32 protein-coding genes (1 of these 32 cut by a window edge) are annotated in these 41,763 nt (G+C 65.2%); 3 read left to right on the top strand and 29 right to left on the bottom strand.

Annotated features, from left to right (window positions below):
- The 27 genes from HPY83_11345 to HPY83_11215 all read right to left on the bottom strand — a co-directional run.
- Positions 1-1,331: hypothetical protein (locus tag HPY83_11345; protein NPV08539.1), on the bottom strand; the 1,331-nt coding region annotated here is incomplete at its 3' end.
- Positions 1,332-1,373: 42 nt separating this feature from the next.
- Complete coding sequence (locus tag HPY83_11340; protein ID NPV08538.1) at positions 1,374-2,405, bottom strand: NAD(P)-dependent oxidoreductase; 1,032 nt, start codon at positions 2,403-2,405, stop codon at positions 1,374-1,376.
- Between the two features lie 68 nt (positions 2,406-2,473).
- Complete coding sequence (locus tag HPY83_11335; protein ID NPV08537.1) at positions 2,474-3,586, bottom strand: hypothetical protein; 1,113 nt, start codon at positions 3,584-3,586, stop codon at positions 2,474-2,476.
- Between the two features lie 27 nt (positions 3,587-3,613).
- Positions 3,614-4,621 (bottom strand): zinc-binding dehydrogenase, encoded by a 1,008-nt coding sequence (locus HPY83_11330; protein ID NPV08536.1) that lies wholly within the window; start codon positions 4,619-4,621, stop codon positions 3,614-3,616.
- A 128-nt stretch (positions 4,622-4,749) separates the two neighbouring features.
- On the bottom strand, positions 4,750-5,721 hold the full coding sequence (locus HPY83_11325; GenBank protein ID NPV08535.1) for a zinc-binding dehydrogenase: 972 nt from the start codon (positions 5,719-5,721) through the stop codon (positions 4,750-4,752).
- Positions 5,722-5,821: 100 nt separating this feature from the next.
- The gene (locus HPY83_11320; GenBank protein NPV08534.1) at positions 5,822-6,982 is read right to left on the bottom strand and encodes an aminopeptidase P family protein; all 1,161 of its coding nucleotides are present in this window, start codon (positions 6,980-6,982) and stop codon (positions 5,822-5,824) included.
- Between the two features lie 259 nt (positions 6,983-7,241).
- Positions 7,242-9,305 carry a hypothetical protein gene (locus HPY83_11315; protein ID NPV08533.1) on the bottom strand — a complete coding sequence of 688 codons (2,064 nt, stop codon included), beginning with the start codon at positions 9,303-9,305 and terminating at the stop codon, positions 7,242-7,244.
- A 91-nt stretch (positions 9,306-9,396) separates the two neighbouring features.
- Positions 9,397-10,440 (bottom strand): Gfo/Idh/MocA family oxidoreductase, encoded by a 1,044-nt coding sequence (locus HPY83_11310; protein NPV08532.1) that lies wholly within the window; start codon positions 10,438-10,440, stop codon positions 9,397-9,399.
- A gap of 45 nt (positions 10,441-10,485) precedes the next feature.
- A complete protein-coding gene (locus HPY83_11305; protein NPV08531.1) occupies positions 10,486-11,403 on the bottom strand; it encodes an amidohydrolase family protein in 918 nt (305 codons plus the stop codon).
- A gap of 22 nt (positions 11,404-11,425) precedes the next feature.
- Positions 11,426-12,823, bottom strand: a complete 1,398-nt coding sequence (locus HPY83_11300) for a hypothetical protein (protein NPV08530.1) — start codon at positions 12,821-12,823, stop codon at positions 11,426-11,428.
- A gap of 87 nt (positions 12,824-12,910) precedes the next feature.
- Entirely contained in the window at positions 12,911-13,759 is an 849-nt protein-coding gene (locus HPY83_11295) for an AAC(3) family N-acetyltransferase (protein NPV08529.1), read from the bottom strand.
- Between the two features lie 13 nt (positions 13,760-13,772).
- The gene (locus tag HPY83_11290) at positions 13,773-15,839 is read right to left on the bottom strand and encodes a hypothetical protein (protein ID NPV08528.1); all 2,067 of its coding nucleotides are present in this window, start codon (positions 15,837-15,839) and stop codon (positions 13,773-13,775) included.
- A gap of 67 nt (positions 15,840-15,906) precedes the next feature.
- On the bottom strand, positions 15,907-16,869 hold the full coding sequence (locus tag HPY83_11285) for a zinc-binding alcohol dehydrogenase (protein ID NPV08527.1): 963 nt from the start codon (positions 16,867-16,869) through the stop codon (positions 15,907-15,909).
- A 63-nt stretch (positions 16,870-16,932) separates the two neighbouring features.
- A complete protein-coding gene (locus HPY83_11280) occupies positions 16,933-17,835 on the bottom strand; it encodes a carbohydrate ABC transporter permease (protein NPV08526.1) in 903 nt (300 codons plus the stop codon).
- A 60-nt stretch (positions 17,836-17,895) separates the two neighbouring features.
- A complete protein-coding gene (locus HPY83_11275) occupies positions 17,896-18,804 on the bottom strand; it encodes a sugar ABC transporter permease (protein ID NPV08525.1) in 909 nt (302 codons plus the stop codon).
- A gap of 135 nt (positions 18,805-18,939) precedes the next feature.
- Complete coding sequence (locus HPY83_11270; protein ID NPV08524.1) at positions 18,940-20,280, bottom strand: sugar ABC transporter substrate-binding protein; 1,341 nt, start codon at positions 20,278-20,280, stop codon at positions 18,940-18,942.
- Positions 20,281-20,381: 101 nt separating this feature from the next.
- Positions 20,382-21,398, bottom strand: a complete 1,017-nt coding sequence (locus tag HPY83_11265; protein NPV08523.1) for an ATP-binding cassette domain-containing protein — start codon at positions 21,396-21,398, stop codon at positions 20,382-20,384.
- A gap of 50 nt (positions 21,399-21,448) precedes the next feature.
- Positions 21,449-22,435 carry an ABC transporter ATP-binding protein gene (locus HPY83_11260; protein NPV08522.1) on the bottom strand — a complete coding sequence of 329 codons (987 nt, stop codon included), beginning with the start codon at positions 22,433-22,435 and terminating at the stop codon, positions 21,449-21,451.
- A gap of 19 nt (positions 22,436-22,454) precedes the next feature.
- Entirely contained in the window at positions 22,455-23,372 is a 918-nt protein-coding gene (locus HPY83_11255) for an ABC transporter permease (GenBank protein ID NPV08521.1), read from the bottom strand.
- Positions 23,373-23,493: 121 nt separating this feature from the next.
- A complete protein-coding gene (locus tag HPY83_11250; GenBank protein ID NPV08520.1) occupies positions 23,494-24,435 on the bottom strand; it encodes an ABC transporter permease in 942 nt (313 codons plus the stop codon).
- Between the two features lie 125 nt (positions 24,436-24,560).
- A complete protein-coding gene (locus tag HPY83_11245) occupies positions 24,561-26,483 on the bottom strand; it encodes a hypothetical protein (GenBank protein ID NPV08519.1) in 1,923 nt (640 codons plus the stop codon).
- A 131-nt stretch (positions 26,484-26,614) separates the two neighbouring features.
- Positions 26,615-27,640, bottom strand: a complete 1,026-nt coding sequence (locus HPY83_11240; GenBank protein NPV08518.1) for a LacI family DNA-binding transcriptional regulator — start codon at positions 27,638-27,640, stop codon at positions 26,615-26,617.
- Between the two features lie 397 nt (positions 27,641-28,037).
- A complete protein-coding gene (locus HPY83_11235) occupies positions 28,038-28,805 on the bottom strand; it encodes a sugar phosphate isomerase/epimerase (GenBank protein NPV08517.1) in 768 nt (255 codons plus the stop codon).
- Positions 28,786-29,823, bottom strand: a complete 1,038-nt coding sequence (locus HPY83_11230) for an NAD(P)-dependent oxidoreductase (protein ID NPV08516.1) — start codon at positions 29,821-29,823, stop codon at positions 28,786-28,788. Before HPY83_11230 ends, HPY83_11235 begins: the two co-directional genes overlap by 20 nt.
- Positions 29,824-29,901: 78 nt before the next feature.
- Complete coding sequence (locus tag HPY83_11225) at positions 29,902-30,807, bottom strand: carbohydrate ABC transporter permease (GenBank protein ID NPV08515.1); 906 nt, start codon at positions 30,805-30,807, stop codon at positions 29,902-29,904.
- A 6-nt stretch (positions 30,808-30,813) separates the two neighbouring features.
- Complete coding sequence (locus HPY83_11220) at positions 30,814-31,710, bottom strand: sugar ABC transporter permease (protein ID NPV08514.1); 897 nt, start codon at positions 31,708-31,710, stop codon at positions 30,814-30,816.
- A gap of 146 nt (positions 31,711-31,856) precedes the next feature.
- Positions 31,857-33,233 (bottom strand): sugar ABC transporter substrate-binding protein, encoded by a 1,377-nt coding sequence (locus tag HPY83_11215; GenBank protein NPV08513.1) that lies wholly within the window; start codon positions 33,231-33,233, stop codon positions 31,857-31,859.
- 496 nt (positions 33,234-33,729) lie between these two features.
- Between HPY83_11215 and HPY83_11210 the strand changes: the two genes are divergently transcribed.
- Positions 33,730-35,961, top strand: coding sequence for a hybrid sensor histidine kinase/response regulator (locus HPY83_11210; GenBank protein ID NPV08512.1), 2,232 nt, complete (start codon positions 33,730-33,732; stop codon positions 35,959-35,961).
- On the opposite strand, the gene HPY83_11205 is transcribed toward HPY83_11210, so the two are convergent.
- Positions 35,906-37,084 (bottom strand): response regulator, encoded by a 1,179-nt coding sequence (locus HPY83_11205; protein ID NPV08511.1) that lies wholly within the window; start codon positions 37,082-37,084, stop codon positions 35,906-35,908. The two genes, HPY83_11210 and HPY83_11205, sit on opposite strands and share 56 nt — an antisense overlap.
- Positions 37,085-37,645: 561 nt before the next feature.
- On the opposite strand from HPY83_11205, the gene HPY83_11200 reads away from it, so the two are divergent.
- Positions 37,646-38,920: a DegT/DnrJ/EryC1/StrS family aminotransferase gene (locus tag HPY83_11200; GenBank protein ID NPV08510.1), complete on the top strand. Its 1,275-nt coding sequence runs from the start codon at positions 37,646-37,648 to the stop codon at positions 38,918-38,920.
- 166 nt (positions 38,921-39,086) lie between these two features.
- Here the strand turns inward: HPY83_11200 and HPY83_11195 are convergent, their stop codons facing one another.
- Complete coding sequence (locus HPY83_11195; GenBank protein ID NPV08509.1) at positions 39,087-40,238, bottom strand: hypothetical protein; 1,152 nt, start codon at positions 40,236-40,238, stop codon at positions 39,087-39,089.
- Between the two features lie 194 nt (positions 40,239-40,432).
- Here HPY83_11195 and HPY83_11190 point away from each other — a divergent pair, with 194 nt between their 5' ends.
- Positions 40,433-41,763, top strand: partial view of a hybrid sensor histidine kinase/response regulator gene (locus tag HPY83_11190; GenBank protein NPV08508.1) — the 5' portion only. Its footprint extends 916 nt past the window's final position; only the first 1,331 of its 2,247 coding nucleotides appear in the window; its start codon is at positions 40,433-40,435; its stop codon lies off the right edge, out of view.

Here is a 41,763-nt window from a genome sequence, read left to right as displayed (position 1 = left end):
AGGCCCCAGTCCTCCCGAGCCTTCAGCAGGTCCTGCCAGCGCCGGTCCCACTGGAAGGGTGCAGGCTGATACGGTATCACGCCGAAGTCCCAGGTGAGGCCGGCGGTGTTGGACATGGTGTAGAGCCTGAGCCCTCGCTCGTGGGCGGCGGCCGCCTCGCCGGCGAAGTACTTGCCTGGCCCCTCGAAGGAGAGGGTGTAGTCCACACACACGTTAGTGACGTTCTCCCGCTGCCGCTGCTCGAACATCTCGAAAGTGGCCTCGAGAGTGATGTCGGTGGGCAGAGACCGGATCAGGGCCAAGCGCGGCTCTTCCGGTGCCCAGCCCCAGTTGTAGGTCCAGAAGACGATGTCGGCCTGGGGGCTATAGCGGCGGATCACTCGCTTGAGCAGGTTCAGCCACTGGGGGTAGTCCTCGCAGGGCCACCAGCCCGGGCTGGGCTTGCTGGGCGGCAGGCCGTCGGGGGAGGCATCCAGGCGCAGGCGGCCGGTGGTGTGTGGGTCTTTGCTGGGGAACTCCACCGATTCCCCTACCAGAGTCACCCCTTTGAAGCCGGGGCAGGCGCGAAAGAGGGCCCCGTAGGTGCTATCGTAGTAGGCCTCGGCGTCAGGATCGTCGGGGTGCTTGGGGCTCTTGATGTAGCTGTAGGCGTAGACGTCAATGCCGTAGCGCGCCGCCCGATCTATCAGGTTGTTGAAGTCCTGGTAACCCTTAGGAGTGCGGTCCACCACGTCCGTGTGGGGCTCGTGGGTGCCGACGAAGAGCAGGGCGGCATCGAACCCATGATGGGCCATGGCGTTGAGGTAGTCGTCGGGGAAGGCGTCCAGCCCCCAGCCGGAGTGGGTCATCCGGGGCGAGAAGAGGGGCTCGCGCGTGATGTCCTGCGGGCTGACGAAGGGCGCTTCCCGCAGGTTCATGAGGTCCTCCAGGTGATAGGAGCCCTGGCCGGCCCCCCGGTCTTCATGACCACACACCACCACCCTGTCAGGGCTCACCACCAGGCGGAAGCTTCGCGGCACCGTCAGGTCTGCTCCCATCTGCGGCAGGTCGTCCTTGGTGGCCAGGAGGATGAGGCGGTCGCCGCTCTGGGCCACCTCCGCCGGGGAAGCCGTCCTTCGCAGGACGAGCGACACGCCCATGCTGGTGAAGAAGTAGTCCTGTAGGTCCTTGGCTGCCGTCAGAAGCATTTCTGAGGCCGCTTCAGGCACCACGATGGCCCAACCGTCGTCCACTACGGTCTCGTCTGGGCCGGGCCGGGCGGCGGCATCGCCACGATCGGGCTTATGTACCACGGAGATTCGCCGTCGGAACTCGAAGTGTCTCTCTGTCACTGTTGTCATCCTCTCACGCTTGGTTTTGTGCCCAGTCTAGCCTCAGGATAGCCCGTCGCTCTCGCCCTTCTGCACCGCCAGGGCATCGGCCACCATCTCCCGGATCCCCCACCGGGGCCGGTAGCCGATCAGCGTCTTGGCCTTGGTGATGGACAGGTCGAACACCCAGCGCACCGGCACCTGCCACTCGAGGACGGGTATCCCCAGGGCTTCGGCGAGCACCTGGGCTGCCTCGGTGTAGTAGATGGGCTCCGGGGCGGCGGCGTTGAAGGCCTCCCCCACCGCGGCTGGGCTCTCCAGGGCGCAGACGCAGGCATGGGCCACGTCCCGGGCGTCAACTGGTCGGTACAGCCACGGCCGCCCCCGGTCGTCGGTGATGGCGCAGGGCTGGTCTTTGGACCGAGCGGCCGCCTCCAGGTCGTGCCACAGCTCGGTGCCGTCGGCCATGTAGAGCTCGCTCTCCCGGTGAGCCTGGCCGGTGCGCAGGATGTTGCACACGAACCCCACGTTCCAGCGGCCCAGTATGGACGTGCCGGAGGCGATACCGGAAGGGCGGATGATGGCGGCCCGAAGCTTCGTCTCCCGGCTGACCGCGTTCACGATCTCCTCGCCGATGTTCTTGCTCAGGGGGTACACTCCCCGAGGACGGCGGGGGTGCTCCTCGTCAATGGGAGCGTAGCAGGCGGCGTACTGGTGGGTGTCGCTGGGGTAGACGCTGGAGGAGCTGATGTGAACCAGCCGCTCCAGCCGGTCGGCCCTGCGCCCCGCGGCACAGGCCACGTGGAAGGTGGTGCGCACGTTGTTGTCGAAGAAAGCGCTCTCGGTCATGCCCGGCAAGGGCGACACCAGGTTGGCGGTGTGGACAGCAGCGTCCACCCCTTCCATGGCCCTCTCAGCCACTTCCGGGTCCAGCAGGTCGCCCTCCACCACCTCCAGCTCTAGCCCTGCCAGACGGTCGGCAGCGGGGTCATTGGGGAGTATGAGCCCCCTCACCTCGTAATTGCGTTCGAGCAGCTGCCTCACGAGACGGCACCCCACCTGTCCCGCGGCGCCGGTCACCAGTATCTTGGCCACATTGCACCTCCACAGCAGGCACGATTCACACGTTGGGCGGGTCGCCCCTGGGCGGGGGCCGGATTCCACTACTGCCCGAATGCCTCCAGGATGGCACCGAGACGCTCAGCGAACCGGCGATAGTTGTCCCAAGACACGTCCGGGGGCACGCCGTGATCCACGGCCGGGATGTAGCGCCCCCGCTCCAGCAGCGGCGGCAGCTTGGTCAACTCGGCCTCGATAGCCTCCGGACCAGCGGCCAGCGCCCGCTTGTCAACGCCTCCGATCATCTGCAGCTCCGGGTACTGCCGGGCGATGCCGGCCAGGTCCAGCCCCGAGGCGACCTCGAAGGGAAGCACCCCGGTGACGCCTCCCTCCAGCCACAGCGGGATCAGCTGGGTCACGTCTCCGTCAGAATCTACGAAGATGTTCCTCACCCCCGCCCGTCGCAGGGCCTCGGTCATCCTCCGGTAGCGGGGTAGCAGGAAGCGGCGGAAAGTGGCGGGCGAGATCAAGGGCCCGCCCCGGTAGCACATGTCCTCCCAGATGAACACGAAGTCCACTCGGACCTGGCGCAACACCCGGGGGTAGAAGGCGCTCCACAGGTCGCAAAGGGTGTCCAGCACGTCTTCCACCAGTCCGGGATCGTCGTAGAAGGCCGTCAGGGCCGTCTCCAGCCCCATCAGCTCGCGCAGCCCCCCGAAGAACCCGCAAGGGAGCATACCCAGGAACAGGATGGAATCGCGTTCCTCCCACTCCCGGCGCCAGCTGTCCCAGTCGTCCACCCCCACGAAGGGGTGCTGTCGGCTGGGGAAGCGCTCGGGGTGGCGCGGGTCGGATAGCAGCGGCCGGAGTTGCTCCCAATCCGCCCGGCTTTGTACCGGGTGGTGCAGGAACTGGGGCATGCTCTCGTCGTCGGCCCTGACCCTCTTCACTACTCCGTGCTGATCCCGGATGACGCGGCTGGCACCCTCCTCGGCCAGGACCGTCTCCGGCAGCAGGGGGCAGAGGAAGGCGTTGACCGGCACCGGATGCTGGGAGCCGTCCTCGAACCCGGCGGCCCGGGCCCAGTCGTCGCCGACCAGGCCCTCGCGATGCCACCGATCCAGGGTCTGCTTCCAGGGTCCGAAGAAGGCGGCCTGAGGTGGCCTCACCCCGGCTTCGCCGTTCATGACCCTGTGGAAGCGCTCCTTCAGTCGCACTGCTACCTCCGTGCTGCCGGGCACGTCCTACGGAAACAGCACCACTTTGCCCACTGCCTCCCGGGAGCCGATCCGGCGGATGGCTTCGCCGATGTGGTGGAAGCGCAGCCGATCGGAGTAGAACCGGCTGGGGTCTATCCGGCCGGCCTCGATCAGCCGCAGGACTTCGTCGTGGGCGCCGGGCTCGTCGGTGCGGATCTTGGCGATGCGGGGATCGTCGGGCTTGGGGCCGGTAGGCGGTATCTTGGGCGAGCCGTAGGCGGCCACCTTGCCGTCCGGCTTCACCCAGCTCAACGCCTGGGCCAGCGCCTTCTGGTCACCGATGCAGTCCACCAGGACGTCCACTCCCTGCCCGCTGGTGAGGTCTGCCACCGCCTGGGACACGTCGGCCTCCCGGCCGTTGATGGTGCGGGTGGCGCCCACCTGGCGGCCCACCGCCAGCCTCTCGTCGTGGTGCCCCGCCAGGATGACCTCGGCCGCGTCTCTCACGGCGGCCGCCTGGACGAAGCCCAGCCCCACCGGCCCGTCCCCCACCACCAGCACCGTCTTGCCGGCCACGTCCAGGGCCTTCACCCAGCTGAGGGCCTCCCGCAGGTTGATGATCATGGCGGCATCGGCTGGGTCCATCTCCGCCGGCACCTTCTGGTGCAGGAAGTGGGTGATCACCAGCCCGCTGGTGTCCAGGTCGTCCTCCTGCATGGCCCGGGTGTCGGTGGCCAGGCCGATGGTGGTGAAGCTCCCCAGGGCGGAGCTGTACTCCCCCATCGTGGTCCCGGGGTAGACGGCGGTGACCCGCAGGAGCACGTCTCCCACCCGGTAGCTGCGCACCTTCGGCCCCACCTCGATCACCCGGCCCACGGTCTCGTGGCCCAGAATCAGAGGCAGAGGGGTGTTCCAGCCCATGTTCCCGTGCACCACCCGGTAGTCGGTGCTGTTGCAGGTGGCCCAGCAGAGCACCTCGGCCACCGCCTGATACTTGTTGGGGACGGGCTCCGGCACTTCCTCAAGGGCCACGGAGCCCAACTGCCGTACCACTGCTGCTTTCATAGTGTGCGGCGGCCGAGGCCGCCTTCCTCCTTATGGCTAGAGAATCTCACCGCCGAGGCCGCAGAGACCACAGCGAAGAAGGCAAAGATGTCGGCTCCATCGCTTGTTCCCTATCTCTAGTCCCGGTGCCAGCGCAGGACGATGCCCACCGTCTCCTGGGGCGAGCGCAGCATCAGGTCGTAGGCCTGAGGCGCGTCCTCGCCCTCGAAGTAGTGGGTGATCAGCGGTTTCACCTTCAGCAAGCCCTGCTCTATGTACGAGAACATGGTGGGTATGCCCTCGTAGCTGGTGGGGTTGTAGAAGGTGATCTGCTTGACGTGGGGAAGGTACAGGTCCAGGGGAGTCAGGCCGGAGTAGTAGCCCTGGAAGCAGTACCGGCCGTCCCGCCGGATCCACTCGAAGGAGGCGTTGACGGCGTCGGCGTTGGCGGAGGTGTCGATGATGACGTCCGCCCCCTCGGGCTTGATGGCCTTCACCCTGGCCTCCACGTCGTCGGTGCGAGGGTCGAGGACGATCTCCGCCCCGCACTCCCGCGCCAGGGCCCTTCGCTTCTCCAGCACCTCGCTGGCGATGACGGTGGCTCCTTTGGTCTGGGCCAACTGCACCGCGAACTGCCCCACCAGCCCCAGCCCGATTACCACCACTAGGTCCCCCGGGTTGATGCCGGTGAGCTGGATGCCGTGCCAGGGCACCCCGGGCATGACTCCCAGCGCCGCTTCTTCGGGCAGGACCTTGGGTGGCACCTTGATCACCTGGGCGGCATCCTGGACGGAGTAGCTCAGGTGCCCGGCCCACATGGGGCGGATGTCGCTCGCCAGGCGGCTGTGCCCGCAGTACACCAGGTCGCCTTCGGCGATGCCCTGGACCTCGGCTCCTACCTTCTCGGCGATGCCGCAGTGCTGGTAGCCCGTCACCAGGGGGTAGGTCACCCCCTTGTAGCCGTTCTTGAGGATCCAGCCCTCGGTGCCGATGCTCACTCCCGAGTAGAGCACTCTGATCAGCACGTCCTTGGGCCCCGGATCGGGCACCTCTACGTCCCACACCTCGACCTTCTCGGGAGCGGTGAACACCACCCCTCGTGCTTTCATCGCTGACCTCCCATTGGGGCAGGGGATAGGTTGTAGGTTACAGGGAACAGGGCAAAGCACTATCCCTGTGCCCTACGACCTAGCCCCTGTCACCTATGACCTACAGAGTGATGACCTCACGACGATAGGTGGGGAACTCCTCCACCCCGTCTTCCGTTACCCGGATGCCGTCCTCGAAGCGGGCGCCGTAGTCGTCGGTATGGAGGAACGAGTCCACCTGGAAGGTCATGTTGGGGACGAGTTTGTAGGTGGAACTGGTCTCCATCCAGGGATGCTCGCACTCCATCAGGCCGATGCCGTGGCAGGGGCCGTAGAGGAGGGCGTGCCCCATGCCCCTCTCCCGCACGTAGTCCGCCACCTGCTGGGAGATCCATCCGGCCGAGACGCCCGGCTTGATGAGCTCGATGGTCTTCTTCTGGGCGTCCAGAGCCACTTCGAGCAGTTGGCGCACCTCGGCGGGCACCGGCCCAAAGCTGACTGCCCGGCCGATGCTGGAGGTGTAACCCGCCACCTTGGCCCCGATGTTGAGCTGGATCACCTGGCCCTTCTCCAGGACGCTGTGCGTGGGCCTGCCGATGGCGTGGGAGCTGTGCTGGCCGGAGAGCACGTAAAGCGGGTGACCCTCGTACTCGCCGCCGTTGGCGTAGATCTCGCGCTGGGCGATGCCCACCACCTGCAGCTCCGTCATGCCCGGCTTCATCTCCTCCAGTACCGCCTTGATGGCCAGGGCAGCCACCCGGAAGGCCTCCCGAATGGCGGCGATCTCCGGCTCGCTCTTGGCCATTCTTAGAGAGATGAGCAGGTCGTCAGCCTTGACGATCTCCCCGTCCTTCATGGCTTCCTGCAGGCCCAGATACACCGGCACGATGGCGATGGCGCTGGCGGCCATGCCCAGCCGCTTGACGCCCTTGCCCCCTGACACCTCGTCCAGAACCTCGGCGAACGTGGGTAGGGTAACGCCCGGATACTCCGGCTCGGAGGACTCGCGGTAGGCCAGCAACTGGCGGATCTTGGGCAGCCGGCTGCGGGACTTAGCGTAGGTCAAGCTCTCCGGACCTATCAGCAGCATGGGCTCGCCCTCGACCGGCACCAGCACTCCGGCGCTCTCGAAAGCGGGCCAGTAATCGGCCAGGTAGCGGATGTTGTGCGACTCGCAGTCGTTGCCGAAGACGATGAGTGCGTCCAGGTTGCGGCGAGCTAACTCAGCCTGCACCGCCGCAATGCGCCGGTCGAACTCCGCCTGCGGTATCTCGAATGCCATTTCGGACCTCCTTATATGATGACCGATCTAGGTGCGCGTGAAGCCACTAAGCTGTCCGATGAGGGGTCAGGCTGGTGCGGATCCAACCTCGGACCCCGGATAGGTGTCGGTGTCGCCCATAGCCCTCCTCTATACGAACCGAAAGCGCCGCACGGCGACGGCGAACATGACCGCTCCCATCAGCAGCAGCACGCCGACCCTACTGCACCAGGTTCTCTGCAGCCCTGGGGGGCCCAGGCGCTGGCGAACTGGGGCCGGCTCAGGGCTCCAGGACCACCACCTCGTACAGCTCCAGCTTGGGGACGTCCACCCGCAGCCAGTCCCCATCGGCGCTCAGGGAGTACTCGAGGCCGTCGCGGGCACGGAAGGCTCGGCGGAAGCCGCCCTCCCGACGGACGTAGAGCTTCAGATCGTGGACCGGGATCACCTCGTGCGGCTCCACCTCGCAGTCGGCATCCTCGACGATCTGCTTGGTGGTCAGGTTGACCAGGTGGACGGTCCAACGGTCGCCCTGCTTCCAGAGCGACAGATCCACGGTGGTGGGGGCCTGCAGCTTCAGCGGGAGCCTGTCCCCCACCAGGGCCTGAACGGCGTTGGTCAGGAGCTGGAGGTGGTCCGGGTAGCCGGCTCGCATGTAGGAGAAGCCCACATCGGGAGCCAGGTAGATGACCTTCCCCCGGCGCACTACAGCGGGCCAGTCGCTCTCGCCCGCCGGGGCGGAGACGTAGGTGAAGGGCGCTAGGTCGGTGGGCGACTGCTCCAGCACCTTACCGAGCACTTCAGCGTCTTCCTGGGCTACCGCCCCCTCGATGCGGTGCTGGATGATGGGAGAGGAGCTCAGACCCCGGTTCAGCTCCCCATCCACCTTGATGTAGCCTCGATCCAGGTCCAACCGGTGCGAGACTCCCAGCAGGTCGGCCAGGCCGAAGTCCTTCCGGATGAGGCCGTGCTCATCGTAGAGCGACGTCCGGTAGGTGGCGATGAGGGCGCCCCCGCCGTCCACGTACTGTCTCAAGGCCTGGTTCACCTCGTCCGAGGTGCAGGCGGAGTTGGACAGCACCAGCAGGTCGTACTGGGAGATGCTGCCGTCCAGGATCTGCTCGTCCAGGACGATGTCGAAAGGCACGTGAGCTTCCATGAGGGCCTTGTAGGCCCCGTCGAAGCCCCGCCGGTAGTTGCTGGGGTCGTCCTTGCCGAAGAAGTCCAGGGAGGAGCGGGAGTAGTGCAGACCCACGCTCTTCACCGTCTCTCGGCCCAAGAGGTAAGGCTCCACCTCTCGCGCCATGTCGAAGGCCGCCTTGATCCCCTCGATGGTGTGGGGATCGTTGCGGCTGTCGGGGAAAGGCTCGGTGTAGATGTCCGGCCATGCCCCTTGAGCGATGATCTCCGCCACCTGGCGCTTGACCTGATTGACCGACCAGGGGGTGTAGAACCAGCCCTTAGGCTTATCCCAGTAGAAGTGGATGTCGGCCAGGATGGTGACCACCTGCTGCCCTCTGGCATAGGGCCGCAGAATCTTGGAGACCTGCCCGGCGGACCAGTTGCCCTTTCCCCTGCGGGTGCCGATCTCCTTCTGAAGCATGTCGTCCACCTGGGGAGTCAGAGTGCCGGTGCCGGCGGCCCAGTTCTGATCCGGCCCGCAGTGGGTGACCCAGATCAGGCCTTCCCGCTGAGCCTTGGCCGCGTCTCGGATGAACTTCATGGTGGCGATGGCCGACTCCTGGCGAAACTGGATGAACTTGCGCCAGGACTCGCTGCCCCAGTCCTCCTTGATGGGGAAGGGCCAGTCGTACTTCTCGGCAAACCGGGCGCGGCAGTAGTCGCACCAGCAGCCGTAGCGGTTGAAGGCGTACATGTCGAAGAAGAAGCCGTTGGTGGGATAGAGACGGGCGACCTCGGCCACGATGCTGGCCATGTACTCGCGGATGGGGCTGTTGGGGCAGGGCACCCCCCAGCCCTCGGCATAGATCTGGGAGCCATCGGCGGCCCGCTGCCACCACTCTGGGTGGGCCTCGCGGCGCTCGATGTTCATGAAGTTGACGTAAGTGATGACGGTGATGCCTCGCCGCTGCAGGGCTTCCAGGAGGGTGCCGGTGTAGTCCCTGCCTCCCAGGTAGGGGTGCATGGGGGCGATCTTGCTGGGGTAGTAGGCGTAGCCGTGCTGGTTCAGGGCGAAGATGGCGGCGAAGTTGGCGCCGGTGCTGGCAATCTCGTCGGCGACGCGATCGGGATCGTAGGCGGCGAAGGCGTCGGGGGCATTGCCCGACAGGTAATAGTCGTAGTGCCAGATGTAAGCTGGTGCTTCTTTGCCGATGCCGTACATGAGTACCCCCTTGACTGGTGGTGGAACCGGTGCCGATCGGCCCCGGCTATGTCGGTCAGTGGTTGTGTTCTCGGGCCTCGCCGTCCTGCCTCTATGCCAGGCGGATCGCCCGGCCTGACTGAGAGCTGTCCCAGATGGCTTGCCCCACGCGCATGGCGGCAGCGCCCGCCTCCAGGTCTGGGCCGGGCCGCCGCCCCTCGAGGATGCACCGGGCGAACTCCCTCAACTCGCCCGTGTAGCCCATCAGGTTGCGCATGTCGGGCACGCGGATGGCGGTGGGCTTGTAGGCCAGGCTCAGGTTGTCCAACTGCATCTCCGCCGGCATCTCGGTCCAGCCTTTCTCCCGGTGGACGTTGACGTAGAGCATGTCCTCGACCACCACGTAGTTGTGTACCCCGGTGATGCAGAACCACTCGTCGAAGCCTTCCCAGGACTCGAAGGAGTTCAGGTTTAGAGACGCGAGGGCGCCGCTCTCGAAGGTGACGGTAACGGCGAAACCGTGGTTGGCGGGGGAGCGCTCGAAGTACCGGGCGTAGACCTCGCCCACCGGCCCGGCGAAGTACTGGATCAGGTCGAAGATGTGCACCGCCTGCCCGGTGAGGTAGCTCAACCCTCCGCTCTCGATGCCCCAGAGCGGGTTGTAGTCTCCGTTGGCGAACTTGCCGTCCAGCATGGAGATGGGACCGAAGGAGGGGTCCTCGGCGGTCTGTTTGGCCAGGCCGTAGGCGACGGAGAACCGCTTCATGAAGCCCACCATGCCCCAGGTGCCCGCCTCGGCGGCCCTGGCGGCGAACTCCTCCGCCCTCTCGGCATTGATGGCCGGAGGCTTCTCCACGAAGATGGGGATGCCCCGCTCCCGCAGCACCTTCTCCCCGATGGGCTGCATCATCTGCGGGATCCCCACCACGATGACCCCGTCCAGGTCGGGCTCGCCCTCCAGCAGGGCGTCGGCGCTGTCGTAGAACCGGCGGGCCCCGAACCTGCGGGCGTTGCGTTCCGCCAGCGCCACCTGGAGGTCGGCCACCGCCACCAGGTCTATCTCGTCAATGAGGGGCAGGTTGGGGTACAGGGTCCGAGTGGCGTGTCTGCCGCAGCCGATGAAGCCGATCCGTGCTTGTTTGCCTTCGCTGGCCATGTGGTTATGTCCTTGTCCTCATTGCGGCCCTGGTGCGGCCGCGTCTCAATCCAGGTGGTAGAGCTCGCGGGCGTTGCCGGACGCGATCCTGGCCACGTCTTCCTCCGAGGCGCCCGCCGCCTCCAGGAACCCGACCATCGCTGCCACTCCGGGCGGGAACCGGTTGTCCTCCTCCCTTACCCCAAAGGTGGTGCCATAGCTCTGGAACGGGGGCCCGATCCTGGTGGTCCAGTCCGTTCCCGCCAGAAGCCGGGTAGTCGGGACTTCGGCCAGGGTGCGAGCCAGGGCGGTGGAGTCGAAGTCCCGGATCTCCACCCAGAAGTTGGTGGGGTACTGCTCGAAGGTTCCCGCCAGCACGTCCAGGTACATGTTGGCCCAGGGGATGAACCTGGGGTCGGGGTCGCAGCCGATGGCGTGAGCCAGGACATAGTTAGCCTCGGGCACTCGCTCGGCCACCGCCAGCAGGTCGGCGATGTGGCCGATGCCGTCGCCGGAGGCATCGCCTCCCCGCAGCCAGTAGGTGCCCAGGTGCACCTGGACCGGCACCTGATAGCCTGCCGCCGCCCGCACCACCTCGTCCACTTCCGGGCTGTCGAAGCGATAGCCCATCAGGTAAGGGAGCATCTCCCCCAGCTGGACGAAGCCCCACTCCCGGAAGCAGACCTCCATGCAGCGGAGGGACTCCTCCAGGAAGGCAGGATTGACGGTGCAGCTGCCGTACAGCCGGCCCGGCGCCTGCTGCACCACCTCGTGCACCATGCGGTTGGCGGCCCACATCCATTGGGGATCGGTGGCCATCCGGGTGAGATAGGGGAAGTCGCAGCTCACCAGGAAGCGCAGATCCGCCCCGGAGCGCTCCAGGACGGCCACCAGGTCCTGCGCCAGATGGGGGCGCCGGCTGCCATCGGGGGCAATGTCGCTCACGTGAATGTGGGTGTCTATCCAGGTTAGGTTACCGGGCATCAGCCATTCCCCTCTGCAGCTGCTATGGTGCTCGCAGCACGGCCGGCTTGAGGCTCCACGCTCCCAGCCTGGCCAGCTCCAGGAGCCCGGGGGCGGAGAACCCAGGCCGCATCATGGCCGAACTCCAGGAGGACCGGGCGGCGGCCTCGTCCACGTACCACTCGAAGCGCAGCGGCACCGGTTCCAGGAGCACCTCCTCGGGTGGACCCTGGCCGGCCAGGAGACGGGCCATCGCCCGCGCCAGGGCGGCCAGGAAGGCGCCCGGGCCTACCGTGACGGGCCCAACTTGCACCTCAGGAGGCACCTCCTGTTTGCGATCCGTCCACCCGACGGCCTCTCGGTTGGCCCGGCAGAAGTCGTCCCAGGGCACGGAGCCCTGGCCTTCGGCTTCCGGCGGGCGAGTGGGGTTGTAGACGGGCAGGCATAGTACCTGTTGTGGCAGGGCTCCCGACTCGCAGTAGGCCAGCAAGGCGCGGGCGAGGAGCCGGAAGGCTTCGGCAGCCGAGAGGGTGAGCTCGCCCAGGCGGACGAAGCTGACCTCGCTCGCGAGGGCCTCGGCCACCTGCCGCAGCTCCTCGGGCGCGAAGTAGTGGCCCCGAGCCAGGTCGGGATACAGGCGGGGCAGCTCGCTGGCACAGGTGGGCCGGACGTTCGGGTGCGAGAGGACCCAGGACAGGAACTCCTCGAAGTGAGCGTAACCGGCCTCCGTCAGCTCCCGCGGCTTGAGGTAGGTGGAGAACCACTCCTCCATCACCAGGGTGCAGGGATGGTTGTAGATGCTGATCAGGCCGCCGGAGGGAGAGAGCTGCCGGAGGCTCTCGGTGAAGGCTGCTTTGTGCTTCTCTAGCTCCCCCGGTGCGCCCAGCTCGAAGTTGAGCCCCAGCAGGTGATTGCGCTCATCTGCGCTGCCGCGCTTGCCGTACATGTGCGAGGTGCAGAGCACCCCGCCGTAGTAGAAGGGCTGGCAGTCCACCCCCACGTAGCCGAAGCCACTGACGTAGGTGGGGATGCCCCAGCGGCGCAGTACCGGGAAGGCCTGTGGAGCCCAGTTCGAGCCTGGTTGGCCGTAGGTGACCGGGTTGACCCCGAAGATGCGGCGCACGTCGAGCAAGCCGGGCCGCTCCCGCCGCTCGAACTCCGCCGCGCCGTCCTCCCAGTTCAGGGGAGCCAGGTACTCCGCCACCTGAGGGCGCAGCCCGTGCCAGTTGGAGTGGAAGCCGATGTCGTGCTTCTGCAGGGCGTCTATGACGTCGTAGCGCACGCGCTGCTCCAGCACCCGGGCCTTCTGCCCCACCAGCTTCATGGTGCCGCGCACCCGGTGGCGCTCGAGGATCCAGGCGAGGCGCTTGGCGGCATCGTCGCTCTGAGGCACCATGCAGTCTTCCACATCGAACCAGAACAGGACGTAGACGTTAGGCACTACCCGCTGCTCCTCATGGAAGGTGAGAAATGACACGTGAGCGGCGCGTTCACCGCGTGCAGCCTACCCATTGTCACGTGTCACTCCTCACGGATCACGTATCATCGTCTCCGCCAGCCAGCGGCAGAACTCCTCGGGAAGCCAGCGGGCTGGGTCGGATTCCAGAATGCCCACCCAGGCATGCACCAGGTCACCTACGTGGGTGCAGCGTAAGGTGGCGGAGCCGATGCGTCCGTACCGAGCCAGCCCCCTCTCGGCCAGTTGTTCTTCCAGCACCTCCCGATCTTCCACCCGCACCCAGGGCCAGACCCCTGGCTTCATCCAGCCCACCACCTCTGCTGAGAGGCACGCCCGAGAGTCCTCGGGACACCGTGCTAGGGCCCGCTCGACCACCAGCGTCTCCACCAGGTGCACCGCCGTGGCCACCCGCATGGTCACCCCGATGAAGCAGTAGGCAGCGTTCCAGTCAGCCAGCTTCTGCCAGGGGCTCTCCCGGGCGAAGGCGCGATCCCCAAACGGACCAGGACGGAGCCCGCTTGTGCCGTGATTGGCAGTCAGCTCCTCGGCCTTGGCCCCGATGGCGGCCACCGAGTGGGTGGCATGGTCGCTGCGGCGGGCGTCGGGCCGCCGCCAGAACCGATCCGGAATGGCCCCCACGTAGGCGGGCGAGGACTTCGGGTCCCAGCGCTGGAATACTAGGCGCTCTTCGCCTGGCTCCCAGTTGCATAGGGTCGGGACTGCCACCGTGCCCTCGGGCCCCACCGCCTCCAGGAAGCCCCGGATGACGGCATCGGGGCCGCCTACCACGGTGCCCATGCTGCTCAGGGAGCTATGGAACATGGCCGTATCGCCGGCTTCCACGCCCACCTGTTGTAGGGCGCGGCAGACGTCCTGCCACGTCACCCGTACGCTCGGATCGCCCTTCTCCGGCCTCATCTCCAGCCTTCCCCTAGCTTTCGAAGACGACGATGTCGTAGATGTCCAGCCTGGGCACCGTGACCGACTGCCAGCCACCATCTACCTCGGCGGGCAACTCCTCGCCGGTGGAAGCCAGGCTGGCCCGGAGCGGCCTCGCCGTCCTGAGCCTCACCTCGATGTCGGGAACGGGAATGGCTTCATAGCCGCCTATCTCGCAGCCGGCGTCCTCCACGATCTGGTTGGTGGTCAGGTTCACCAGATGGACCAGCGCCCGATCGCCCTGCCGCCGCAGGGACACGTCCACCGTGCCGGGAGCCTTCACCTTGAGAGGCAGCCTGTCACCGATGAGCTGAGCGACGCAGTTGGCCAGGAGGCGCGGGTGGTCCGGGTAGCCGGCGCGGATGAAGCTGAACCCCAGGTCTCCGGCGCAGTAGATGGCCTGTCCTCTGCGCGTGATCGCCGGCCAGTCGGTGCTCAGGACCGGCGCGGCTACATAGGTGAAGGGCGCTAGGTCGGTGGGCGACAGCGCCACCACCGTGGCCATGGCCTCGGTCCCCTCCAGAGCCTCGACTCGGGCCAGCCGGTGCTGGATAACGGGCGACCCGGTCAGACCCTCGGACAGGGCCGGCCCCGCTTCCAGGTACGAGGGTTCGTAGTCGCGCCGGTACCGGATGCCCAGGAGGTCGCTCAGGGCCAAGTCGGGCCGGCGCCGCCCCACCTCGTCGAACAGGGAGGTCTTGTAGGTGGCCAGCAGGCTGCCCCCGGCGCCCACGTAGTCGGAGATGGCGTCGGCCAGAGCATCGGACGTGCAGGCCGAGTTCGGAAGGACGAGCAGGTCGTAGTCCCGGATGCGGCCGTCGAGGATCTGCTGGTCCATCACCACGTCGAAGGGGATGTGGGACTCCATCAGGGCCTTGTAGGTACCGTCGAAGCTGTGCAGGTAGTCCTGGGGCTGCCCCCGTCCATAGAAGTCCAGCGAGGGCCGGGAGTAGTGCAGGGCCACGCTCTTCACCGACTCCGAGCCCACCAGGTAGGGCTCGAACCGGCGGGCCATGTCGAAGGCGGCCTTGATGCCCCGGACGGTGTAGGGGTTATTGCGGCCGTCGGGGTAGGGCTCGGTGTAGATGTCCGGCCAGGCCCCGTGGGCCACGATCTCGGCCACCCCACGCTTCAGTTGGGTCTCCGACCAGGGGATGTAGAACCAGCCGCGGGGCCGCTCCCCACTCATGTCACGGTGGGTATCGGCCAGGATGACGACCACCTGTTGGCCGGCGGTGTAGGGCTGCATCAGCTTGGCCCGGTAGCCTCCGGCCCAGCGTCCCCGGCCGTAATAGGTGCCCACCTCGCTCTGAAGCATGTCGTCCAGCGTAGGGCCCAGGGTCCCCGTCCCCCGCCACCAGTTGCTGTGCGGGCCGCAGTGCGTGACCCAGATGAGGTCCGGGCGGACGCTCTTGGCGGCGTCGCGGATGTGGGCCATGGTCTCCGTGGCAGAGCGGTAGCGGAACTCGATGTACTTGATCCAGCTCTCGCTGCCCCAGTCCTCGGCCAGGGGGAAGGGGAGGCCGTACTGCCGCTCGAACTTATCCCGGCAGTGGTCGCACCAGCAGCCGGTGCGGTTGAAGGAGTACATGTCGAAGAAGAAGCCCTGGGTAGGGTAGAGCTGGGCTACTTCCTGGACGATGGAGGCCATGTACTCCCGGATGGGGCTGTTCGGGCAGGGGACTCCCCATCCCCCCTCGTAGACCTGGCCACCGTCACTGGTCCGCTGCCACCACTCGGGGTGATCCTGGCGGCGCTCGATGTTCATGAAGTTGACGTAAGTGATAACGGTGACGTCCCTGGCCTGGAGAGCACGGATCATGGAGCCGGTGTAGTCGAGGCCCCCCAGGCTGGGGTGTACCGGGGCGATGCGGCTGGGGTAGTAGGCGTAGCCGTGCTGGTTCAGGGCGAAGACCACGATGAAGTTGGCCCCGGTGGAGGTCAGCTCATCGGCCAGGTGCTCGGGGTCGAAGCGAGAGAAGGCGTCTGGTGCCTTCCCGGAGAGGTAGTAGTCGTAGTGCCAGATGTATAGAGGCTCTTCCCTGCCTATGCCGCCCATGACGTGCCTCCAGCGAGCTCACCTGGTGTCCGCGGAGCCCGGGCTCTCCACTCACTCTTCTCGACCGTTACCATTTGAGGACCATACCCAGGGCTTCCTGAGGCTTCTCCAGTAGCAGCCGATAGGCATCGGGTGCCTCTTCGGCGCCGAACGTGTGGGTGATGAGGCCCCGTATGTTGATCTTCCCCTCGGCCGCGTACTGCAGCATGAGGTCAATGGCCTCGCAGTTGGTAGGGTTGTAGAAGGTCAGCTGCTTCACGTGAGGGGTGTACAGATCGAGACACGTCAGTCCCGGGTAGTAGCCCTGGAAGCAGTAGCGGCCCCCGCGGCGAATCCAGTCGAAGGAGCGGTTGACGGCGTCGGCATTGGCGGAGGTGTCCACGATGACGTCGGCGCCCTCGCTCTTCTCTGCCCGGATACGCGCCTCGACGTCTTCCACCCTCGGGTCGAGCACGGTGTCGGCGCTGTACTTCAGGGCCAGGTTCCGTCTCATCTCCAGGGGCTCGAGGGCGATCACCTTCGCTCGCTTGACCCGGAGCAACTGAGCCGCGAACTGCCCCACCAAGCCCAGACCGATGACCACTACCAGGTCGCCCTCGTAGATGCCGGTCTCCTGGATGCCCCGCCAGGGGACGCCGGGCATGACTCCGAGCGAGGCTTCGTCCGCCCCCACGCCTTCAGGCACTTTGATGAGCGCGGCCGCCGGAGTGACAGCGTGGCTCACGTGTCCCGCCGACATGGGCCGGACGTCTCCGAGCAGCCGGGTGTGCCGGCTGAACACCACGTCGCCCTCGCTGAAGCCTTTCACCGCCGACCCCATCCGCTCGATGACGCCGCAGTACTGGTACCCGGTCACGAGCGGATAGGTCACGCCCTTGTACTGATTCAGCAGGATCCATCTCTCCGTGCCGATGCTGATGCCGGAGTAGAGAACGCGAATCTGTACCTCCTCCGGTCCGGGCTCCGGCAGTTCGATGTCCCACACTTCCACTTCGCCCGGCGCTGTGAACACGACCCCTCTGGCGAGCATATCTGTGCCTCCGATGCAGTGCTTCTAGCCTTCATGGGTGGGCCGCCACCGGCGGCGCTCCCCCTAGCCTTTGAGACCGGACAGGGTGATGCCCTGAACGAAGTAACGCTGGAACGCCAGGTACAGGATGAGCATGGGCAGGAACCCGACGGTGGCGGCCGCCATCATGGGGCCGTAGCTGGCGGTGAACTCCTGCTTGAACAGAGCAATGGCTACCGGCAGCACCCGCATGTCCGTGCGGCTGGTGGTGAGTAGCGGCCAGAGGAAGTTGTTCCAGGCGCCCAGGAAGACGAGCGTGGACAAGGCGGCCAGGGCCGGCTTGGTGAGCGGCAAGACGATGCGGGAGAAGATCCCGTACTCTGAGGCGCCGTCAATGCGGGCGGCATCAAGCAGTTCGCTGGGCATGCTGAGCATGAACTGACGCATGACGAACACCCCGAAGGGACTGGCGCACATGGGCAGAATGATGCCATGGAAGGTGTTGGACCAGCCGAGCCTGGCCACGAAGATGAACAGAGGGATGACGATCACCTCCCAGGGTACCATCAGGCCGCTGAGGACCAGGATGAAGAGGAGCTCCCCAGCGGGCAGGGACAGCTTGGCGAAGGCATAACCTGCCAAGGCCGAGGTGAAGACCACGATGAGAGTCACCGACGTGGCGACTATGGCGCTATTTCGAAGCGAGGTAAGGATGCCGAAGCGAGCCAGCTCCAGGTAGTTGGCCAGAGTAGGCTCAGCCGGTATGAACTGCGGCGGGAAGACGTACAGCTCGTTGCTGCGCTTCAGGGACGTGGATAGCATCCACAATAGGGGCAAGATGGAGACCAGTCCCATGCCCAACAAGAGAACGTACGTGGTAGCGTCGGCGAAGCGCTTCTGACTGCGCTTGCCCAGCGTTAGCCACCGAGCTCGACCGGGCGCCTGATGCAGGGGCCTGGCGCCGGCACTCCTGGGGAATGATCCCATTGGCTACTCCCTCAGGTCATGGTGCGTCACGGAAGCGGTCGCGTGCCCGGCCGCCACCGGCTAGAACTCCGCACTCGGGCGGAGGATCCGAAGCTGAATGATGGTGAGTACGAGGATGATGGCGAAGAGCACGAAGCTCATGGTGGCGGCATATCCCATCTTGAACGACTTGAACGCCTGCAGGTAGATGTAGTAACTGAACGTCTGAGTGGCGTACACCGGGCCGCCGTCAGTCATGACGAACACGAGGTCGAAGACCTGGAAGGCTCCGATGGCGGCCAGGATGGTGACCAGAGCCATAGTGGGCCGAAGGAGCGGCAGCGTCACATGCGAGAAGGTCTTCCACACGGAGGCCCCGTCAATGGCGGCCGCTTCGTGCAGGTCGACGGGGATGTCCTGGAGCCCCGCCAGGAAGAGCACCGCGTACCAGCCGAAGTTCTTCCACAAGCCCACCACCGCCAGTGCTGGCAGTGCCGTGGTGCGGTTGCCCAGCCAGGCCACCGTAGGCAGGCCGAGCATGCGAAGCACCGCGTTCACGATGCCGTGGTCGGGGTGGTAGATGAAGAACCAGACCACGCCCACTATGATCCAGGCGCTCAGGACGGGGATGAAGGCCAGGGCCTTGAATATGAACTGACCGCTAATCCTGCGGTTAAGCAGCACGGCCGAGGTCAGGCCGGCCACCACCACGCTGGGCACGTACATCAGGGAGAAGAAGACGGTGACCCGCAGGGCATTCCAGAAGAGCTTGTCGGAGAAGATGCGACGATAGTTGGCCAGCCCGGCCCACTCGGGCGGCCGCATGGTGGTCCAGTGGTTGAAGGTGACGTAGAAGGCGAACGCCACCTGCAAACCGAGGAAGAGGACGAACAGCAGCAGCGCCGGGGAGGCGAACGTCAGGCCTATGAGAGACAGGCGACGCCTCTGACTAAGCCCCCTGCGCCTACTGCGGGTGCCAGATACGGCCATGAGTACAACTCCTCACACCCGAACGACAGGTTGCCACTCCGAAAGACTGCAGCCGAGCCGTGGCGGAGCGGCGCCGGTCCAGCTGCCGGCGCCGCTCCGATCAGGTCCGGACCTGGCCGGAACTCAGGATTCCCGCTAGGCGAGGCCAAGAACGTCGCGGTTGATCTTTTCCACGGCGTCTTGGATCGCCTCCTCCGGGGTCATCACGTGGCCGTAGACTGCCTGAATGGCTGGATCTATGACTGCCCAGATGTCCCAGAGACGCGGGTGCTTCTCCACATTGCCGTACTGAGCCTCCTCCAGCGCCGCCTGATAGATAGGCTCGGCGCCTTGCTGGTACTCGGCGAAGAGGGACTGGCGCGGGGGCACGAAGCCGAACTTCTCCTGGTACTCCAGGTTCCCGTCCCGGGTCAGAAAGTCAATCCACTTCCAGGCCGCATCCTTGTTCTTGCTGGCCATCCAGATGCCATAGCAGCCCACGCCGCCGTGAGTCCAGCGGCGCTGGTTCTGCTGCGTGTGCCCCACCCAGAAGTCCAGGTCAGGGTAGTCCTGCTGCATCAGCTTGATCACGTGCAGCTCGTTGTTGTGATCGTAGGCGATGTCGGCTCGGCCGAACCGGTCGCGAACGTCGGCGCCATTGGAACCGATGTCGGCCGGGTTGACGTAGTTGTCGAACAGGTGCGAGGCCCAGGTCATGGCCTCGATCCCGGCGTCGGTGTCGAAGCCGGAACGGCCGTCCTCCCGCAGCAGTTTGCCCCCTGATTGATAGAACCAGGGGTTGAAGTTGCGTAGTATCTGGGCGCCGGTGGATAGGCCCTCAAGGGCGAAGGGCCAGGCCTCGATCTGGCCGCTCTCTTTGGCCTCTTTCAGAGTGCCGAAGGTCTCCTCCAGTTCTTGCCACGTAATGGGCGACCAATCCGGGTCCAGACCCACGGTCTCCCAGATCTCGCGGTTGTAGTAGGCCACCCGGAAGGCGTAGAGCACCGGCATCTCGTACAAGTGGCCTTCCCAGTCTGTGGCATTGCGGGGCCCAGGGAGGAGATCATCCAGGTCCTCGGGGGTGATGTACTCGTCCAGGGAGGCCAGCGCCCCCTCAACCACGTAGGTGGTGAACTCGTCCACGTTGAGGTAGGAGATGTCAGGCGACGTGCCGGCCGCGGCGGCGGACATCTTGCGCTCGATTCGGCCCTGCCAAGGGACGATCTCGATGCTGATCTGGATCTCGGGGTAGGTTGCATGGAAGCGATCCATCAGCCCCTGGAACTTGATCTCATCGTCGCCCAGGGGGTGCACCCAATGCACCAACTGGATCTCGGTGGCGGCTGGAGGTGCCGCCGGTGGCTGGGTGGCAGCAGCTGAAGTAGGCTCTGCCTCCTGTGGAGCTGCCGGTGTGGTGGCGCCGGAGCATGCCGCCAAGGCGGTGTAACCCAGGATGCCCGCTCCGAGCCGGACGAAGTGCCTGCGCGACAGTCTCATCTCTACCTCCTGATGTGACCGGGAATGACTCACCATCCCGGAGTTGCCCTCACGTTCAGCATGTGGTTGTGCATCACCTCCTTCCAAGACAGCAGTTACCGTCAGCGCAACTGACCAGCGGCGGCCGGGTGACAGGCTACGAAGTGACTGGGGGAGACCATGACTAGCTCCGGCTCCGACGCGCCGCAGTCGGCGCTGGCAATGGGACAGCGGGTGCGGAAACGACACCCTGAGGGCGGGTTGATGGGGCTGGGGACTTCCCCCTCAAGGATGATTCGCGCCCGCCGTTGCTTCGCTCCCACCGACACCACCGGTACTGCCGAGAGCAAGGCGCGGGTGTACGGGTGCAGGGGGTTCTCGTACAGCTCATCGGTATCGGCCAGCTCCACGATCTGGCCCAGGTACATCACTGCCACCCGATCGCTGATGTGGCGCACTACTCGCAGGTCGTGGGAGATGAATAGATAAGTGAGGTTCAGCCGCTCCTGCAGGTCCTCGAGCAGGTTGATGATCTGGGCCTGTATGGAGATGTCCAGGGCCGAGACCGGCTCGTCGCAAACGATGAAGTCCGGGTCCAGGGACAGCGCCCGAGCCACCCCAATGCGCTGCTGCTGGCCTCCGCTGAACTCGTGCGGATAGCGGTTGATGAACGAGGGGTTCAACCCCACCAGGCGCAGCAGCTCCTCCACCCGCTCCCGCACCTGCGGGCCGGTAGCGATACCGTGCTCCCGGATGGGCTCTCCCACCGCTGTGCCGATCGTCATGCGGGGGTTGAGGGAAGACAGGGGATCCTGGAATATAATCTGCATGTGGCGTCGCAGGGACCTGAGCTCCTCCCTATCCAGGCGAAGCAAGCTCCTGCCCTGGAAGATCACCTCCCCCGCGGTGGGGCGATAGAGCAGCAGGATTGCTCGACCCAGGGTCGACTTGCCGCAACCGCTCTCCCCTACCAGACCGAGTGTCTCCCCCTTGCGTATCTGGAGGCTGACCCCGTCTACGGCCTGAACCGTCTGGTGCTTGCCAAATCCCAGGAGACCGCCGCTCCCCACATGGAAGTGCATCTTCAGGGCGCGTGTCTCCAGTACGTACTCTGCGCCGTTGCCGGCTGACTCACCCATCCCCATTCCTCGAGCTGTAGATCGAAACAGTGCTCATCGTCGGCTCCCGGTCACTGCTGGTCGTTCCTGCGCGGGAAGTGGCAGGCGGCGTAGTGCTCTGGGGCCATCTGCTCCAGTGAGGGCTGCACTTCCTCGCAGACTGCCCCGGCGTACTGGCAACGAGGCCGGAAAGGACATCCGGAAGGGACCCGAGAGAGGTCTGGTGGAAGGCCACGAATGGCCTCTAGCCGGCGACCGGACCGCCTCTCCATGGTAGGAATGGATCGCAGCAGAGCGGCGGTGTAACGGTGTGCGGGGTCGCTAAGCACCACCTCCAGAGGGCCGAACTCCACCACCCGACCGGCGTACATGACCGTGACCCGGTCGCACAGCTCCGCCACCACCCCGAGATCGTGGGTGATCCAGAGGATGGCCATGCCCATCTCCTTCTGCAGCTCCTGCACCAGGTCCAGGAATTGGGCCTGAACCGTCACGTCCAGAGCTGTGGTCGGCTCATCGGCGATGAGCAGGCTCGGTTGGCAGGCAAGGGCAATGGCGATCATCACTCTCTGCCGCATACCTCCACTGAACTGATGGGGGTAGTCCTGGATGCGCCTATCCGGCGCAGGTACGCCCACGCGGCCCAGCAGCTCCACCGCTCTCTGGGTAGCATCCTCTCGAGTGAGCCCCAGGTGAAGCTCCATCGGCTCGGCCACCTGCCGCCCCACCTTCATGGTGGGGTCCAGCGAAGTCATGGGGTCCTGGAAGATCATGCTCAGCTTGGTGCTGCGCCGCCGAAGCATCTCGCGGTGGCTGAGGGCGAGCAGGTCCTCGCCGTCCAGCATCACCTTGCCCCCCACGATCTTTCCCGGCGGGCTCGGGACCAGACGCATCATGGAGAGGGCGGTCATGGTCTTGCCGCTGCCGCTCTCGCCCACCAGGCCCATGGTCTCTCCCGGCCGCAGGTAGAAGCTCACACCGTCAACTGCCTTTATGAGCCCTTCCCGAGTGTAGAGATGAGTCTGCAAGTCCTGTACGTCTAGCAAGTGATCTTGCATGCGTCTTCTCGCTTCTGGGCTAGCGCAAGCGCGGGTTCAGGGCGTCGTTGAGCCCATCGCCGAGGAAGTTGAAGGCGAATATCACCACCGCCAGTGTCAGACCAGGCGCCAGGACGAGGTGGGGAGCGTATCGCCACCGGCCCAGGCTCTCGGATATCATGCGGCCCCAGCTGGCCCCGGGCGGCTGAATGCCGATGCCCAGGTAGCTCAGAGACGACTCGGAGAGCATGGCGCCGCCGAAGCCTACGGTAACGCTTACCACGATGGGCCCCAGGGCATTGGGGATGAGGTGCCTGGCCAGAACCCCCCGAGTGCTGATGCCTAATGCCCTCGCCGCCATGACGAAGTCGCGGCTCCGCAGCGACAGGATCTGGCCTCGGATGAGCCGCGCCATCCCTGGCCAACCGACCAGAGACAGGGCCCCGAAGACGATGATGTAATCTATGATCACGGTGTTACTGAGGAACGGGAGTCCGGTTGACTTCCCCAGGTCCTCCAGCGCAGCCTGCACCGGCGTCTTGACGGTGGCGTTCACGAAGATAGCCAGCAGGAGGTGAGGGAACGACATGAGGATGTCTATGATGCGGGAGATGACCGTATCTACCCACCCTCCCAGGTAGGCGGCCATAGCCCCTAGCAGCACCCCCAGCGAGGTGCTGATGAGGCTGGTGAGGGTGGCCACCAAGACCGCTGTCCGGGCTCCGTGCAGGATGCGGGTGAGCAAGTCCCGCCCCAGTTGGTCGGTCCCCAGCCAGTGCCGGGCGCTGGGGGGTTCCTCTATGCGATCCAGGTGGGTCTGGTTATACCCGTAAGGTGCCAGTGCCGGACCAAAGATGGCGATGAACACCAGCAACAGGGCAATGACCAGGCCCAGGACGGCCAGCTTGTTACGGCGCAAGCGATCCCAGGCATCGAGCCAGAGGTTGCGCTCTTCCAGCTGCTCGAACTCGAAGTCAGCCAGGGTGGCGCCGTCGCTCGGCTGTACTGCTCTTACTCCTTCTTCTGTCACTGATCCTCCGCTGCTCGTGGTTGCTCAGCCTCGGCCGCTCCCTCCGGCCTCATTCATAGGTGACGCGCGGGTCCAGCAGACCGTAGATGATATCCACGATCAAGTTGGATCCCATGATGATGAAGGCTGACACCATGGTGCAGGCCAGGAGCACAGGGTAGTCGCGCGTTTGTAGCCCGCTGAACATCAGGCCGCCGAAGCCGGGTATGCCGAAGATGCTCTCCACGAAGAGAGCCCCTACGATGAGGTAGCCCAACGTCATGCCTACCGAGGTGACCACCGGGGTGAGGGCGTTGCGCAAGACGTGACGCACGATGACCATGCGCTCCGTCAGGCCGATGGCGCGGGCCGTGCGGATGTACTCCTGCGTCAACGTCTCCACCACGCCCATCCGCGTCAGACGCACGATACCCAGGGTGGGGCCGATGGCGAGCACTATCACCGGAATGATGGAGTTGGAGGTGAAGAGGCCTTTCCAGCCCAACCCTACGGGGGTCAGCTTGAGTTTGAGGGCGAGCACAATCATGAGCAAAGGCGCCATCACGAACACAGGCACCGAGGAGAGTGCCAGGAAGGTGGAAAGAATAGCGTAATCGGTACGCGTGTTTTGCCGCATGGCGGCCAGTATCCCCAGCGGCACTCCCACCAAGACAGACAGGGACACTGCTGCCACCCCCAGCTGGGCGGAGATCGGCAGCCGCTGAGCGATTAGGGCGTTGATCTTGAGGTTGGTGCGCATGGAATGCCCGAAGTCGCCCTGAAGCACGCGCAGAAACCACTCGCCAAACTGAACCACGAACGGGCGGTTGAGCCCAAGCGATTCGCGCAGCCGCAGGTAGGTCTCAACATCGAGGTTCTGAAAACCCATGTTGGCCAGGAGAGCCATGGCCGGATCCCCGGGGCCGTAGAAAGCCAAGGTGAAGGTGATCACGCCGACCACGATGAGCGTGGGCCAGATGAGCAAGAAACGGCGCAAGGCGTATTTGAGCATCCCGCCTCCACTGCTGGACCCGGCTCTGAGCCCGGTCCGGTGCTGATTGGAGTCTCTTCTGCCGACATCTGGGGTTGGGTGCCGGAACCTGCTCCGGCACCCAACCGGGCGTGTAGCTTGGGCAGCTAGTGCTTAGCGATCCAAGCGCGATCGAACAGCTTACCCCACTGCGGGGTGATCTCGAGATCCCTCACCCAGGGCTGGGCTGCCACGAAGAAGAGCGGGTAGTACTGAGGCACTTCGATGGCCCACTTCTCTCGGAGATACTCCCACTCCTGGTACATGGCCAGGCGCTTCTCCTGGTCGAGTTCGACGGCTGCCTCCTTCCAGAGCTGAGTGAAGCGGGCGTCGTCGTCGGGGTCCTCGATATGAGCCATGGCGGGAATATCGCTCTTCTTGGTCCAGTTGTCGGTCATTAGCCAGTAGTACTGACCGGCGGGGTCGTACATGGACATCACGTTGCCGACCCAGGCGTCAATGTCGGCGTACAGCAGGCCGCGAGCATTGGTGCGCACGTTCTGGAGGCTTTCTTTGATGCCCTCCATCTCGAACTCGGTCTGCTGCAGCTTCACCTCTACGCCCAGGTTGTTCAGCCACTGATCCACGTAGGCTTCATAGAGGCGCCCTGCGGTGCCCTGGGCGAAGGCCTGGGTGAAGGCCAGACGGATGGGAAGGTTGCCCGACATGATGTCATCGTAGTATCGCGATTGCTTCAGCTCCTCCACCGCGCCCGCCGGGTCGTAGGCCATAAAGACCTCGTCGTAGTTAGGGGGCATTTCCCATCCCGGGGTGTAGTCGGGGATGTAGGTGGGGGAGAACTTGGCCGTGCCCCGGAAGACCGCCTCTACCGTTTTCTCCCGGTCAATGGCCTTGATCAAGGCCCGCCGGACGTGAACGTCGTCAATCGGGGGCAGGCTCACGAACCAGGTGTAGTTGATGACCGCGCTGGGAACGCTCATCAGCTCGGCGTGGCGTGGATGCTCCGGCTTGGCGAACTCCAGCGCATCGGCTTCGGCCAGTTGGGCCACGTCCAGTTCGGCGTTCTCATAGGCGATGAGCCGGGTCTGTGCGTCCGCGATCATCCGGAGGGTGACTTCCTTGAGCAGGGGCGGGTCGCCTCCGGCGTAGTGCGGGTTGGGCACGAGCACTCGGTACTGGTCCGTTACGTGGGACTGCTGCATGAAGGGGCCGGAGGTCACCGGATTCTCGTACCACACCACGTCGGGGGTGCCGGCCTCGACGTTCTCCCGCTTCACGCACTGGCTGCCGTTGTAGGCCATCTTGCCCATGAACAGGTTCTCTGGCACCACGTGGGCCAGGCGTACGGCGAGGGTGAAGTCGTCCACCGCCGTTATGGCGTCGGCGTACTGCTCTTCCCACTGCTCCGCGGTGAGCTCGGCATCGCGTAGCTGTTGTACCCCGTCAATGTCGCTGCACATCATGTGAGCGAAGGTGGCGGTGGTTCCAGACCGGCCGGCGGCTACCTCAGCGGCATGGAAGTCAGGGTCAAGGTGCTTGATCGAGCGCTTCATCGAGTACTCGAAGTCCTTGGCCGTGATATCGGAGCCGTCGGAGAACTTCATGCCCTTGCGAATGTAGAAGGTCCACGTCATGGTGGACTCGTCGAAGGACCATTTCTCTGCCCCCCAGGGGAAGAGGTTCAGGTCCTTGTCCATGCCGACCAAGGTGCACCAGAGGGCGGGCTTGAGCCCGGAGTTGGCGAACCAGTGGCCCATTGACATGGGGTCGAAGTTACCCTCTCCAGGGCCGTCCATGACCAGCCGCTGGGTGGCCGACATCTCTCCCGCCTCGGGAGTGGCGGTCACCACCCTCTCGACGATCTGCTGCGTGGGAACGATGACCGTCTCTTTGACGATCTCTTTGACTATGGTCGTTACTTCCTTCTCCACGACTTGGGTGACGACCTTCTCCACCTCTACCACTTGCGGCGTCCCGGCGCCGCAGGCGGCCAGTACCATGCTTCCGGCGGTGGCGGCACCGGCCAACATGAAATGCCTGCGCGTAAGGCGTCTCGAAGAACGGTTCATGTATCCCTCCCCCATTCAGTGTGACAGGCGGTAGTCCTGGTATCGGAATACGTCACTGTCGCCGATGTCGTGGACTGCTATCACCTCCTTCGTCCTGGTGGGCGACCCGCCAGGATCGGCGGGTCCTGGGCCTATGCCGTCGTGGGCAACCGAGCCGGTGCTGCCGAGGAAGAGCGCACTACCAGCCTGCCGGGCAGTACCACTTCCTGGCGGTCCTTGGGGCGGCGCTCCCCTCTCATCCGCTCCAACAGCAACCGGGCAGCACTGCGACCCATCTCGTAGTCTGGCTGGGCCAATACCGTCATTCTGGACGCCAGCGCGGGCACGAAGGGCACGTCGTCGAAGCTGACCATGGAGAGGTCCTCAGGGACGCGGAGGCCCGCCTCGCGGATGGCGTCGTACGCGCCGGCGGCCAGGCGGTTGTTGCAGGTGACGATAGCGGTCGGCGGCGAGCTGAGGCGCAGAAGGCGGCGGCAATTGCGCAGGCCCGAATCGGAGGTGAACTGCCCGAAACGGATCAGGCTCTGATCCTGGGGGAGGCCCGCCTCTCCCAGGGCCAGGCGGTAGCCTGTCACCCGGTCTTCTGCGGTGGCATCGCCGTGAGGACCGGAGATGATTCCGATCCTGCGGTGGCCCAGGCTGAGGAGATGATCCGTGAGCCGGCGGGCACCGTCCACGCTGTCGCAGTAGACGTTGTCGGCGAAGGGCAAGGGATAGCGCCAATCTACGATTACTAGAGCCACGCCCTGGCGCACCAGGCGTTTGAGGTCGGTGAGGGTGTTGCGCGCCGGGGCGATGATCATGCCCCCTATGCCGGCAGCGATCACCCGATCCACGTATTGGCGCTGTTTGGCCTTGCCTCGGTCCGCGTTCCCCAGGAGCAGGGAGTATCCTTGTTCCTGGACGAAGTCTTCCACTCCTCGGGTAAGGGCGGCGAAGAAGGGGTTCGAGACGTCGGAGATGATGAGAGCTACGGCATTGCTCGGCTTTCCCTTCATGGCCCGGGCGTACGAGCGGGGCGTGTAGCCGAGCTTGGCCACGGCGGCCAGAACCCGCTCGCGGGTCTCGTCGGTCACGTGCGGGCTGCGGTTGAGCACGCGAGAGACGGTGCTCTCGGACACGCCGGCATGCTTTGCCACGTCATGTATGGTGACCAAAGGCTAGCTCACTCCGTCCCCCGATCGAACCACAGCGAGCTATGTGCAAACGATTCCACATGGAAACGATGCCACGCAATTCTACAAGGTGGGATGTCCCCTGTCAATACCGTGGCGAAAACGTGGGGTGAGGGTCAATGGAGGTGCGGGGCCCCGGGCCGTGCCATGGCGCCCGCGGGCCGATCTCATCCTCGATCCGGCGCGGATCGAAGTGGAGCAGGCGTCCTATGCCTTAACCAGTGACTGGAGGTAGCGGAAGCAGAGCGGCCCGGCACCGCCTGCATCCTGATCACCAGGTTCCTCTTCCGAATCGCCGCCCGCGGTCGCGGTGCGAGGCCGTGAATGACCGGCGTTCCCACAGGAGATCCGGTGCTGGTAAGCGCGGCGCTATGCCGACTCAGTAGCCCATCTGGACCAGGAACTGCCGGCTGAGCCGTGCGCTCTCCAGTGGTGTGGTGCTGGAGCGGTCAAGCTCCACGCTGTACCACCCTCGATACCCGACACTGCGGCAGGCTGCCATCACTCCTGCCAGGTCCACCTCTCCCCGACCCAGCTCCAGCAACTCGTCGGTGGCAGCCCGATAGTCCTTCAGATGCAGGTGCTTGAGCCGATCCCCGAAGCGCCCGATCGCCGCAACCGGATCGCTGCCTGCCTGCTGGAGGTGAGCTGTGTCCGCGGTGACACCCACCGAATCCGGCACCATGTCCAGCAGCATCAGGGCCTCCTCGGTGGTCCCGGTGATGGCGCCCGGGTGGGTGTGTTGTGCCAGTTCCATCCCATACCGCGCGGCGTACCCCGCCAACTGACCAAGGGCACGAGCGTACGGCTCCACGTCGCGCTTCTCCACTGGACGACCCTTGGGGCGGGTCCCACCGCCTACCATCAGAACCGTCACGCCGAAGCGAGCGGCGTAATCCACTCGCTGACGTGCGTCCGGTGCCAGGGTGGGTACTACCAGGGTGGCTAGAGCCAGGTTCAGGTCGGCCAGCAACTCCCGGAGGTCTTCGGGGTCGCCCAGAAAGGCAAGCGAACTGCCGAGCTCGGCTCCATCGTAACCCGCCTGCTTGATTTCCGCTAGGATCTCCCTCAGCGAGTACTCTCGCGCAGCGCCGGTCCAGGTGCCGTCCCAGCAGCTGAAGCGCGGTTCAGTCCCAGGACATACCATCGCTCTCGCCCCTTTGCACCGCTATGGCATCGGCAATCATCTGGCGGATGCCCCACCGAGGCTTATAGCCGATCAGCGACCTAGCTTTGGTGATGGACAGGTCGAAGACCCAGCGCACCGGCACTTGCCACTTCACCACCGGCATTCCGATGGCCTCGGAAAGCGCCTCCGCCGCTTCGGTGTAGTAGATGGGCTCAGGTGCAGCGGCGTTGAAGGCCTCGCCCACGGCCGCCGGGCTTTCCAGGGCGCAGACACAGGCGTGAGCCACGTCCCGTGCGTCTGCCAGCCGGTACATCCACGGCCGCCCTTGGGTATCGGTGATGGCACACGGCTGCCGGTCGGACTCGGCCGCTGCGTCCAGAGCGTGCCAAAGCTCCGTTCCGTCGGCCATGTACAGCTCCCCCTCGGGCGTCGCCTGACCGACGCGCAGCATCTTGGAGACAAAGCCAACGGTCCATCGGCCCAAGACGGCCGTGCCGGACACGATGCCCGAGGGCCGGATGAAGGCCACCGGCAGGCCCGTCTCGCGGCTGGTAGCACTCAGGATGTGCTCTCCTATGAGCTTGCTCAGCGCGTAGACCCCCCGCGGCCGCAGAGGATGGGCCTCATCTATGGGGCTGTAGCATGGTCTCAGCTGCTGGCTGTCGTTGGGGTAGACGGCGGAGGAGCTGATGTGTACGAAACGCTGAAGCCGGTCAGCCACGCGCGCGGCAGCCCGAGCCATGTGGAAGGTGGTGCGAACGTTGTTGTCGAAGAACTGGCTCTCCGACATGCCGGGCAGCGGCCCCACCAGGTTGGCCGTGTGCACCACGGCGTCTACGCCAGCCACGGCCTTCTCTGCCGTCTCGGGATCCATCAGGTCGCCGGCAACGACCTCGATCTCGAGCCCGTCCAGGCGACTTCGGGCCGGGTCGTCCGGCAGGATGAGGCCCCTGACCTCGTGATCACGGGCCAGCAGTTGTCGCACCAGCCGCGAGCCGACCTGGCCCGCGGCCCCGGTCACCAGAACCCTTGCCATCAGCGTGCCTCCTCGTCTCGTAGTGTGTTCGCCAGCGGGCTTACCCGGCCGTGCCCGCCGAGTGCATCGCCCTTGCGGTCAGGCCTTGATGCCAGTGAGCGTGACCCCCTGGATGAAGTACTTCTGGGCGGAGAAGTAAAGGACGAGAATGGGCATGACGGTCACAGTGGAGACTGCCATCAGGTGGTGTAGAGACGTGCCGTACTGGGTGCTCCGCATCAGGTTCAACCCCACTGCGAGGGTGTAGAGCTCGGTCCTATTGAGGTATATCAACGGACCCAGGAAGTTGTTCCAGTTGCCCACGAAGGTGAAGATAGCCACCGCCGCCAGGGCCGGCTTCGAGAGCGGCAAGATGATGCGGCCGAAGATGCCCCAGCTGGAACAACCGTCAATAGTGGCGGCATCGTCCAGGTCGAATGGGATACCCATGAAGAACTGGCGGAGCAGGAATATGTAGAACGGGGTGCCGAACCAGGCCGGAAGCATGAGCGGGGTGAAGTTGTTGGTCAGCCCCAGCTCGGACCACATTATGAAAGTGGGTATCATGGTCACTTCGAAGGGCACCATCATGGTGGCCAGTACGAGGAGGAAAAGAGGGTCACGCAGGCGCGCCCGCAGCCGAGCGAAGCTGTAAGCGACAACGGCGGAGGAAGCAACTGTGGCGATCACGTTGTGGAAGGTGATGATACAGGTATTGCGCAGGAAGAGGGTGAAAGGGAGTAGAGTCCAAGCCGTGCGGTAATTCTCCCAGTGCAACGCGCTGGGGATCAGCTTGGGAGGGAATAGGTAGACTTCCTTTGGATCCTTCAGAGAAGTGGACACCATCCACAGGAAAGGTGCCAGGAACCCGACCGCGCCGACCACCAGCAGGAGGAAGAGAATGGTGGAACGCGCCGCCCTCCGCAGTTGTTTGCTGGCGCCGTGCTGCCTTCGCGCCGGCACTGGTGCGGCCAGAACACTGTGGCCCTGTGTCAGCTCAGACATGGTCGGTTACCTCTGAGGTCGTAGCTCAGCCTCGTAGTACACCCAGGCTGAGCCAACTCGGAACTGCAGCCACGTCAGCGCCAGGATGATGCCGAAGAGCACCCACGACAGGGCGCAGGCATACCCCATCTTCAGGAAGGTGAACGCGTTCTGGTAGATGTAGAGACCGTACATGAGAGTGGAGGTGCCCGGGCCGCCCTGCGTCATGACGTATACGTTGGTGAACGTCTGCAGCGAGCCGATGATGGACGTGACCATCATGAAGAAGATCGTGGGGGTCAGCATGGGCATGGTGATGTGACGGAACAAGCGCCAGGTCCCCGCGCCATCTATCTTGGCCGCATCGTACAGGTGTTCCGGCATCCCCTGTAACGCTGCCAAGAAGATGACCATGCCGCCGCCCACCCCCCACAGACTCATCAGAATGAGCGCTGGCTTGGACCACCTGACGCTGCTGAGCCACATCGGTCCCTTGATCCCCACCAGGGACAGGACGTAGTTCACCAGGCCAAAGTTGGGGTTGAGGATCCAGGCCCACAGGAGGGCGACCGCGACGCCGGCGGTAACAGAGGGCAGGTAGTAGATAGTCCGAAAGACGTTTGTGCCCGGTACTTTCTGGTTCACAAGCAAGGCAAGGAGAATGCTTGCCATCAGGCCGAGAGGAACGCTCAGAGAGGTGTAGTATAGGGTGTTGCCCAGGGAGACCCAGAAGATCTCATCATCTGCCACTAGGTACCGATAGTTGGACAGGCCGATCCACTGGGGGGATGCCAGGATCTGCCATTGAGTGAAACTCAGGACCAGAGAAGCGATGATTGGCCCCATACTGAAGAGAACAAACCCTATGAACCAGGGGCTAACGCCGATATAGAAATCCAGCGCCTCCCTCTGTCGGCCGGTCATCCGAAGGAGAGATCGCTGAGTGCGAAACGGTTGCGTTCCTACTAAGCGAGCCAATCTCTTCCTCCTGCACGTAGGCCGTTCCAGCCCCAGTGCGTGCCGGGCGGCGCTGAGCCGCCCGGCAAGTGCAGATCGAGGCTTTGCCAAACCTAGGCCGGTTTGTTCTGAGCCAGCACCGGCGCGGCATCGGTGCAGATCGCGGTGGCCGCCTCCGCCACGGATTTCTCTCCCAGGAACAGCAACTCGTACTCGCGGCGCACGATCTCGAAGAACTCGCGCGCCGGAGTAAGGATGGGTCGGCCCAGCGTTGAGTAGTCCAGAGCTTCCACCCAGTAGTAGCCGTGTTCGATGGATGATACGGCGCTGAGGAACCTGTCCGCCAGAGACCGTCGGCTCGGGAGGGACGTGGCCTTCTCTCCGAACAGGAAGCCCAGACCTTCGGCACTGGCGAACCATCGCAGGTACTTCCAGGCCTCGTTCGGATGCTTCGTGTCTCGCCCGATCGAGTAGCCGCTGCCGGCGGCACCGGTGATCCTAGTCACTGGCCCGATGGGCCAGGGGGCCAGATCCCATTTGAAGGCGGCGCTCTCGATGTAGAGCTGTGCGTCCCAGGGCGCGGCCCACTCCATGGCAATCTTTCCCGACAGGAAGGGCCTGGCCCCTATCGCGGTGAGCAGCTCCTGGTCGGCCGGCATGGGATGTACCTTGTGCACCAGCCTCAGGTCAGCCCAGTATTGGAGAGCGGCTTGGGACTCCTCGGTGTCCACCAGGCACTCGGTTTCATCATCATTGACGAAGGCGCCGCCCCACGGTCCCAGGTGCGCTGGGCCACTCTCGTTGCTCCCACTGGGGAGCCCGAGGTAACCCCAGACGTCACCTTGAGTGAGGGTCTTAGCCGTGTCTAGCAGGTCATCGAAGGTCCAGTCCTCGGTGGGATAGGCGGCACCGGCTGCGTCGAAGAGGTCTCGGTTGTACCGAAGAACGGAGGCCCCCCAGTCCCACGGGAAGCCGTAGAGCTTGTCCTGCCAGGTGAACATCTCGAGCGAGGCAGGATAGTAGTCTCCCACATCGAACTCTGGGTCCGCGGCAATCCACTCGTCGAGCGGTAGGATCGCTCCTTGCTTAGATAGCACCTGCGCCCGGCTGATATGGACAGCTACGAGCTCCGGCATCTGCCCGGCTGCCGCGAGGGTGAGGATCTTGGTCTGCCATTCGCTCCAGGGCTCCCAGACTATGGCTACTGCTATGCCTGGGTTGGCCTCCATGAACCGATCGTTCCACTCCTTGATGCGGGGCTCGTACACAGGGCTCCAGGTGAAGTGCGCCGTCATGATGACGGGTTGTCCCGCCGCGGCTGGTACCTCCTTCTCGACTACTACGGTCTCCTTGACCACAACGGTCTGCTCGACCACTTTCTCGACCACCTGCGGCGTCGCGGCACAGGCTGCCAAGAGCCCGCCCCCGGCAGCGGCAGCGCTGGCCAGAAGTACCCGCCTGCGCGTGATCAGCCTAGGAGAAGTAGCCATCGTCATCGCCTCCTGCCCCTCGAAGGGGCTTCTCTGATGCAGATACCACCCTGAGGCTCCTCATCCGTCTTGGCCCGATGCCCGTCAGATCACCTCCTTCCCTGTGGCACAAAACGCGACTGATGCAGCGCCGGCAAGCCGATAGCCGCTATCGCCAACACCGATGGCGCACCCCACTCCCCCGCGCGATGCCCTTCCTGCCGATCTCCGGAGTTGGGCCGTAGTCAGGGGGGTGCGATGCAGTGGCAAGCCGGACACCTGTGCGAGAACTGAACAGCGGAGACGTGTTGCTGTACTATAGCATGGTATGTGAGACACCGGTGAGACGGCAGTGTGACAGAGGAGTCTCACCCAGGGCTGGCTCGCGAGGGCGAGGAGCCATCGCGTCCGGTAGGGCGCGCCGATGCCGACCGAGGGCACCCAACAGGTGTGGCCTACGCGGACTACCGTGGCGATCTCCGGTGCCGCCCTGAGGAGAACTCCCGGGAGGAGCGGATTGGCCAGCCTCGACGTAGCCGAGCGTGTCCCCTATCCGTCGGAGAGCGGCGCACGGCCGGGAGAAGAGGAGCTGTGCATCCCTTCGCTCAAGGGGGTGTGGCTGGTCTGGGCCGCCTCCTGCGCCCTGCTCTGGCTTCTCCTGGGTAATCGACCCTCGAGCGCTACCCTTCTCTGGGCAGTGTCAGGACTGGTGCTCTCGCTGCTGGGAGCCCTCCTGCTCAGCGGCCGGTACCCCAGGATGGGGTCTCTGGTGCTGCTCGGGGGCGTGACGGCTACGGTACTGGTGGCGGCAGCCGTCAGCCATATGCCGCTCCCGCTCATGTACCTGAGTGTGCCCGTCCTGGCTGCCGGTGCGCTCCTGGGCCCGATGGTGTCGCTGCTCTGGGCCGGCCTGACCATGGCTCTGGTGCTGGGGGCGGGCTTTGGCGGCGAGATCCCGGCTCATAGCTTGTTCCTGCTGGCCCTGGTGGGTCTGACCGCATGGGCAGGCTTTGGCCCCCAGAGATCGCTCCTGTTCGTGGCCTGGGACCGGGGCACGACGGCAGAAGCACTCATGGACCGGCTGCGGCGGGAACGCGGCGAGCTCAATAAGACCATCAAGTCTCTCGATCTCTCCTACCAACTGCTGGAGAAGACCAACCGCGAACTCGCCATCGCCCGCCGAGAGGCGGACGTTCTGCGCGACTTGCGCAACCGCTTCGCCACCAACGTGAGCCACGAGCTGCGCACCCCGCTCAACATAGTGCTCGGCTTCGCCAACGTGATCTACCGTAACCCTCAACTCTATGGCCTGGATCGCTGGCCCGACGCTCTCCTGCGTGACCTGGCCCAGATCCAGCGCAACGCTCGCCACCTCTCCCAGTTGGTGGACGACGTGATTGACCTGGCCCGAGTGGATGCCCTAGCCATGCCCATCAGGCGCGAACGGGCGCAGATAGAGGCGGTCATCCAGGAGGCAGTGGAAAGCGTAGCTTCCATGGCAGAGGAGAAGGGACTCCAGCTCGACGTCGCCTGCCAGGAGGGCCTGCCTGAGGTCTCCATGGATCGCCTGCGCATCCGACAGGTCCTCTACAACCTGCTGTCCAATGCCGTCCGCTACACCGACCAGGGGCGGGTCTCGGTCCAGGCCCGCTATGATAGGTCCGAGCTCGTGGTCTCGGTGAGCGACACCGGCCGAGGCATTCCAGCGGCCGAGCTGGCCGACATCTTCGATGAGTTCTATCAGGTGGGCAGGCCCAAGACGGGCCCGGAGGCGGGCAAGGGGCTGGGATTGGCCATAGCCAGGAGGCTGGTGCAACTTCACGGTGGCCGCATCTGGGCCGAGAGCGAGGTGGGCCGGGGCAGCACCTTCCACTTCACCCTGCCCCTCTCCGGCGTCACCGTGTCGCGCCTGAAGGCCCCGATCGGGCCACCGCCGGTCAGGCGCCGCCTGGCGCCGACCGTTCTGGTACTGAGTCAGGACGATTCGGCAGCGCTCTATCTCAGTCGGAGGGTAGAAGGGTACCACTTCCGGCATGCCGACTGCCTGGACGCGGCAGAGGTAGCCCTCGAGGAGAGCCGGGCCATGGCGGTCGTGGTGGACGACAGCCTGGGCATATCCCCGTCCGAGGTCAGGCATCGGCTGGGGACGTGTGGCTGCCCATCGGTGCCGGTAGTGGGGTGTCCTCTGCCCAGCACCCGCTGGATATCGGGAGGAGACGATTTCGCCGCCGTGATCACTAAGCCCATCACCAGCGAGGGCTTACTCAAAGTGCTCGACCAGGTTCTGCCCGAGGCCGAAGCCAACTCGCGCCCCAGGCTTCTCCTGGTGGACGACGACAGGGGGTTCGTAGAGCTGGTGAAGCGGCTGCTCCAGGTGGCGGGGAGAGACTACCTCACGGAGGGTGCCTACACCGGCCGGGAGGCGCTGCGGAAGATGGCCCGGGCCAGGCCGGCGTGCGTGCTGCTCGATCTGGTGCTTCCCGAGATGAACGGCTTCGAGGTGGCGGCTGCTATGCGAGAGGATCCAGGGCTGGGGCAGGTACCGGTCATCGCCATCACGGCGGCCACGCCTGGAGAGGACAATCTGGCTACTCAGGGTGCGACCCTGACGCTGGCCCTGCCGGACCGATTCCGGCCCGGCGAGCTCGCTGCTCTCCTGAGCGCCATCCTTGAGTTGGCCAGCGAGCGCTCGCCTACTCCAGACAACGGTGCAGAGCCAGAAGTAGCTCTGCCTGCGAGATCGGTTTGACCAGGCTGACCCTGGCGCCCAGGGCCTTTCCCAGAGCTGGGTCATTGGTGACCGAGCAGATGAGGATGGGGATATCGCGGGTCTCTGGGCTCTGCTTGAGCGTTCGCAGCAGAGTCCAGCCGTCCACGTGGGGCATCATGATGTCTAGGATCACTACCTGAGGCTTGAGGCGCTTGCTCAGCTCGTGGGCCAAGCGCGGATCTGCCGCCGCCTCCACCTGCCACTCGGTTGCCGGCAGGTAGCGGCGATACAGCTCCACTGTCCCCGGATTGTCCTCGATCACCAACACCCGGATGGGAGTGCCGCGCCTGAAGGTGAGCGACACGGTCACCTCCCGAGAGGGGAGGGAGGAGACGGCGCAGGCCATGCCCTGAGATCGGGCCATGCGGTGCACCTCGGCCAAGCGCTCCGCGAGGGGCCCGGGGTCAGCCAGCAGGAGCTGGACCGTCAGGACGGCAGAGTCATCGCCGGTCCGGCAGTCCACCACGACCTTGCCGTCCTCGGTAGACTGCACGGCGAGGCTGAGGACCTGGGTGGCTAGCTGTCTGAGGAAGGCTGGGTTGCCCACCACTTGCTGGGAGGCCGCCGCCAGGTCTGGGCCGTGAATGCTCACCCCGAGCCCATGAGCCAGGGGCTGCACCAGCGACAGCGCCTCTTCCACCACCGACCTCAGAGGCACCTCGGTGGAGCGAATGGAGAAGAGCGCGAGCTCCTCGCTCAGAGGGTCCTCGGTGGGCGTCAGGGGTTCCTGCGAGCCTGACTGAGCCCAGCTTCCCAGCAGCTCGGCCAGCCGCTCCTCGGCCAGTTTCAGGTCGCGGTGCACCTGGCGGCGGCTCAACGACAGCTCCTCCGCCATGTCCACGGCGCTCATGCGCTCCACGTAGCGCAGAGTGAGCACGTCGTAAGCGCGGGAAGCCACAGAGCCGAAGGGCGCCGATTGGGTGGGGCTGAGGGCCTCGATGGCCTCCAGCAGGAGGGCGCGCAGCTTCTGGGCCCGCTGGTTGAGGTGGGTGATCTCCTGCAACTGGGGAAAGCAGGCGGCAAGGCGCGTCTGGGCCAGGGCCACGCTGTCCCCCAGTCGCTCCAGAGCCTCGTGAACCTCAGCCTGGCTAGGCGCGCCCATCTCTCCTCAACAGGCGCTTCGCGCGTGCATCGCCACTGATCGCCATGGCAGAAGCATACTACATCCGGACGGCGCAGTGATAGCGGCAAGAGCTCAGGATCGGGGGGACGAGTGTGTTCAGCCGGCAGTCGCACGCAGGTGGTTTCCTCACAGGCTTTCGCGGCAGGCTCTTCGGCCGGCTAGGAAGGCAAGGCGCCAGCGTCCTGGCAGATTCCAGCCTCCTCCTGAGGAGTCCGCGCCCCCAGGCGCGGTAGACACTTGGGGACAGCGCGCGTGGGCGCGCGCACTCCTCCAAGGAAGGTGTATCTGCGGTGCAGTCGGGGCTGGCTCGCGTAGTCCGAGCCCAGCGAAGGCCCTGAGCGGCGGCGCTGGTGGCCATGTGTCCCCCCGATCCTGAGCTGCTGCTGATATCGAGGTCGAGCCACCGAGACCCTCTCAGTGTGGTGGATGCTACCTGGGCCACGCCAGCCAGACCAGAGCCCGGACGCGCAGGAGGTTTCGGGCGATGGGTGGTATCATGGTGACTGCGATCGGAATCGAGAACTCGAAGGAGGCAGTACTATGGCGTCGCGACTGGCGCTTGACGGGGGCAAGCCGGTGGTGCCCGAGGGGATGGTCCAGAGCTGGCCCCCCTTGACCCAGGCAGACCGAGACGCGGTGCTGGCGGTATTCGATAGCGGTCACTTGCACGGCACCTCGGCGCCCAGGGCGCTGGAGTTGCAGCGCCGATGGGCGGAGTACGTGGGCACCAAGTACTGCCTGGTCACCAACAGTGGCACGGCGGCTCTGCATATGGCGGTAGCGGGGGCGGGCATCGGCCCGGGCGACGAGGTCATCACCAGCGCCTTCACTTACTGGTCCACGGCGGCGGCCGTCCTGCACCACAACGCCATCCCCATCTTCGTGGACATAGACCCGCTTACCTACACCATGGATCCTTCTCTCATCGAGGAGCGGATCAGCGATCACACCAGGGCCATCCTGCCGGTGCACATCCACGGCATGCCCGCCGACATGGAACCCATCCTAGCGATCGCCCGCAAGCATGGACTGATCGTGATCGAGGATGCCTGCCAGGCCCACGGCGCCACCTACAAGGGAAGGAAGACGGGGGCGCTGGGTGACATTGGCTGCTTCAGCTGCAACCGCTCCAAGAACCTATCCGGGGGCGAGGGCGGGCTGTGGACCTCGGACAACGAGGAGTACTACCGTCGGGCCGCCATGCTGCGCGAGTTCGGCGAGGTGGTTCTACCCCACGTGGACCGGGAGTACAACGCCTACGGCCTGGGCTGGATGTACCGACCCCACGAGTTCGTGAACGCCTTCATCCTCTCCCAGCTCGATCGTCTAGAGTATAACAACGCCAAGCGGCGAGAGTTGGCCGCCTACCTCACCGAGGCGTTGGCCGACATCCCCGGCCTGAAGGGGCCCTACACCCCCGACTACGCCGAGCCCTGCTACTTCAGCTATGTGGTCGAGTTCCGGCCCCAGGAGGTGGGGCTGGACGTCACGCCCGGGGAGTGGAAGCGGGCGGCGCAGAGGGCTCTGGCTGCCGAAGGGGTGCGGGTGGGCCAATGGCAGACCATGCCCGTGCCGGCGCAGGACGTGTTCAAGGACATGGTGGGGTACGGCAAAGGCTGCCCCTGGTCCTGCGGTCACGCCCGGGCCGGCATCCGCTACGATGCCTCGGAGTACCCGAAGACCAGCGAGTTCATCGAAGCCCACGCCTACCTGAGCGGCGTCCACCCGCCCAACGACCTGGATCTGATGAAGCTCTACGTGGAGGCCTTCGCCAAGGTCTCGGAGAACGCCGGCCGGGTGATGGACCTGGCGTAGGGGGAGATGGGGGAGACGCGGGGACGCGGAGACAGAGAGAGGGGGAGAGGGGGTGACAGGGAGAGAAGACGACCTGGGGCCGGCCTTGCTCTCCCCGTGGCTCACCATCCCCGCGTCTCCGCGTCACCCCCTCTCCGTGTCTCCCCGTCTCATCCGCGGTGAGGTCCTAGGCCAGGGCGTGGAGAGCCGTGCGAAGGACGTGGGCGCCTTTGCGCTTGGAGGCCCACACGCCGTGGTAGCCGTGGTTGATCTCGTAGAACACGGGGATGGTGCCCAGCAACCGAGCCAACTGGTACTCCAGGGAGTCCTCCCCCAGGACGCTGGGTCGGCCGTGGCCGGTGAGGCCATCGGTGTCCCACATCAGCAGTGCCTGCACCGCCTGATACCGGGCGGCACCGCTGTCCTGCTCGTACACCGACTGCGGGTCGGGGAAGGTGTAGAGGCCGTCGTAGGGCGGGTCAATGAAGCCGCGCTTGCCCATGAACCCGTGGAACTGGAAGGTCACTTGGGGCAGCACCTCCTCGGTGAGGTAGTGCCACAGCAGCCGGTCCTCCACTGCCTGTGGCTCTGCTCCCTCAGCCGCGCCGACGAAGTCGCCCGACATGTTCACGTCCTGCATGGTCCAGCCGTTGCGGCCGTGCACGTTCCCGTCCACGTTGATCATGGGGCAGACCCAGAACTCGAAGCGCTCTCGCAGGCCCTGCGCTTCCGGGTGACCCGAGGTGAGGAACTCGGCCGCGCCCATGGCCATGAACACGGCACAGTGCTCCGATGGATGTTGCCCGGCGAACAGGAAGACCCGGATGGGGTCGGGACCACAGGCCGGGAAGTGCACTAGCGGAATCTGGCGCTCCTCGTAGCTAGCCCCGAGAGACAGGCTCTGGCACCGGGCTGACGGGTCGCATCCCAGTGCCCGGGCCCAGTTGGCCACCCGGGAGTAGCGGGCCACTGGGTTGCTGGCCACGTACATCCGAGAACCCGGCTTGAGCCGCACCCGCACCACCAGGTGGGTCTCGTGGAACTCCGTCGTGTGGTCCCAGACGTTCTCCGTGGGTCGCCAGGTCTCCATCTCGTCGGTGGAGAACCAGATCTGAGAGGGATAGTGCCCCATCATCCCCAGGCGACCGGGCTCCCCTAGGTCGGGGTCGGGGTAGATGTCCAGTCTGGCCGGCCCCCCATCTCCCTCTGCCTCCAGGCGCAGGCAGAAGTACTTGCAGTACGGCGGCTTCTCGCCCACCTCGTCCAGACGGAAGTGGCCGGGCACCACCTCCCGGATGTTCTTCCCGTTGCCGCACTCGAAGTCCGATGTGACGCGCATGTTCCCCCCGATGAAAGCTGCTGATCACCCGGCCTGCAGTCACTACGTTAATGTATCGGCAGGAAGCCCTTTCGTCGAGAGACCCAGGTGATGCGTGACCCGTCTCACTCGGCTCCTGTCACGGGTCACGAGTCACGCATCACGTACCGGCGCTATAATGGGGCAAATGCGTCTCGTACCCCAGGAGATCGCTGATGGTGTACCGGGAGTTCGCTCTGGATCGGGAGTTGCCCGTGTACCAGGTGGACTGGTCGCACGAGCTGGGGCAACTGCGGCGATCCACGCTGGACACGGTGGGGTGTAGCCTCACCGTCGCCGGGTATGTGTGGACCGTCGCCCAGTGGATGCTGATGCACCCGCGGTTCTCGTGGTCGGCCCTCGTCCTGCCCCTGGGCATAGGGACGCTGGGCCTGCTGACGTTGCTAGTGCGGCGCCCTGCTTCCCTGCGCACCACCGTGTTCGTTCTAGGCATGGTGACAGTGGGCGCTGCGGCTCTCCTGGTGCAGCGTTCTCCCTACGCTCCCTTCATCCCGGTTGCCGCGGTGGGCGTCGCCAGCCTCGTGGCCAGTTCCGCTGCCGCCTTCGTGTCGGCTGCCCTGGCAACGGCGGTGCTGGGCCTGGCTACCTGGCTGCTGCCCGGCCTGTGGCCCTCGAGCATCGTCTCGGCAGCGGTGGCCCTCTACTGGGCCATGGCTGCCGTCGCCTGGCTGACCTCGCGCGACCTGTATACCGTCCTCACCTGGGCCCTCCATGGATACGAGACGTCGTGGCGCACCATGCGCCAGCTCCAGTCGCAGCGGGGCAAGCTGAACCAGACCATGAAGGCCCTGGCCGTGGCCAACTCGCTCCTCAAGCGGACCGCTTTCGACCTGGCGGAAGCGCGAGAAGAGGCCGAGCAGGCCCGGGCGCTCAAGAGCCAGTTCGCTGCCAACATCAGCCACGAGTTACGGACTCCCCTGCACATCATCGTCGGGTTCTCTCAGATGATGTGTACCTCGCCCGACTCCTACCGCGGGGTAGTCTGGACTCCGGAGCTACGAGGGGACATCCAGGAGGTGTACGACAACGCCTCCCACCTGCTCCGCCTGATTGACGACGTCCTGGACCTTTCTCGCATCGAGGCGGTCCGCCTGCCAGTGGCCAAGGAGCGCGTAGACCTGCTCTCCCTCATCCACGATGCCGTCGAGACGGCTTCCGGACTCCTGCGCGGCTGCAAAGTGGCGCTGAAGCTCGAGCTACCCGAGAGCCTTCCTCCTCTCTATGCCGATCCGACGCGCATCCGTCAGGTTCTGATCAACTTGCTCAATAACGCCGCCCGTTTCACCGATCAGGGAAGCATCACCATCCGAGCTGAGCTGAAGCGCGAGGACGTCGAGGTGGTGGTGGAGGACACCGGCGTGGGCATTCCTCCCGACCAGGTGCACTCGGTGTTCGCCGAGTTCCATCAGGTAGATGGCTCGCTGCGGCGCAGGCACGATGGCACCGGGCTGGGCCTCGCCATCTGCAAGCATTTCGTCACCCTCCA

The organism is Anaerolineae bacterium (assembly GCA_013178015.1).
In the GTDB taxonomy this organism is placed as follows: domain Bacteria; phylum Chloroflexota; class Anaerolineae; order DRVO01; family DRVO01; genus Ch71.
Note: the sequence above shows the minus strand (reverse complement) of the source record. Positions and strands in the feature narration are given on the sequence as shown.

Bases quoted from the DNA above. Each gene is read 5' to 3' on its own strand.
- HPY83_11325 (NPV08535.1), bottom strand. From the start codon at position 5,721: ATGAAAGCACGAGGGGTGGTGTTCACCGCTCCCGAGAAGGTCGAGGTG.
- HPY83_11320 (NPV08534.1), bottom strand. From the start codon at position 6,982: ATGGCATTCGAGATACCGCAGGCGGAGTTCGACCGGCGCATTGCGGCG.
- HPY83_11315 (NPV08533.1), bottom strand. From the start codon at position 9,305: ATGTACGGCATCGGCAAAGAAGCACCAGCTTACATCTGGCACTACGAC.
- HPY83_11310 (NPV08532.1), bottom strand. From the start codon at position 10,440: ATGGCCAGCGAAGGCAAACAAGCACGGATCGGCTTCATCGGCTGCGGC.
- HPY83_11305 (NPV08531.1), bottom strand. From the start codon at position 11,403: ATGCCCGGTAACCTAACCTGGATAGACACCCACATTCACGTGAGCGAC.
- HPY83_11295 (NPV08529.1), bottom strand. From the start codon at position 13,759: ATGAGGCCGGAGAAGGGCGATCCGAGCGTACGGGTGACGTGGCAGGAC.
- HPY83_11290 (NPV08528.1), bottom strand. From the start codon at position 15,839: ATGGGCGGCATAGGCAGGGAAGAGCCTCTATACATCTGGCACTACGAC.
- HPY83_11285 (NPV08527.1), bottom strand. From the start codon at position 16,869: ATGCTCGCCAGAGGGGTCGTGTTCACAGCGCCGGGCGAAGTGGAAGTG.
- HPY83_11280 (NPV08526.1), bottom strand. From the start codon at position 17,835: ATGGGATCATTCCCCAGGAGTGCCGGCGCCAGGCCCCTGCATCAGGCG.
- HPY83_11275 (NPV08525.1), bottom strand. From the start codon at position 18,804: ATGGCCGTATCTGGCACCCGCAGTAGGCGCAGGGGGCTTAGTCAGAGG.
- HPY83_11270 (NPV08524.1), bottom strand. From the start codon at position 20,280: ATGAGACTGTCGCGCAGGCACTTCGTCCGGCTCGGAGCGGGCATCCTG.
- HPY83_11265 (NPV08523.1), bottom strand. From the start codon at position 21,398: ATGGGTGAGTCAGCCGGCAACGGCGCAGAGTACGTACTGGAGACACGC.
- HPY83_11260 (NPV08522.1), bottom strand. From the start codon at position 22,435: ATGCAAGATCACTTGCTAGACGTACAGGACTTGCAGACTCATCTCTAC.
- HPY83_11250 (NPV08520.1), bottom strand. From the start codon at position 24,435: ATGCTCAAATACGCCTTGCGCCGTTTCTTGCTCATCTGGCCCACGCTC.
- HPY83_11245 (NPV08519.1), bottom strand. From the start codon at position 26,483: ATGAACCGTTCTTCGAGACGCCTTACGCGCAGGCATTTCATGTTGGCC.
- HPY83_11235 (NPV08517.1), bottom strand. From the start codon at position 28,805: ATGGTATGTCCTGGGACTGAACCGCGCTTCAGCTGCTGGGACGGCACC.
- HPY83_11230 (NPV08516.1), bottom strand. From the start codon at position 29,823: ATGGCAAGGGTTCTGGTGACCGGGGCCGCGGGCCAGGTCGGCTCGCGG.
- HPY83_11225 (NPV08515.1), bottom strand. From the start codon at position 30,807: ATGTCTGAGCTGACACAGGGCCACAGTGTTCTGGCCGCACCAGTGCCG.
- HPY83_11220 (NPV08514.1), bottom strand. From the start codon at position 31,710: ATGACCGGCCGACAGAGGGAGGCGCTGGATTTCTATATCGGCGTTAGC.
- HPY83_11215 (NPV08513.1), bottom strand. From the start codon at position 33,233: ATGGCTACTTCTCCTAGGCTGATCACGCGCAGGCGGGTACTTCTGGCC.
- HPY83_11205 (NPV08511.1), bottom strand. From the start codon at position 37,084: ATGGGCGCGCCTAGCCAGGCTGAGGTTCACGAGGCTCTGGAGCGACTG.
- HPY83_11200 (NPV08510.1), top strand. From the start codon at position 37,646: ATGGCGTCGCGACTGGCGCTTGACGGGGGCAAGCCGGTGGTGCCCGAG.
- HPY83_11195 (NPV08509.1), bottom strand. From the start codon at position 40,238: ATGCGCGTCACATCGGACTTCGAGTGCGGCAACGGGAAGAACATCCGG.